60 protein-coding genes, 3 tRNA genes and 1 pseudogene (2 of these 64 cut by a window edge) are annotated in these 55,400 nt (G+C 70.2%); 34 read left to right on the top strand and 30 right to left on the bottom strand.

All coding sequences use genetic code 11. From position 1 onward, the window contains the following. Window positions 1-67: the start of a DUF309 domain-containing protein gene (locus O0235_RS13950; protein ID WP_270056379.1), read on the bottom strand. Its footprint begins 431 nt before the window's first position; 67 of the gene's 498 nt are visible here — the first part of the coding sequence; the start codon lies at window positions 65-67; the stop codon falls past the left edge of the window. 93 nt (window positions 68-160) lie between these two features. On the opposite strand from O0235_RS13950, the gene O0235_RS13945 reads away from it, so the two are divergent. The 3 genes from O0235_RS13945 to argS all read left to right on the top strand — a co-directional run bounded on the left by O0235_RS13945 (window position 161) and on the right by argS (window position 2,657). Further along, entirely contained in the window at window positions 161-322 is a 162-nt protein-coding gene (locus O0235_RS13945; RefSeq protein WP_270056378.1) for a hypothetical protein, read from the top strand. An 86-nt stretch (window positions 323-408) separates the two neighbouring features. Further along, complete coding sequence (locus tag O0235_RS13940) at window positions 409-951, top strand: DUF402 domain-containing protein (RefSeq protein WP_270056377.1); 543 nt, start codon at window positions 409-411, stop codon at window positions 949-951. A gap of 5 nt (window positions 952-956) precedes the next feature. Beyond that, window positions 957-2,657 carry an arginine--tRNA ligase gene (gene argS, locus O0235_RS13935; RefSeq protein WP_270056376.1) on the top strand — a complete coding sequence of 567 codons (1,701 nt, stop codon included), beginning with the start codon at window positions 957-959 and terminating at the stop codon, window positions 2,655-2,657. Here the strand turns inward: argS and O0235_RS13930 are convergent. After that, on the bottom strand, window positions 2,626-3,369 hold the full coding sequence (locus tag O0235_RS13930) for a DUF429 domain-containing protein (protein ID WP_270056375.1): 744 nt from the start codon (window positions 3,367-3,369) through the stop codon (window positions 2,626-2,628). The genes argS and O0235_RS13930 overlap by 32 nt on opposite strands. Before the next feature lie 46 nt (window positions 3,370-3,415). Between O0235_RS13930 and O0235_RS13925 the strand changes: the two genes are divergently transcribed. Genes O0235_RS13925 through O0235_RS13910 form a run of 4 tightly spaced genes read left to right on the top strand, consistent with a single transcriptional unit; the run spans window position 3,416 to window position 7,842 of the window. Further along, complete coding sequence (locus O0235_RS13925; protein ID WP_270056374.1) at window positions 3,416-4,030, top strand: nitroreductase family protein; 615 nt, start codon at window positions 3,416-3,418, stop codon at window positions 4,028-4,030. Then, window positions 4,027-4,842, top strand: a complete 816-nt coding sequence (locus tag O0235_RS13920) for an inositol monophosphatase family protein (RefSeq protein ID WP_270056373.1) — start codon at window positions 4,027-4,029, stop codon at window positions 4,840-4,842. The genes O0235_RS13925 and O0235_RS13920 overlap by 4 nt, the downstream gene beginning before the upstream one ends. Window positions 4,843-4,881: 39 nt before the next feature. Continuing rightward, window positions 4,882-6,570, top strand: a complete 1,689-nt coding sequence (locus O0235_RS13915) for a DUF885 domain-containing protein (protein WP_270056372.1) — start codon at window positions 4,882-4,884, stop codon at window positions 6,568-6,570. Window positions 6,571-6,591: 21 nt separating this feature from the next. Further along, the gene (locus O0235_RS13910; RefSeq protein ID WP_270056371.1) at window positions 6,592-7,842 is read left to right on the top strand and encodes a competence/damage-inducible protein A; all 1,251 of its coding nucleotides are present in this window, start codon (window positions 6,592-6,594) and stop codon (window positions 7,840-7,842) included. Here O0235_RS13910 and O0235_RS13905 read toward each other — a convergent pair. After that, window positions 7,818-8,366, bottom strand: a complete 549-nt coding sequence (locus tag O0235_RS13905; RefSeq protein WP_270056370.1) for a hypothetical protein — start codon at window positions 8,364-8,366, stop codon at window positions 7,818-7,820. The genes O0235_RS13910 and O0235_RS13905 overlap by 25 nt on opposite strands. A gap of 58 nt (window positions 8,367-8,424) precedes the next feature. On the opposite strand from O0235_RS13905, the gene O0235_RS13900 reads away from it, so the two are divergent. From O0235_RS13900 to O0235_RS13875, 6 genes are all read left to right on the top strand, one after another. Beyond that, window positions 8,425-9,186, top strand: coding sequence for a sulfite exporter TauE/SafE family protein (locus tag O0235_RS13900; RefSeq protein ID WP_270056369.1), 762 nt, complete (start codon window positions 8,425-8,427; stop codon window positions 9,184-9,186). 74 nt (window positions 9,187-9,260) lie between these two features. Further along, complete coding sequence (locus O0235_RS13895) at window positions 9,261-9,545, top strand: muconolactone Delta-isomerase family protein (protein ID WP_270056368.1); 285 nt, start codon at window positions 9,261-9,263, stop codon at window positions 9,543-9,545. Between the two features lie 5 nt (window positions 9,546-9,550). Beyond that, window positions 9,551-10,051 (top strand): flavin reductase family protein, encoded by a 501-nt coding sequence (locus tag O0235_RS13890; protein WP_270056367.1) that lies wholly within the window; start codon window positions 9,551-9,553, stop codon window positions 10,049-10,051. A 3-nt stretch (window positions 10,052-10,054) separates the two neighbouring features. After that, on the top strand, window positions 10,055-10,366 hold the full coding sequence (locus tag O0235_RS13885; RefSeq protein ID WP_270056366.1) for an antibiotic biosynthesis monooxygenase family protein: 312 nt from the start codon (window positions 10,055-10,057) through the stop codon (window positions 10,364-10,366). A gap of 73 nt (window positions 10,367-10,439) precedes the next feature. Further along, window positions 10,440-11,168, top strand: coding sequence for a Rieske (2Fe-2S) protein (locus O0235_RS13880; RefSeq protein WP_270056365.1), 729 nt, complete (start codon window positions 10,440-10,442; stop codon window positions 11,166-11,168). 48 nt (window positions 11,169-11,216) lie between these two features. Beyond that, window positions 11,217-12,371: an aminotransferase class V-fold PLP-dependent enzyme gene (locus O0235_RS13875; protein WP_270056364.1), complete on the top strand. Its 1,155-nt coding sequence runs from the start codon at window positions 11,217-11,219 to the stop codon at window positions 12,369-12,371. On the opposite strand, the gene O0235_RS13870 is transcribed toward O0235_RS13875, so the two are convergent. After that, the gene (locus tag O0235_RS13870) at window positions 12,362-13,222 is read right to left on the bottom strand and encodes a 3-hydroxyacyl-CoA dehydrogenase family protein (protein WP_270056363.1); all 861 of its coding nucleotides are present in this window, start codon (window positions 13,220-13,222) and stop codon (window positions 12,362-12,364) included. The genes O0235_RS13875 and O0235_RS13870 overlap by 10 nt on opposite strands. Window positions 13,223-13,375: 153 nt before the next feature. Here O0235_RS13870 and O0235_RS13865 point away from each other — a divergent pair, with 153 nt between their 5' ends. The 6 genes from O0235_RS13865 to O0235_RS13840 all read left to right on the top strand — a co-directional run bounded on the left by O0235_RS13865 (window position 13,376) and on the right by O0235_RS13840 (window position 20,087). Then, window positions 13,376-15,127, top strand: a complete 1,752-nt coding sequence (locus tag O0235_RS13865; RefSeq protein ID WP_270056362.1) for a PEP-utilizing enzyme — start codon at window positions 13,376-13,378, stop codon at window positions 15,125-15,127. Window positions 15,128-15,231: 104 nt separating this feature from the next. Next, window positions 15,232-15,696 carry an FAS1-like dehydratase domain-containing protein gene (locus tag O0235_RS13860; protein ID WP_270056361.1) on the top strand — a complete coding sequence of 155 codons (465 nt, stop codon included), beginning with the start codon at window positions 15,232-15,234 and terminating at the stop codon, window positions 15,694-15,696. After that, window positions 15,693-16,118 (top strand): hotdog family protein, encoded by a 426-nt coding sequence (locus O0235_RS13855; RefSeq protein ID WP_270056360.1) that lies wholly within the window; start codon window positions 15,693-15,695, stop codon window positions 16,116-16,118. Before O0235_RS13860 ends, O0235_RS13855 begins: the two co-directional genes overlap by 4 nt. A 62-nt stretch (window positions 16,119-16,180) precedes the next feature. Beyond that, a complete protein-coding gene (locus O0235_RS13850; RefSeq protein ID WP_270056359.1) occupies window positions 16,181-17,218 on the top strand; it encodes a pirin family protein in 1,038 nt (345 codons plus the stop codon). Between the two features lie 11 nt (window positions 17,219-17,229). Next, on the top strand, window positions 17,230-18,375 hold the full coding sequence (locus O0235_RS13845; RefSeq protein WP_270056358.1) for a CaiB/BaiF CoA transferase family protein: 1,146 nt from the start codon (window positions 17,230-17,232) through the stop codon (window positions 18,373-18,375). 470 nt (window positions 18,376-18,845) lie between these two features. Further along, the gene (locus O0235_RS13840) at window positions 18,846-20,087 is read left to right on the top strand and encodes a CaiB/BaiF CoA transferase family protein (protein WP_270056357.1); all 1,242 of its coding nucleotides are present in this window, start codon (window positions 18,846-18,848) and stop codon (window positions 20,085-20,087) included. Between the two features lie 10 nt (window positions 20,088-20,097). On the opposite strand, the gene O0235_RS13835 is transcribed toward O0235_RS13840, so the two are convergent. The 5 genes from O0235_RS13835 to O0235_RS13815 form a co-directional block, all read right to left on the bottom strand. Further along, window positions 20,098-21,093, bottom strand: a complete 996-nt coding sequence (locus O0235_RS13835; protein ID WP_270056356.1) for a hypothetical protein — start codon at window positions 21,091-21,093, stop codon at window positions 20,098-20,100. A gap of 134 nt (window positions 21,094-21,227) precedes the next feature. Further along, window positions 21,228-22,505 carry a sulfate adenylyltransferase subunit 1 gene (locus O0235_RS13830; protein ID WP_270056355.1) on the bottom strand — a complete coding sequence of 426 codons (1,278 nt, stop codon included), beginning with the start codon at window positions 22,503-22,505 and terminating at the stop codon, window positions 21,228-21,230. Continuing rightward, the gene (gene cysD / locus O0235_RS13825) at window positions 22,505-23,431 is read right to left on the bottom strand and encodes a sulfate adenylyltransferase subunit CysD (RefSeq protein WP_270056354.1); all 927 of its coding nucleotides are present in this window, start codon (window positions 23,429-23,431) and stop codon (window positions 22,505-22,507) included. Before cysD ends, O0235_RS13830 begins: the two co-directional genes overlap by 1 nt. Further along, window positions 23,428-23,994, bottom strand: coding sequence for an adenylyl-sulfate kinase (gene cysC / locus O0235_RS13820; RefSeq protein WP_270056353.1), 567 nt, complete (start codon window positions 23,992-23,994; stop codon window positions 23,428-23,430). Before cysC ends, cysD begins: the two co-directional genes overlap by 4 nt. Before the next feature lie 47 nt (window positions 23,995-24,041). After that, window positions 24,042-24,740 (bottom strand): phosphoadenylyl-sulfate reductase, encoded by a 699-nt coding sequence (locus O0235_RS13815; protein WP_270056352.1) that lies wholly within the window; start codon window positions 24,738-24,740, stop codon window positions 24,042-24,044. Window positions 24,741-24,879: 139 nt separating this feature from the next. Here O0235_RS13815 and O0235_RS13810 point away from each other — a divergent pair, with 139 nt between their 5' ends. Next, window positions 24,880-26,655, top strand: a complete 1,776-nt coding sequence (locus O0235_RS13810; protein ID WP_270056351.1) for a nitrite/sulfite reductase — start codon at window positions 24,880-24,882, stop codon at window positions 26,653-26,655. A 13-nt stretch (window positions 26,656-26,668) separates the two neighbouring features. Here O0235_RS13810 and O0235_RS13805 read toward each other — a convergent pair whose 3' ends face one another. Continuing rightward, entirely contained in the window at window positions 26,669-27,355 is a 687-nt protein-coding gene (locus tag O0235_RS13805; RefSeq protein WP_270056350.1) for a hypothetical protein, read from the bottom strand. 71 nt (window positions 27,356-27,426) lie between these two features. Here O0235_RS13805 and hemB point away from each other — a divergent pair, with 71 nt between their 5' ends. Beyond that, window positions 27,427-28,401, top strand: coding sequence for a porphobilinogen synthase (gene hemB, locus O0235_RS13800; RefSeq protein ID WP_270056349.1), 975 nt, complete (start codon window positions 27,427-27,429; stop codon window positions 28,399-28,401). Here hemB and fdhF read toward each other — a convergent pair. From fdhF to O0235_RS13770, 6 genes are all read right to left on the bottom strand, one after another. Then, a complete protein-coding gene (gene fdhF, locus O0235_RS13795; RefSeq protein ID WP_270056348.1) occupies window positions 28,364-30,496 on the bottom strand; it encodes a formate dehydrogenase subunit alpha in 2,133 nt (710 codons plus the stop codon). The genes hemB and fdhF overlap by 38 nt on opposite strands. Window position 30,497: 1 nt before the next feature. Continuing rightward, window positions 30,498-31,142, bottom strand: a complete 645-nt coding sequence (locus tag O0235_RS13790) for a 2Fe-2S iron-sulfur cluster-binding protein (protein ID WP_270056347.1) — start codon at window positions 31,140-31,142, stop codon at window positions 30,498-30,500. Then, complete coding sequence (locus O0235_RS13785; RefSeq protein ID WP_270056346.1) at window positions 31,139-32,584, bottom strand: NADH-ubiquinone oxidoreductase-F iron-sulfur binding region domain-containing protein; 1,446 nt, start codon at window positions 32,582-32,584, stop codon at window positions 31,139-31,141. Before O0235_RS13785 ends, O0235_RS13790 begins: the two co-directional genes overlap by 4 nt. 33 nt (window positions 32,585-32,617) lie before the next feature. Further along, window positions 32,618-33,037 carry a hypothetical protein gene (locus O0235_RS13780; RefSeq protein WP_270056345.1) on the bottom strand — a complete coding sequence of 140 codons (420 nt, stop codon included), beginning with the start codon at window positions 33,035-33,037 and terminating at the stop codon, window positions 32,618-32,620. A gap of 122 nt (window positions 33,038-33,159) precedes the next feature. Further along, on the bottom strand, window positions 33,160-34,059 hold the full coding sequence (locus O0235_RS13775; RefSeq protein ID WP_270056344.1) for an NAD-dependent epimerase/dehydratase family protein: 900 nt from the start codon (window positions 34,057-34,059) through the stop codon (window positions 33,160-33,162). Next, the gene (locus O0235_RS13770) at window positions 34,056-34,967 is read right to left on the bottom strand and encodes a MerR family transcriptional regulator (RefSeq protein ID WP_270056343.1); all 912 of its coding nucleotides are present in this window, start codon (window positions 34,965-34,967) and stop codon (window positions 34,056-34,058) included. The genes O0235_RS13775 and O0235_RS13770 overlap by 4 nt, the downstream gene beginning before the upstream one ends. Window positions 34,968-35,032: 65 nt before the next feature. Here O0235_RS13770 and O0235_RS16150 point away from each other — a divergent pair. From O0235_RS16150 to O0235_RS13755, 3 genes and pseudogenes are all read left to right on the top strand, one after another. Continuing rightward, window positions 35,033-35,227, top strand: a pseudogene (locus O0235_RS16150) (NAD(P)-binding protein); the annotation flags it as partial. Between the two features lie 88 nt (window positions 35,228-35,315). Continuing rightward, window positions 35,316-36,506 (top strand): phytoene desaturase family protein, encoded by a 1,191-nt coding sequence (locus O0235_RS13760; RefSeq protein WP_270056341.1) that lies wholly within the window; start codon window positions 35,316-35,318, stop codon window positions 36,504-36,506. Then, complete coding sequence (locus tag O0235_RS13755; RefSeq protein ID WP_270056340.1) at window positions 36,503-36,961, top strand: SRPBCC family protein; 459 nt, start codon at window positions 36,503-36,505, stop codon at window positions 36,959-36,961. Before O0235_RS13760 ends, O0235_RS13755 begins: the two co-directional genes overlap by 4 nt. A 313-nt stretch (window positions 36,962-37,274) precedes the next feature. On the opposite strand, the gene O0235_RS13750 is transcribed toward O0235_RS13755, so the two are convergent. Then, on the bottom strand, window positions 37,275-38,168 hold the full coding sequence (locus O0235_RS13750) for a formyltetrahydrofolate deformylase (protein ID WP_270056339.1): 894 nt from the start codon (window positions 38,166-38,168) through the stop codon (window positions 37,275-37,277). 251 nt (window positions 38,169-38,419) lie between these two features. Here O0235_RS13750 and O0235_RS13745 point away from each other — a divergent pair, with 251 nt between their 5' ends. The 4 genes from O0235_RS13745 (at window position 38,420) to O0235_RS13730 (ending at window position 42,294) form a co-directional block, all read left to right on the top strand. After that, on the top strand, window positions 38,420-40,129 hold the full coding sequence (locus O0235_RS13745; protein WP_270056338.1) for a peptide ABC transporter substrate-binding protein: 1,710 nt from the start codon (window positions 38,420-38,422) through the stop codon (window positions 40,127-40,129). Between the two features lie 80 nt (window positions 40,130-40,209). Next, the gene (locus O0235_RS13740) at window positions 40,210-41,157 is read left to right on the top strand and encodes an ABC transporter permease (RefSeq protein WP_270056337.1); all 948 of its coding nucleotides are present in this window, start codon (window positions 40,210-40,212) and stop codon (window positions 41,155-41,157) included. A gap of 25 nt (window positions 41,158-41,182) precedes the next feature. Further along, window positions 41,183-42,154 carry an ABC transporter permease gene (locus O0235_RS13735; protein WP_270056336.1) on the top strand — a complete coding sequence of 324 codons (972 nt, stop codon included), beginning with the start codon at window positions 41,183-41,185 and terminating at the stop codon, window positions 42,152-42,154. A 64-nt stretch (window positions 42,155-42,218) separates the two neighbouring features. Next, a tRNA-Ala gene (locus tag O0235_RS13730) sits at window positions 42,219-42,294 on the top strand. Window positions 42,295-42,407: 113 nt separating this feature from the next. On the opposite strand, the gene miaB is transcribed toward O0235_RS13730, so the two are convergent. Next, window positions 42,408-43,700: a tRNA (N6-isopentenyl adenosine(37)-C2)-methylthiotransferase MiaB gene (gene miaB, locus O0235_RS13725; RefSeq protein WP_270056335.1), complete on the bottom strand. Its 1,293-nt coding sequence runs from the start codon at window positions 43,698-43,700 to the stop codon at window positions 42,408-42,410. Window positions 43,701-43,721: 21 nt separating this feature from the next. Then, window positions 43,722-43,811: transfer RNA gene (locus O0235_RS13720), tRNA-Ser, on the bottom strand. Between the two features lie 91 nt (window positions 43,812-43,902). Here O0235_RS13720 and O0235_RS13715 point away from each other — a divergent pair. The 5 genes from O0235_RS13715 to O0235_RS13695 are packed head-to-tail and all read left to right on the top strand — an operon-like array spanning window position 43,903 to window position 47,717. Then, entirely contained in the window at window positions 43,903-44,529 is a 627-nt protein-coding gene (locus O0235_RS13715) for an NUDIX hydrolase (RefSeq protein WP_270056334.1), read from the top strand. A 31-nt stretch (window positions 44,530-44,560) separates the two neighbouring features. After that, window positions 44,561-45,103: a PadR family transcriptional regulator gene (locus tag O0235_RS13710; protein WP_270056333.1), complete on the top strand. Its 543-nt coding sequence runs from the start codon at window positions 44,561-44,563 to the stop codon at window positions 45,101-45,103. Next, window positions 45,100-45,939 (top strand): molybdate ABC transporter substrate-binding protein, encoded by an 840-nt coding sequence (modA, locus tag O0235_RS13705; protein WP_270056332.1) that lies wholly within the window; start codon window positions 45,100-45,102, stop codon window positions 45,937-45,939. The genes O0235_RS13710 and modA overlap by 4 nt, the downstream gene beginning before the upstream one ends. A gap of 3 nt (window positions 45,940-45,942) precedes the next feature. Continuing rightward, a complete protein-coding gene (modB, locus tag O0235_RS13700) occupies window positions 45,943-46,614 on the top strand; it encodes a molybdate ABC transporter permease subunit (protein WP_270056331.1) in 672 nt (223 codons plus the stop codon). Further along, window positions 46,611-47,717 (top strand): ABC transporter ATP-binding protein, encoded by a 1,107-nt coding sequence (locus tag O0235_RS13695; protein ID WP_270056330.1) that lies wholly within the window; start codon window positions 46,611-46,613, stop codon window positions 47,715-47,717. The genes modB and O0235_RS13695 overlap by 4 nt, the downstream gene beginning before the upstream one ends. Here O0235_RS13695 and O0235_RS13690 read toward each other — a convergent pair. Genes O0235_RS13690 through O0235_RS13675 form a run of 4 tightly spaced genes read right to left on the bottom strand, consistent with a single transcriptional unit; the run spans window position 47,672 to window position 50,197 of the window. Continuing rightward, window positions 47,672-48,328 carry a methyltransferase domain-containing protein gene (locus tag O0235_RS13690; protein WP_270056329.1) on the bottom strand — a complete coding sequence of 219 codons (657 nt, stop codon included), beginning with the start codon at window positions 48,326-48,328 and terminating at the stop codon, window positions 47,672-47,674. The two genes, O0235_RS13695 and O0235_RS13690, sit on opposite strands and share 46 nt — an antisense overlap. Next, on the bottom strand, window positions 48,321-48,644 hold the full coding sequence (locus tag O0235_RS13685; RefSeq protein WP_270056328.1) for an antibiotic biosynthesis monooxygenase family protein: 324 nt from the start codon (window positions 48,642-48,644) through the stop codon (window positions 48,321-48,323). Before O0235_RS13685 ends, O0235_RS13690 begins: the two co-directional genes overlap by 8 nt. 21 nt (window positions 48,645-48,665) lie before the next feature. Then, complete coding sequence (locus O0235_RS13680; RefSeq protein WP_270056327.1) at window positions 48,666-49,169, bottom strand: hypothetical protein; 504 nt, start codon at window positions 49,167-49,169, stop codon at window positions 48,666-48,668. A 47-nt stretch (window positions 49,170-49,216) separates the two neighbouring features. Beyond that, window positions 49,217-50,197 (bottom strand): serine hydrolase, encoded by a 981-nt coding sequence (locus tag O0235_RS13675; protein WP_270056326.1) that lies wholly within the window; start codon window positions 50,195-50,197, stop codon window positions 49,217-49,219. Between the two features lie 93 nt (window positions 50,198-50,290). On the opposite strand from O0235_RS13675, the gene O0235_RS13670 reads away from it, so the two are divergent. Beyond that, complete coding sequence (locus O0235_RS13670; RefSeq protein WP_270056325.1) at window positions 50,291-51,289, top strand: threonine ammonia-lyase; 999 nt, start codon at window positions 50,291-50,293, stop codon at window positions 51,287-51,289. A 16-nt stretch (window positions 51,290-51,305) separates the two neighbouring features. Here O0235_RS13670 and O0235_RS13665 read toward each other — a convergent pair. From O0235_RS13665 to O0235_RS13635, 7 genes are all read right to left on the bottom strand, one after another. Beyond that, a tRNA-Arg gene (locus O0235_RS13665) sits at window positions 51,306-51,380 on the bottom strand. Between the two features lie 55 nt (window positions 51,381-51,435). After that, the gene (locus O0235_RS13660; RefSeq protein WP_270056324.1) at window positions 51,436-52,377 is read right to left on the bottom strand and encodes a PH domain-containing protein; all 942 of its coding nucleotides are present in this window, start codon (window positions 52,375-52,377) and stop codon (window positions 51,436-51,438) included. After that, window positions 52,341-53,267, bottom strand: coding sequence for a branched-chain amino acid transaminase (locus O0235_RS13655; RefSeq protein ID WP_270056323.1), 927 nt, complete (start codon window positions 53,265-53,267; stop codon window positions 52,341-52,343). Before O0235_RS13655 ends, O0235_RS13660 begins: the two co-directional genes overlap by 37 nt. Window positions 53,268-53,332: 65 nt before the next feature. Then, window positions 53,333-53,755 carry a hypothetical protein gene (locus O0235_RS13650; protein ID WP_270056322.1) on the bottom strand — a complete coding sequence of 141 codons (423 nt, stop codon included), beginning with the start codon at window positions 53,753-53,755 and terminating at the stop codon, window positions 53,333-53,335. 50 nt (window positions 53,756-53,805) lie between these two features. Further along, a complete protein-coding gene (locus O0235_RS13645; RefSeq protein WP_270056321.1) occupies window positions 53,806-54,663 on the bottom strand; it encodes a hypothetical protein in 858 nt (285 codons plus the stop codon). Next, window positions 54,660-55,232, bottom strand: coding sequence for a DinB family protein (locus O0235_RS13640; protein WP_270056320.1), 573 nt, complete (start codon window positions 55,230-55,232; stop codon window positions 54,660-54,662). The genes O0235_RS13645 and O0235_RS13640 overlap by 4 nt, the downstream gene beginning before the upstream one ends. A gap of 31 nt (window positions 55,233-55,263) precedes the next feature. Continuing rightward, window positions 55,264-55,400, bottom strand: partial view of a hypothetical protein gene (locus tag O0235_RS13635; protein WP_270056319.1) — the 3' end only. 346 nt of this gene lie beyond the right edge of the window; the window shows 137 of its 483 coding nt (coding positions 347-483); its start codon lies beyond the right edge, outside the window; its stop codon occupies window positions 55,264-55,266.

Raw genomic sequence — 55,400 nt, 5'->3', positions numbered from 1 at the left:
AGTACCGTTCGAAGGCCTCCGGCACGATGAGCACCTTTCGCACGAATTGCTTCCTGCGCTGCTGCATGTCATCCACCTTACAGGTCCATTTGAGATGACCAAAAGCACCGGGCAGGCGAGAATCCTTCCTGCTGACAGCCTCTGACAGGAGCCCGGAGCCATGGCCGACCATCACCACGCCCCCGCCAACCCGAACGCCGCGCCCATGCACACGGATGTCCGCGAGTCGTTCGACCCCGGCGCCGTCGCGTTCTGCTACATCCTGGCCGTGATCGCGCTCCTCGCCGGGCTCATCTCCGGGCTGGTCTTCATCAACGATTAAGAATTTGCTGGCTTACCAGCCAGTATTTTCGAAGAACTTCACGTAAGTTCGGCCTTCGCGGGCGCACCGGCATGTATCATCCGGAAATGGACGTCCGCAGCGAGCGCGCAGCGCCCGGGAGCCGGGTTCTCCTCCGGGCCACCAAGTACGACGGCACCGCACACTGGATCCAGCCGTTCCGCGTGGTCGCCGACGACGGCAACCTCCTCGTCACGTCCTACCGCGCCCGCACCCCCATCTACACCTCCCGGGGCGAGTTCCGGTCGCCCTACGACTCCGTCGTCTACTTCTGGCGCGACCGCTGGTACAACGTCTTCCGCCTCTCCCGCCCCGGCTGCCCGACGGCGCTCTGGTACTGCAACGTCACGACGCCGCCGACGTTCGACGGCTGCCAGATCGGCTACGTCGACCTGGATCTCGACGTGAAGGTATACCCCACCGGCTGCATCGAGCTCCTCGACGAAGACGAGTTCGAAGCCCACCGCGAGAAATACGGCTACCCGGATGATCTCGTGGCGCGCGCCCGCGCCGCCGCCGAGGAGGTCGCGCAGCTCGCCCGGGAGCGCCGCTTCCCGTTCTCCTGCGGCCCCGAGCCGATGCGCAATCGTTCGAGCCACCGTACGCTGTAGGCTCGATGCCCGACACCCGCACCATTCGCCCGTACCTCGAAGACCTCGTCGCCGCCGCCGCACGGGCCGCCGTCGCTGCCGGCGACCTCCCGGATGTCGCAATCCCCGGCGCCGCCATCGAACGGCCCAAGGACCCCGCCAACGGCGACTTCGCCTCGACGCTCCCGCTCCGCCTTGCGCGCGCCGCGATGCGACCGCCGCTCGATATCGCCCGGGCCATCGTTCACCACCTCCCGGCGGACCCGGCCATCGAGCCGCCCGCCGTCGCGCCGCCGGGCTTCATCAATTTCCGCCTCTCCCAGACCTTCCTGCAGGACCAGGTCGAACACATCATCGCGGCCGGCCCGGCCTACGCCGACCTCCAGCTCGGCGCGGGTCGCTCCGCGCAGGTCGAGTTCGTCTCGGCGAACCCGACCGGCCCGCTCCACGTCGGCAACGGCCGGGGCGCAGCTATCGGCGACGCCCTCGCCAACGCGCTCGCCGCCGCCGGCTACCGCGTCGAGCGGGAGTACTACATCAACGATGCCGGCACGCAGACCGACAACTTCGCCGAGACGCTCTACGCCCGCTACCAGCAGCTCTTCGGGCGCGACGTGCCGCTGCCCGAGGACGGCTACCCCGGCGCCTACATGGTCGAACTCGCCGAAGAGGTGCGAACGCGCCACGGCGACGCCTTCCTCCGGCCGCCGGGCGAACCGGTGCCGCCCGAACTGGCCCGGCTCGGCATCGAATTGATGGTCGGCCGCATCCGCACGACCCTCGAAAACTTCGGCGTCCGCTACGACCGCTGGTACTCGGAGAGGTCGCTCTACGAGCCCGGCGGGGCGTACGAGCAGGCGATGGCCATCCTCCGCGAGGCCGGGATGCTCGTCGAACGCGACGGCGCGCTCTGGTTCGCCTCCAGCGAGCTCGGCGAGGATAAGGACAACGTCGTCGTCCGGTCGGACGGCCGGCCCACCTACTACGCGAGCGACATCGCCTATCACTGGGACAAGTTCCTCCGGCGCGGCTTCGACCTCGTCATCGACGTCTGGGGCGCCGACCACCACGGCCACGTCTCACGCCTCAAGACTGCGACGAAGGCCGTCGGCGCCGACCCGGAGGCGCTCCAGATCCTCCTCTACCAGCTCGTCACCCTGAAGCGGGGCGGCGAGGTCGTCCGCCTCTCCAAGCGCAGCGGCGAAATCATCACGCTCGATGAGCTGGTCGAGGAAGTCGGCCCTGATGCTGCCCGTTTCTTCTTCCTGCTCCGCTCACCGGGCGCCCAGATGGACTTCGACCTCGACCTCGCGGTCAGGCAATCGTCGGAAAACCCTGTATATTATGTCCAGTACGCCCACGCCCGGCTGTGCTCCATCCTCGAACGCGCCCGGGAGCAGGGGCTCACGCCTGACGGCGGCAACGTGCGCCTCCTGACGGCGCCCCACGAACTCGCGCTCATCCGCGAGATGATGCAGCTGGCCGACGTCATCGAGAACGTCGCGACCCGGTTCGAGCCGCAGCATCTCCCGCACTACGCGCAGGAGCTCGCGACCGCCTTCCACGCCTTCAACGACGCGTTCAAGCAGCAGAACGACCCCTCGCTCAAGGTCATTACCGACGACCCGGAGCTGAGCCGGGCGCGGCTCCGGCTCGTCCTCGCCGCCCGGATCGCGCTCGCCCGGGTGCTCGGGCTCATGGGGATGTCCGCCCCCGAGCGGATGTAGCAGCCGCCCCGGGCACGGCGATCAGCCCGCCCGCCGCGGAGCCGAAGAGGTCGTCCGGCTCCAGCCCTTCGAAGGCAGCGACCCACGCCGCCAGCGCGCAGGCCGCCGCATCCAGCCGGTCCTCCAGCTCCTTGAGCGCGCGCCCGGTCGCGCAGCTCCCGGCCGTCACCTCCGGAGCTTCGACGTCGAGTTCGAGGCCGCGGCGGCCGAGGGCCGACCTCAGGAGGCCGGCATACTCCGCCAGGGCGGCCTGCCGCGCTGCGAGTGTGCCGCGTTTGTAGGCCGGCGGGCGCGCCGCCCCCATCAGCGTGACCGTCAGCGCGCGCGGGAACGTTTCGAACGCCACCCTCGGCCCGGCGGGGCGCCCGGGCGCTGGCGTCAGCTCCCAGCCGGCTGCACGCAGCAGCGCACCCAGCGCAGGACCGGCGGTGAACCCCTTCCGTTCCAGGAAATCGCTCCCGACCTGGTAGGCCATCACCCCCTGCGGGCCGAGGCGCCGCGCGAGTTCGGCCTCGGCAGTTCGTCCCGGCTCCGCCGAAAGCGGCGCATCGACGCCGGCAACCACGGGCGGCTCCAGCGACGCCAGCCACGCCGCCGCGTCCTCCGGCCCCCCGACTGCCGTCCACGTGACCACGCGGCCGCCCGGCTCGATGGCCGCGAAACCCGACGGCCGCCGGCCGGTCCACGAGAGGTCGATGCCCACGCAGCGCACGGACTCACGGTAGCTGCCTCCTCCTGGCTGTGCCACCATGTTCGCCGTGGACGGCCTCCTGCCCGCGATCCGCACCCGGCGCGCCGGCCGCGCCTTTCGCCCCGACCCTGTCCCGGCCGACCTCCRGGAACTGCTCTGGGAGGCGGCGGCATTCGCCCCGAGCCACGGCAACACGCAGCCGGCCCGCATCCTCGTGGCTGCGTCCGAATCGGTCCGCGAGCGAGTCGTCGCGGCGCTCAACCCGGGCAATCGGCACTGGGCAGCCGCCGCACCGCTGCTGTTCGCCCTGGCGGCCGACCCCGCGCACGACGTTGCCATCGAAACGCCCGGGCACCCGCCCCGCGAGCTGTATCCCCTCCACGCCGGCATCGCGCTCGGCTTCCTGATGCTCCAGGCCGAGTCGCTTGGCCTCATCGCGCATCCGATGGCCGCCTTCGACGAGGAGGCGGCCCGCGCCGCATTCGATGCGCCGCCGGGGGTCCGCATCCTGGCCATCGTCGCCAGCGGCTTCCCGGGCGACCCGGGCCAGCTCCCCGCCGACCTCGCTGCGAAAGAGACCGCCCCGCGCGACCGCCTCCCGCGCGCGCACCGCGTCGGCATCGACCGCTGGAGCGGCGCCCTCTCGGTGAGCGCCCGGTCGCTGAGGAAGCGGAGCCCGTGACCGGCTCACCGCCGCTCCCGGCCGCTCCCGACGGCGCGCCGGCGCTCGAGGTGGCGCGCGCCTGCGCCCGCCTCGCCCGCGATATCGCCCGCGCCGCTGCCGGCCGCGCATCGGTCAGCGCCATCAAAGGCCGCGGCAACGTGGTCACCGAGACCGACGTCGCCGTCGAGCAGGCCGCTGTCGCGTTCCTCCGCGAACGGTTCCCGGACCATGCCATCCTCAGCGAGGAGACGGCCGCGTCGACCCGGTCCGCAGGCTGGATGTGGGTCATCGACCCGATCGACGGAACGAAGAACTTCTCCCGCGGGCTGCCTCACTTCGCGTTCACGCTCGCCCTCTGCTTCGACGACGTGCCGCTGCTCGGCGTCACGACCCATCCGCTCACCGGCCTCGAGGTCGCCGCGGTCGCCGGGACCGGCTGCTTCGTCGACGGCGCGCCCGCGCGGCTTCGTCCATGCAGCGCCGTCGCTGAGGCCGTCGTCGCCATGGACCTCGGCTACGACGCCGAGCGAGCCCGAGGCCAGCTCGCGCTCGCGTCCCGCCTCTGGCCCGGGATGCAGTCGCTCCGCATCCCCGGGTCCGCCGCGCTCGGGTTCGCCGGCATCGCGGCCGGCTGGTGGGACCTCTACGTCCATGCCGACCTCCAGCCGTGGGACGTGGCCGCCGGCCTCGTCATCGTCCGCGAAGCCGGCGGCGTCGTCGTCGAACCCGGCGGCGAACCGGCGTCGCTCCGCTCCAGCGCGGTCATCGCCGGCACCGGCGCGGCGGTCGCCGACCTCCAGCGGCTGGCGGCAGCCGCGCCCGGGGCGTAGAACTCCGCTATCCGCCGCAGCCCCTCACGGGAGGATGCCGTGACCCGCATCTACGACATCGCCAGCCAGTTCGTCGACGAGCTCGCCGCCGCCGACCCGGTCGCCGCGACCATGATGGGCGTTCCCGGACACGACGACCGCCTGACCGATTACAGCCCCGAGGGCTACGCCGCCCTCGCCAGCCTTCGGAAGCGCTACCGCGGCCTCCTCGAAGCCGCCGAGCCAGCGGACGACCGCGACCGCATCGCCCGGGACGGCATGCTCGAATACCTCGGCCTGCGCGACGCGCTCGACGACGCCGGCGAGCACCTTCACCTGAGCGGCTTCCGCAACCCCGCGACCACGATGCGCATGGTGTTCGACCTGATGCCCCGCGCAACGGAGACGGACTGGGCCGTCATCGCCCGCCGGATGGCCGCCTACCCCGCCGCCCTGTCGACCTACCGCCGCCTCCTCGAAGAAGCGCTCGCCCGCGGCATTCCCAGCCCGCGCCGGCAGGTCGCGGAGGCCATCCGCCAGCTCCGCGTTTACGCCGGCGAGGGCGGCACCGGCTACTTCCAGCGGCTCGCGGCCGAGGCCCCGCCGGACCTCCCCGCCTCGCTCCGGGACGACCTCGCGCGGGCTGCTGATGCCGCCGCCGCGGCCATACTCGACTTCGCCGGCTTCCTCGCCGGGCCGTTCGCTGACGCCGCCACCGACCGCGACGGCGTCGGCCCAGACCGGTATCAGCTCGCCGCCCGCGTCTTCAACGGCATCGAGCTCGACCTCCTCGAGACCTACCGCTGGGGCTGGGACGAACTGCACCGCATCGAGGCCGAGATGCTGGCCACCTGCGCGCGGATCCTCCCCGGCGCCACCATCGCCGAGACGCGCGACTTCCTCGAACGCGACCCCGCCCGGGCCATCGACGGCGTCGAAAACTTCCGCCGCTGGATGCAGGAGCTGCAGGACCGGACCATCGCCGAACTCGATGGCCGCCACTTCGACATCCCCGCGCCCGTGAAGCGCATCGAGGCCATGATCGCGCCCCCCGGCGGCGCCCTCGCGATGTACTACACGCCGCCCTCGGAAGACTTCTCCCGCCCCGGCCGAACCTGGTATCCGACCGGCGGCAGGACCCGCTTTCCGCTCTGGGGCGAAGTCTCCATCGCCTACCACGAAGGCGTCCCCGGCCACCACCTCGAACGCGCCAACGCCAAGTACCTCGCCGACCGGCTCTCGCGCTTCCAGCGCCTCCTCGGCGGCACCTCCGGCTACGTCGAAGGCTGGGCCCTTTATGCCGAACGGCTCATGGCCGAGCTCGGCTACCTCGAGGTGCCCGACTACTACCTCGGCATGCTCCGCGCACAGGCGCTCCGGGCCGTCCGCGTCATCGTCGACATCGGCATGCACCTCGAGCTCGAAATTCCCCCGGACCAGGATTTCCACCCGGGAGAACGGTGGAACCCTGAGCTCGGGCAGCGGTTCTGCGACGAACGCTCCCAGTTCCCGCCCGACTTCATGGCGAGCGAGGTCATCCGCTACCTGGGCATGCCGGGGCAGGCAATCAGCTACAAAGTCGGCGAGCGCTGCTGGCTCGAAGCGCGCGACCGCGCCCGCCGACAGCTCGGGTCCACGTTCGACCTCAAGGCCTGGCACAAGGGCGCGCTCGACCTCGGCCCGATGGGCCTCGCCCAGCTCCAGCGCGAAGTGGGCCGGCTCGCCGGCGAAGCTTCCCCCGCCGACTGACCGGACGTAGACTTCCCCGCCGTGAAGGCTGAAATCATCGCCATCGGCACCGAGATCCTCCTCGGCGAAATCGTCGATACCAACAGCGCCTACATCGCCCAGCGCCTCCCCGAACTCGGGATCGACCTGCTCTACACCTCCGTGGTCGGCGACAACCTCGGCCGCATCGTCGAGACGCTCGAACGCGCATGGAACCGCTCCGACCTGGTCATCACCACCGGCGGCCTCGGCCCGACCGACGACGACCTCACGCGCGAGGGCGTCGCCCGCGTTCTGGGCGAAGAGCCCTACGTCGATCCGGGCCTCGAGCAGCGCGTCCGCGCATGGTTTGCCGGCCGCGGCTACCCGATGCCGGAATCGAACATCAAACAGGCCTGGCTCATCCCCAGCGCGCGCCCGATCGACAACCCCCGCGGCACTGCGCCCGGCTGGTGGGTCGAACGGGACAGCCGCATCATCATCTGCATGCCCGGCGTCCCGGCCGAGATGGAGCGGATGTGGACGAAGGAGGTCGCGCCGGAGCTCGAGCGCCGCTTTGCCGGCGAAGTGCTCGTCACCCGCACGCTCAAGACGGTCGGCATCGGCGAAGGCACCGTCGATGAGATGGCGAGGCCGCTCTACGCCACCCCGGGCATCGGCATCGGCACCTATGCCCGCGCCGACGGTGTCCACCTCCGCATCGGCGCCAAGGCCCGCACCCGCGAAGAAGCCTGGGCCCGCATCCGCCCCGTCGAGGAAGAGCTCGAGCGCATCTTCGGGAACGCCATCTGGGGCAAAGACGACGACACCTTCGAAGGCCATATCGCCGACCTGATGCACGAGCGCCGCGCCACCCTCGCCGTCATGGAGTCGTGCACCGGCGGCCTCCTCGCCAGCACGCTGACCGATGTTCCCGGGGCCAGCTCCTATTTCATCGCCGGCCTCGTCACGTACCAGACGGAGCAGAAAATCGCGTTCGGCGTGCCTGCCGAAATCATCGCCGAGCACGGCGTCGTCTCACAGGAGACGGCAAAGGCGATGGCGGCCGCCGCCCGGGAGCGCATCGGCACCGACTACGGCATCGGCATCACCGGAGTCGCCGGCCCCGACCCGCAGGACGGCATCCCGGCCGGCACGGTCCACGTCGCCGTCGCCACCCCGGACGGCGAGGTCTACGTGCTCACCACCTCGATGAACCAGGGCCGGCAGGCGGTGAAGCGCCGCGCCGTCACGACGGCGATGCTCCTCCTTCGCCGCGCGCTCCTCGGTCAGCTCGCCGGCCGCCCCTCCTGAGCCAGCTGCAGCAGCTCCTCCACCGCGTCCCCAACCGACCGCACCCGCGTGATGTTGGGCCCGGCGAGCCACCGGTTCCGCCCCCAGTCGACCACGTAGACCCGGGGCAGCAGCTCCGCCAGCCACTTCGCGGTGAACGGGTCGTCTTCGAAGTGCGCCAGCGGCCGCAGCCCTCCAACGACCCGCGCCTTGAACTGGGCTGAGGTCTCGGCCGGCGAGGGCCGCATCTCGATGCGCGGCACGCGGCCAAGGTATCGGTTGAACCAGCGCTCCGTCAGCGGACGCGCCTGCTCGCCGCGCGCAGTCACGACCACGCAATCGAAGTGGGCTGAAAGCCGCGCAAACGCCTCGAGCGAGCCCGGCATCGGCTTCCGGCCGAGATACCGCCACCGTTCCGTCAGCCAGAGGATGCCGCCCTTGCCCTGCGTATCCCGCCGCTTCTGTCGCCCGCTGCCCGGGTTGATGCCGAACGGCGGCCGGCAGAGCACGCCGTCGAGGTCGAACGTCAGGAGCGCACGCGCCATCCTCCCGAGCCTACCGCCTCTGGCGCATAGAGGCGCTCTTTGCCAGCGTAACCCGGGCATGGACCTCCTCACGGGCTTCGGACTGGCGGCAGCGGCTTTCGCGGCCGGCGCCATCAATGCTGTCGCGGGCGGCGGCTCGCTCGTCAGCTTCCCGGCGCTGCTCGCCGCCGGCTACCCCTCCAAGGCCGCGAACGTGACCAACACCATCGCTCTCTGGCCCGGCTACGTCGGCGGGAGCATCGGCTACCGCGGCGAGCTGCGCCGCCAGCGCGGCCGCGTCATCGCCCTCGCTGCGCCGTGCATCGCCGGCTCCCTCGCCGGCTCGGCGATTCTCCTCCTCACCCCGGAGTCCGCCTTCGACGCAATCGTCCCCTTCCTCATCCTGTTCGCCTGCGCCGTGATTGCGTTCCAGGGTCCGCTCGCGCGCCTAGCCCGCACCGCCCATCCGCCGCCCGGGGGCGAAGCGCGGGTGACGGTCCCCCTCCTCGCCGCGGTCTTCGTGCTCGCCATCTACGGCGCGTATTTCGGCGGCGGACTCGGCATCATCATGCTCGCAACCCTCGCCATCCTCCTGCCGGACGACCTCCAGCACTCGAACGCCCTCAAAGGCCTGCTCTCGGCCGTCATCAACTTCGCCGCTGTGGCCTATTTCGCCCTGTTCGGGCCGGTCGCCTGGGGTGCGGTGCTGGTCATGGCGGCCGGCGCGCTGGCCGGCGGCTACCTCGGCGCTGGCCTGGCGCGGCGGCTCGGCCAGCGCTGGCTCCGCATCGCCGTCATCACCTACGGCGTCGCCGCCGCGCTCGTCCTGCTCGCCAGGTAGCGGGCCGGCGGGTTTCGCCCCGCTCATCGGCCGCAGCTATACTTGCAGCCACGTCCAACCCCCAGGAGCCCGACATGCTGTTTTCTGTCCGGCTGGTTTCCCGGCAGCCCCACGATATGCCCTCGGACCAGTGGCAGGCCCTCGTCGCCGAGCAGCTGCGCGCCGTCAAGGCCCAGTACGACCAGGGCAAGATCCGGGCGATCTACCGCGAAGCCGGCATCGGCGTGCTTGCCATCTACGACGCCGCCGACGCGCGCGAAATGGATACCCTCATCGCCTCCCTGCCGCTTGCGCGGTACTTCGTCGAGACGACCGTCCACGCGCTCTGGGACATGGTCCCGTCGCTCCCGCCGGCCTGACCGCCATGACAGCTCCGACCCTCTCCATCGACGACTTCAAGGGCGCGCTCGGCTCCTGGGCCTCGGGCGTCACGGTCGTCACGACCGAGCTCGACGGGCTCGTGTACGGCATCACGGTCTCCAGCTTCTCCTCCCTCTCCGTCGACCCCGTCCTCGTTCTCGTCAGCCTCGCCGACACGAACCACCTGCCGCGGATGATTCGCCAGTCCGGCCGGTTCGCCATCAGCATCCTCGCGGAGGGACAGGAGGACGTCTCGAAGTACTTCGCCACCTCCGGCCGCGACCCCGCGCCCGCCTTCGACCCGGCCATCCCGACCGAGCAGTGGGTGACCGGCTGTCCTCTCATCCCCGGCGCCATCGCTCAGCTCGATTGCGAACTCCACGAAGCGCTGCCGGGCGGCGACCACACCATCATCGTTGGCCGCGTCGTCGGCGCCCGGTTCGACCCGGACCGCGCCCCGCTCATCTACTTCCGCCGCGCATATCGCTCGCTTGCCGAGAGGTAGCAGATGGCCGTCAAAGTCATCATCGAACGCCGCGTGCTCCCGGGCCGGGAACGGAATGTCCTCGAACTGCTCCGGCAGCTGCGCRTTCGCTGCCTCGACGAGCCCGGCTACATTTCGGGGGAGACGCTGCGCGACAGCGAGGACCCGCACAACATCGTCGTCATCAGCACCTGGTTCGGGCTCGGGGACTGGAAGCGCTGGTCACAGTCGCCCGACCGCCGGGAGTTCGAATCGCGCATCCGCCAGCACCTCGCCGCGCCCGAACGGGTGCGCGTTTTGCTCGAAGGCCTCTCAGAACAGCTGTCCGGCGCCTGATCTGCTCACCCGGTCAGCCGAAACTTTGCGCAATTCTGCACAAGCGGGGTAGTATCCCGTCGGAGGTTTGCCCGTGTCACCTGCCCTGGCTTTCCTTGGTGTTTCCATCCTCGGCACATGGGGAATCGCGAGTATCGGGCTCATCGCCGGCGGCATCATCCTGCTCTTCTTCCCCGGCGACCCCGTCACCGCGTCCGACAACACGCTGGGCGGCATCGTCCTGCTCGTCGCCGGTCTCATCTCCGGCGGCCTCATGCAGGTCGTCGTGTCGCCGCTCCTTGGTCTCGATGCCCCGGTGCCGATCCGCGCGAAGGAGATCCGCCCGCACGCGCAGATGACCCGCTGGGCGAAGGTTGGCCTGCTGCGCGACTTCCCCGACGGTCTGCCGAAGGAGGTCCGCGCCCGCGCGCAGCGCGTCGTCGTCGTCCGCACCGGCGAAACCGTCCACGCGCTCAACGCCCTCTGCTCCCACGCTCGGCTCCCGCTCGCCGGCTTCCCCGGCTCGCCGATCCGGCCCGAGCCGATCAAGGACAACTGCATCATGTGCCCGTTCCACGGCGCGCGGTTCGAGCTCGAGACCGGCAAGGTCGTCCGCCAGCCCTTCTCCAGCCAGTTCAACAACGAGCATCCCTTCCTCGGCGGCATCCAGTCGAAGCTCTTCCGGCTCCTCCGCTTCATTCCGATGCCGTACCAGGCCTTCCCCGTGCCGAAGTTTGCCCGCCCGACGCTCACCGCCGAAGACATGCAAACCTACCCCGTCAAAGTGGAGAACGGCGAAGTCTACGTCGGCCTCCCGCGCTAGCGCACCGGCGGCTTCCCCGCGCACCGTTCATCGGGCATGCTCTCGGGCATGCCCGATCTGCTTTCCTGGCGGTCACGCTTCCCCATCCTCGCGAAGAAGACGTACCTCATCAACAACTCCCTCGGCGCGATGCCGGATACGGTCCCGGCGGCTCTCGCCGAGTACACCGGCCTCTGGGCCGAAGAAGGGGTCGTCGCCTGGGACACCTGGCTCCCGGAAGTCGCCGCAACGGCCGCCATCCTCGAGGACATCATCGCCGCGCCGCGCGGCTCCATGACGATGTGCCAGAACGTCACGAACGCGCTGGCGGCCATCCTCTCCTGCCTCGAGTACGAACCGCCCCGGAACCGCCTCGTCTGCTGCGCGGGCGAATTCCCGACCGTCGAATACCTCCTCGACGGCCAGCGCCGCCTCGGCGCCGAGGTCGTCCGCGTCGGGGCAGACCCCCTCACCTTCCCCGCCGAGCAGCTGCTCGACGCAATCGACCACCGCACCCTCCTGGTTGTCGTCTCGCACGTGCTCTTCCGGACCGCCGAGCTGGTCGACGTGCGCCCCATCGTCGAGCGCGCGCACGAATACGGCGCCCTGGTCGTCCTCGACGCCTACCAGTCGATGGGCTCAGTGCCGTTCGACGTGATGGACCTGGGCGTCGATTTCCTCGTCGGCGGGTCCGTCAAGTGGCTCTGCGGCGGGCCCGGGGCGGGCTATCTTTACGTCCGCCCCGACCTCGTCGACCGCCTCGAACCGCGCATGGCCGGGTGGTTCTCCCACGCCCGCCCGTTCGGCTTCGAACCGCCGCCCATCGTCTATGCGCCCGGCATCGGGCGATTCCTCGGCGGCACGCCGAACATGCCGGCCGTCTACCAGGCGCGCGAGGGCTATCGCATCATCCGCGACGTCGGAGTCGAAGCGATCCGGGCAAAGGCGCTCCACCAGTCGCAGCTGCTTATCGAGGGCGCGCTCACGCGCGGCTTCACGGTCCACACCCCGCGCGACCCGGGCCGCCGCGGCAACCATGTCACCGTCGACTTCCGAGGGGCCGAACAGGTGAAGGACGAACTGATCCGCCGCGGCTTCGTCATCGACCATCGGCCCGGTGCGGGCGTCCGCATCGCCCCGCACTTTTACAACACCGACGAGGAGTGCATCGCCATCCTCGACGAAATCGTCAGCATCTGCCGGGCCTTGCCGGTTCAGGAATAGCGGAAAAAGCCGCGCCCGGTCTTGCGCCCGAGATGCCCGAGGCTGACGAGCCTCCGCAGGAGCGTCGGCGCTTTGAACCGGGGCTCGCCGTACTCCTCGAACATGCTCTCCGCAATCGCCTTGAGCGTGTCCAGCCCGATGAGGTCCGCCGTTGCCAGCGGCCCCATTGCGTGGTTCAGGCCTACCCGGCAGGCGAGGTCGATGTCCTCCGCTGATGCCACCCCCGTTTGCAGCAGCTCGATGGCATCGAAGATGAACGGAACGAGGAGCCGGTTCGCGATGAAGCCCGGCGTGTCCTTCACCTGGACCGTCACCCGATCGAGCTGCCGGCAGAACTGGAGGGCATCCTCCAGCGTCTCCTCCGTCGTCGACGCCGTCGAGACGATCTCCACGAGTTTCAGCGCCCAGGGCGGGTTGAAGAAATGGAGGCCGATCACCCGCTCCGGCCGGCCCGAGGCGGCTGCCAGGTCGCTCAGCGGCAGCGAACTCGTGTTGCTGGCCAGCAGGGCGTCCGGCCGGCACACCTCGCCCAGCCGCCGGAACAGCCGCGTCTTCACGTCCAGGTCCTCGACGACTGCCTCGATCACCGCCTCCACGCGCGCGACGGACCTCAGGTCGTCGATGTCGGCAGCCCCGTGGAGCCGCTCCGCAGCGGCCTCGGCCGATTCGGGGCTGATGCGTCCCCGCTCCGCCTCCCGCGCGAGCCGGCCGCGGATGCCCTCGATCGCCTTCGCAACCCGGACCTCGTCAACGTCGACCAGTGTCACGTCGCACCCGTGGTAGGCGGCGACCTGCGCGATGCCGCTCCCCATCAGGCCCGCGCCGATGACCCCGACCCGTTCGACCCGCATGCTGCCCTCCGCGGATCCTATCGATCCATACGCCGCAGATATCGCAGAAGCTGCGCGTGCGGTCAAACTGGCCGATCGTTCAGGAAACCTCTTCGCAACAGACGAAACACCCGCTACCATCCGCTCCCTCGACAGTGTCAACAGGAGTGGAGCATGGAGAAGGTTCGCTGGATCGAAGACGCCCCCTACAACCCAAAGGCCTCCTTCTGGACTCGCGCCAACGTCGGCGAAGTCTTGCCCGAGCCGCCGAGCCCTGCCGGCTGGGACCTGGTGTTCGCCAACGGCGGCACCGTCCGGGGCTGGCGCGATTGCGCGGTCAACCGGCTTGGCGTCGGCGATGACGAGCTCGACCCCGACCCGAACCGCTGCGATTTCATCGGCCTGATCGGCGGCTATGGTTACCTCAACGCCACCTGGATCCGCGTCTGGGGCGAGCGCACCCCCGGCATGTCCGCCGCCGCCATCGACGCAGCCTACTTCGGCGACCACCCGGACGTGCCGCCCTACGTGAAAGAGCCCTGGCACGAGAACCCCGCGACGACCGCCGTCATGGAGAAGTGGCTCGGCTGGGTGCTGGGCGACATGGACCAGTCCGAGCTCGAAGCCGACCGGCAGCTCGCCCGCCAGGTGCGCGCCGAACGCCCGGACCTTACAAAGCTGTCCGATGCCGAGCTGCTCGAGCGGGCCATCTCGATGCGGCCGCTCTGCCGCCGGATGTTCGACCAGCACATCAACCAGAGCGGCGCAGCCTCCATCGGGCCGGGCGCCATCGCCGCCATCTGCGCCGCCATCGGCCGCCCGGCGGACGCGATGAAGCTCATCGCCGGGCTCGGCGGCGTCGACTCGGCCGCCCCCTCGTACGCGATGTGGGAATTGAGCCGCAAAGTCCGCGCCTCGGACGAGCTCAACCGCATCTTCGACGCCGGCCCGGCTGGCCTCTACGCCCGGCTCCAGGCCTCGGACCATCCCGATGCCCGCGCATTCCTGGCAGCCTTCGCCGACTTTCTCGCCGAGTACGGCTCGCGCGGCCCCAACGAATGGGACGTCATGGCCGACACCTGGGAAACCAACCCGGACCTCGCCCTCGCCGCCATCGACCGCATGCGCCTCAGCAGCGACGACGGCTCGCCCATGCAGAAGAACGCCGAGCGGGTCGCCGAACGCGAGCGCATCCGCGCGGAGATTCGCGAAGCCCTCGCCGGCGACCCGGCGACGCTCGCACAATTCGACGCCGCGATGCAGAGCGCGCTCACTTTCGTCCCCGGCCGCGAGCGCTCGAAAACGAACATCATCCGCGTCATCGAAGAAACCCGGATGGCCCTCCGCGAACTCGGCCGGCGCGCCGTCGAACGCGGCCAGGTCGACCGCCCCCACGACATCTGCTTCCTCTTCGAAGACGAGCTGCGGGACTACACGGAGGGCCGGCTGACCGACCTCCGCGGCCTCGTCGAACCCCGGCGTCAGCATTACGAGTGGCTGCTCACGCTCGAGCCGCCGTTCATCATCAACGGCACCCCGCCGGAGAACACGACCTGGCGGCGCCGGGCAGACCACACGGCGCAGAAGGCCGGCCCGGGCGATGTCATCCAGGGCGTGCCGGGCTGCCCCGGCAAAGCCCGCGGCACCGCGCGCGTCGTCCTCGACCCCCTCGACCCAACCGTGCTCGAACCGGGCGACATCCTGGTCGCGCCGATGACCGACCCCGCGTGGACGCCGCTCTTCGTGCCCGCCGCCGGCGTCGTCGTCGACGTCGGCGCGACGCTGAGCCACGCCATCATCGTCAGCCGCGAGCTGGGCATCCCCTGCGTCGTCTCCGCCACGGACGCGACGAAGCGCATCCCGGACGGCGCGGTCATCGAAGTCGACGGCGACACCGGCGCGGTCACGGTCGTCAGCGTGCCCTGAGCCGCCCTCCCGGAAACGCCGAAAAGCTGGCAGACTACGGGCACCTGAACGTCCGCCCGGCTGCGTGCCCCTGCGCGCCAGGCAGCCGGCCCCATGGAGGATGCATGGCGATCCCGGAACACAGCCTCATCACCGATGAGCACCGCGCGGCCATCGGCCGCAAGAGCGACCCTGTCACCGTCACCATTCGCGAAGAGGACGCGCGCCGCATGCGCGACGTCCTCGGCGATGCCGACCCGCGCTACGCCGACGGCACCGGCATCGCCCCGCCCTACGTCATCGCCATGCTCGGCGGCGGTCCGCGCCGCGGCATGCCCCAGGTGCTGCCCGGCGGCCTCCTCACCCAGCAGGAGTGGCGGTTCACCCGCCCCTTCCGCATCGGCGAACAGCTCCAGGCCATCTCCCAGGTCTACGACATCCGCGACCGTCTCGGCGGCCGCTACGGCTACAGCGTCCTCGTCACGCAGGGCACCGACTACTACGACGCCGAGGGCAATCACGTCGCCGCAGCCATGATCACCATCACCCAGTTCGACCCGAAGATGGCGTCCGGCAGGAGCGACGAATGAGCCAGCGCTACTACGAAGACGTCAACGTCGACGACGAGCTCGAACCGCTCGAACGCGTGCCCACCACCGACATGGCGATCGACTTCTTCGGCCGCGACAACCCGACGAACCCGGCCTTCGCCGACGCCGAAGCCGGGAAGCGCCTCGGCGTCGGCGGCGCCCTCGTCCCGGGCCTCCTCAAGCTCGCCTGGATCACCCAGTACGTGAGCGACTGGGCCGGCACCGAAGGCATGGTCCGCAGCGTCCGCGCCGCCTACCGCCGGCCGGATGTCGCCGACCGCCCGCTCGTGCTCGCTGGCCGCGTCGTCGAGAAACGCGTCGAAGACGGTGCCCACCTCGTGGAGCTCGAAGTCGTCACGCTCGCCGAAGGCCAGCCGAGCACACGCGCGAACGTCCAGGTCCAGCTGCCCTCCCGGGGGTAACCCTGACGGAGCGGCGGGAAACCTGCTAGCCTCGTAGTTGCATCTGCAACGAAGGAGCCGCCGTGCCCGCCGTCACGCCAGCGAATCCGCTCGCCCTGCCCCGCATCGACCGGCTCGGACCGGGAGACCGGCCGCGCCCCGTTCACCTCGTCGTCACCGCGCCTACCTCCCTCGAAGGCGAAGGCTTCCAGGTGCGCCGGCCGTTTCCCGGGCTCGACCTTGGCATCGCCGACCCCTTCCTGCTCCTCGACCACATCGGCGCGGTCGAATACGCGCCCGGCGAGGCCAAGGGGGCGCCGTGGCACCCGCACCGCGGCTTCGAGACGGTCACCTACATGATCGACGGCGCCCTCGAGCACCACGATTCGACGGGGGGCGGCGGCTACATCGCCGACGGCGCGACGCAATGGATGACGGCGGGCGCCGGCATACTGCATGACGAAGTGCCCCCCGCGTGGCTCATCCAGAAGGGCGGCCTCTTTCACGGCGTGCAGCTCTGGGTCAACCTCCCGGCGTCGATGAAGTGGACGCCGCCCCGCTACCAGGACATCGGCGCTTCCGCCGTCACGCTCCTCGCCGGCTTCGACGGGAGCGCGCTCGTCCGGCTGATCGCAGGAGACCTCGGCGGCCACCGCGGCCCGGGCGTCACCTTCACACCGATCACGTACGCCCACGTGACGCTGCCCCCCGGCAGCCGGTTCGAGACCGGCTGGCGGCGCGACTTCAACGCCCTGGCCTATGCGCTCAACGGCCGCGGCCGGGCCGGCCTGGAGCGGCGGCCGTTCGCCGAGGGCCAGCTCGTCGTCTTCGGCAACGGCGACGGCATCATCATCGAGGCCGATGACGTCCAGGACTCGCGCGCCCGGAATCTTGACATCCTCATCCTCGGCGGCCGGCCCATCCGCGAGCCGGTCGTCTTCCACGGGCCGTTCGTGATGAACACCCGCGACGAGATCTTCCAGGCCATCCGGGATTACCACGCCGGCCGCATGGGACAGATTCCGCCGACGCGCTTCGACTTCTCGCAGCTGCACGGCGACCGCGGCGGCGCCGTCCGCGCCGAGCACCCGGGAGATGAGGAGAAGCCGCAGGGCGCGTAAGATGCGCCAGCGTGAGCCGGCCCCTCGAAGGTCTCCGCGTCATCGAATTCGGCACGTTCGTCTCGGCCCCGTACTGCGGCAAGCTGTTCGCCGGGCACGGGGCCGAGGTCATCAAAGTCGAACCGCCCGGCGGCGATATCGCCCGCGCCCACGGGCCGTTCCCCCGCGGCGAACCCGATCCGGAAGCCAGCGCCCTCTTCCTCTACCTCAACACCGGCAAGAAGTCCGTCGTCCTCGACCCGCGCGAACCCGCGGACCGCGACCGCCTGCTCCGGCTCATCGCAACCGCCGACGTGCTGGTCGAGAACTACCGGCCGGCCGACCTCGCCGCGCTCGGCCTCGACTACGCAACACTGGCCGAGCGCAACCCCCGGCTCGTCATGGTGTCGATCACGCCGTTCGGCCAGCAGGGCCCCTACGCAAACTATCTCGGCAACAACCTCATCGCCTTCGCCATGGGCGGCCAGATGTACATCACCGGAACGTTCGAAGGCGGCCCGCTGAAAAACGGCGGCTACCAGGCCGACTACCAGGGGGGCCTCAACGCCTTTTCGGCCGCGATGCTCGCCGTCCTCGCAGCCGAGCGCGACGGCCTCGGGCAGCACGTCGATATCTCCATCCAGCGGTGCATGGCGCCCATCCTCGAAGCCTCCATCCCCTACTACTGCTACCTCGGCCAGTGGAGCGGCATCCGCCGCGGCAACCACATGGCCAGCTTCATCGGCATCTACCCGTGCGCCGATGGCCACATCGGCATCCACCTCATGCCGCGCAACTGGAAACCGTTCCTCGAGGTCATCGGCCGGCCCGACCTCGGCGAGGACCCGCGCTTCGCCACCCAGGCTGACCGCGTCGCCCACAACGACGAGCTCATGGCCGAGCTCTACGCCTGGGCGGCAACCGAGACGAAGCACGACCTCTACCGGCGGGCCGGCGCGGGCCGTGCGCCGATCGCTTTCGTCCATACGATGGCGGACCTGGTCGAGAGCCCGCAGCTCAACGCCCGCGGCTTCCTCCAGCACATCGACCACCCGGTCGCCGGGGAAGCGGTCTACCCCGGCCCGCCCTGGTGGATGGGCCCCGGCGACTGGGACGCCGGCCGGGCGCCGCTCCTCGGGGAACACGATGCCGAAGTGCTCGGGAGGCTCCCGGCATGAACCAGCGGGAGCGCGTCGCGCGCGCAGCAGCCTTCTTCGAGCAGTGCGACGACCTCTCCCTGCTCCACCGCCTGACTGGCGAGGCCGCGCCGCGGGCGCGGAAGTACGTCGCCGCCCTGCTCGCTCGCGGCGACGAAGACACCATCCCGCCGCCGGCCGACCTCCGCCCTGCGCGCGAAGCCGCCAGCGCKCGAAGAGGCGCTCGAGACGTTCCGGAAGACCGACGATTTCGCACTGTTCCAGGTCCTCGCGCGGGCGATCGGCCGCCGCATCGAAGCGCTGGAAATCATCGCGAGCGCCGAGTTTCCGCCCGGCGCACGGGTCCTCGTCCCGCGCAAGGCGAGCTACCCGGCCGGGCAGCCGGAACTGGCGGGGACCGTCGAAGAGTCCGGGACCCAGCTCACCGTCGCGCTCGACAAAGGCGAAACCTGGCAGGGGCCGCCGAGCCTCGCCCGCAGGGAGCGCCAGCCGTGAGCCAGCCGCTTCAGGGTGTGCGCATCGTCGACCTCACCATGGTATGGGCCGGCCCCATGGGCACGCGCCTCCTCGGCGACTACGGCGCCGAGGTCATCAAGGTCGAAAGCCCCCGCCAGTGGGACCTGCTCCGCGCCCTCGGCCTCATCCCCCGCGACGTGCCGCGCTGGTACAACCGGTCGGCCTACTTCAACCACAACAACCGGAACAAATACGCGGTCTCGCTCGACCTCGCCCACCCGCTCGGCCGCGAAACCGTCCTGCAGCTCTGCGCCGTCAGCGACGTGCTGGTGGAAAACTACCGCTCCGACGTCATGGATAACCTCGGCCTCGATTACGAGACCGTCCGCTCCGTGAACCCGCGCATCATCTACGTCTCGATGCCCGGCCACGGGAAGACCGGCCCGGAGAAGGATTACGTCGCGTACGGCTCGAACGTCGAGCAGCTCGCCGGCCTCGTCTCCATCTCCGGCTACGAAGACGGCGAGCCGATGAAGACCGGCTTCAGCTACGGCGACCCGATGGCGGCAACGGCGCTCGTCGGCGCGGTCGCGCTGGCGCTCCGCAAGCGGCGGCTCACGGGCGAGGGCTGCTACGTCGAGCTCGCGCAGCGCGAAAACCTCACGATGTTTGTCGGCGAGCACATCGTCGGCTACAGCCTCACCGGTGAACTCCCCCGGCCGATGGGCAACCGCCACCCCCACCACGCCCCGCACAACGTCTACCGCTGCGCCGGCGAGGACCGCTGGGTCGCCATCGCCTGCGAGACCGATGACCAGTTCCGCGCGCTGTGCGCCGTCATCCGCCGCCATGACCTCGCCGGCGACCCCCGGTTCGCCACGGCCGCCGCGCGGAAGGCGAACGAGCGCGACCTCGACCCCGAAATCGAGGCGTGGACCCTCCAGCGCGGCCACCACGAGGCGATGCACCTCCTCCAGCGGGCCGGCGTCCCGGCCGGCGCCGTCCTCACGACCCCGGAGCTGGTCGCCGACCCGCACCTGCGCGCGACCGGCGCGTGGGTCGAGCACACCCACCCCGATGCCGGGACCTGGGAGATGGAAGCGCCGCCCTGGGTGCTGCCGCGCACGCCGGGCCACATCCGGCTCCACGCGCCTGGCTTCGCCGAGCACAACGACTGGGTGTTCCGCGACCTGCTCGGCCTCGACGACGCGCGCATCGCCGCGCTCTACGCGGCTGGCGTCGCCGCCGACACCCCCGACGAATCACTCCACCGGTAACCCGGCACGGTCACAGGAAGAGCAGCACCAGCGGAACCGCCACGATCGCCGCCAGGAAGACGGCCAGCCGCCGTTCGCTGCGCGTCGCCTCGTGCGCCAGCCGAAGAATGGCCCGCGAATACGGCCCGTAGAAGCACGTGAGGATGACCAGCGAAATCACCGCGACGGAGACCATCTCCGTCAGCACGACCGTGAACGCCGCCGCGCCGCCGAGGATGAGCGCCCCGGCGAGCGTGTCGATGAACGTCGTGATGTTCGCGCCCATCACGTACGGCAGCACCTGGTCGCGCTTCAGGTAGCCCTTCAGACTCAGCGGAACCAGCAGCGTGAGCGAAATCGAGACGCTCATCGTCATCGAGGTGACGGCGCCCCCCATGAGGAACATGAACCAGCGCGACCGCATCCGGTGCATCGCCGCATCGAAGCGGCTCGACCCCGCCTCCAGCTGCGGCAGCGCGCGGTCGAAGACGGCAAAGCTGCCGAGGAGGATGACCACGCCGAGCGCGAAGAGGCCACCGCCGGGGAGCTGCGCATCGAGCCAGGCGACGGGCTCACCGTAGACGGCATCCACCCAGTCCAGCATCCCCGGGGGCGGGGTGAACTGGAGCCGATCCAGCCAGCCGTACCGCAAGGAGACGAGGCCCAGCGCGATGGCCGGCCCCTGGGTCGTGAACGTCGTGAGCAGCGCGATCACGCCGATGGCGAGGCTGTCCGGGTTCCGTTTCCGGGCGAGGTACAGCACGAACCCGACGGCGAGCACGATGAAGGATGCGCCCAGGCGTGACCCCCCGATGACCCCGAACGCCTCCGATTCCGTCAGGACCCCGCCAGCCAGCAGCGTGACTCCAATCGCCGCGACCGGCGAGCCGCTCATCGCGGCGTAGGCGAGCAGCCAGCCGAAGCCGACGCTGTTCACCGGGCCGGAAATATCGAGGCCATCGAGCAGCGGCACCAGCGAACGCGCGCCGGCCCTGAGCACCTGCAGCCCAAGGATGAACAGGAACATCCCCGCGGAAGCTGCGCCGGCCCGCGAAAGCCGGCCTCCCCATCGGCGCAGTGCAGCCCGGCGGTCCCCGGGCGCAGCCTCCAGCACCACCTGGCTGCGCGGGGGCGGGAGAACTTCCTCCTCAGGCACGCCGCTCATTCGGCGCCTCCTTTCGCGTTCGAGGCGACCGCGCGCGTCATGCCTGCGCCGGTCGTGTGGCGTGTTGCAGGGTCGATGAGGATGAACGCGCCGGTTTCCCTGCATGCGTCGTAAAGGTCAGCAACGACCGGCTCCATCAGCCGCAGCCGAACCCGCCCGATGTCGTTGAGGCCAAGCCGCTCCGGGAACGGCTCGCGCGCGAGGCGGTGAATATCCAGCCGGTCGACCAGCTGCTCGACAACCGCTCGCGTCCGCCGGGTGGTGTGTTTCACGAGCACCTGCTGCCCTTCGGCGAGGCAGGTGTCCTCGCTCATCCAGCAGACGTCCGCTTCGATGGCGCTGGCCGGCGCCACCGGGTCGCCCGCGGCGACGAACATGGCGCCCCGCCCGGCATCCAGCTCATCCGCGAGGCGGATCGTCACGGCATCGCCTGCAGAAGCCTCTTCGAGCGATTCCTCGAACCGGTCGATCGCTGCCACCTGCGTTGCCGCCCCCAGCGGGAGGACGCGCACGGCATCGCCGACCCGGACGGCGCCCGCTGCCACCGTCCCGGCATACCCCCGGTAGTCGGGAAACTCTCGCGACTGCGGCCGGATGACGTACTGCACGGGGAAACGGAATGGCGCCGAGCGCGCCGGGTTCCGCACCTGCACGGTTTCGAGGAACTCCAGCAGCGTCGGCCCGCCGTACCAGTCGAGTTCGCTGGCGCGATGCACGAGGTTGGCCCCCGTCAGCGCGGCCAGCGGGATGACAGCCACCCTGTCGATGCCGAGCGATGCCGCGACGCCCCGGTATTCCGCTTCCACCTCCCGGAACCGCTCCTCCGACCACCCGACCAGGTCCATCTTGTTGACGCTCAGCACGACGTGGTGGATGCCGAGGAGCGCTGCGAGCGCAGAATGCCGCCGGGTTTGCTCGACCACGCCCTTCCGCGCGTCGACGAGGATGAGCGCCAGCTGCGCCGTGGAGGCGCCCGTGACCATGTTGCGCGTGTACTGCACGTGGCCCGGGGCATCGGCGATGATGAACTTGCGCCGCGGGGTGGCGAAGTACCGGTAGGCCACGTCGATCGTGATGCCCTGCTCCCGTTCGGCGCGGAGCCCGTCCGTCAGCAGTGCGAGGTTGATCTCGTCCAGGCCCTGCGCCTGGCTGGCCCGTTCGATGCTCGCGAGGGTGTCTTCGAACACCTGCCGCGTGTCGTAGAGCAGCCGGCCGATGAGCGTGCTCTTCCCGTCATCGACCGACCCGGCGGTCACGAACCGGAGGAGGTCCATCAGAAGTAGCCCTCCCGCTTCCGGTCTTCCATCGCGGCCTCCGAGAACTGGTCGTCGGCACGGCTCGCGCCCCGCTCGGTCACCCGCGCGGTCGCCACTTCCGCGATGATTTCCTCCACCGTCCGGGCCGTCGACCGAACCGCGGCCGTGCAGGTCATGTCCCCGACCGTGCGATACCGAACGGTGTCCCGGAAGCTCCGCTCGTGCGGCAGCTGTTGCAAATACGGGCTCACGGCCATCAACATGCCGTCGCGCACGAACACCTCCCGCTCGTGCGCGAAGTAGATGGACGGGATGTCGAGGCCTTCCCGGGCGATGTACCGCCAGACATCGAGCTCCGTCCAGTTCGAGAGCGGGAAGACGCGCATGTGCTCGCCGCGCAGGTGCAGTCCGTTGTAGAGGTTCCAGAGCTCCGGCCGCTGGTTTCGCGGGTCCCACTGGCCGAATTCGTCCCGGAACGAGAACACCCGCTCTTTCGCGCGCGCCTTCTCCTCATCCCGCCGGGCGCCGCCGATGGCCGCATCGAACTGGTGCCGCGCGATCGCGGCCAGCAGCACCGGCGTCTGGAGCCGGTTCCGCGAGGCCCGCGGCCCGCGCTCCTCCTGCACCCATCCCTCGTCGATGGCCTCCTGCACGGAAGCCACGACCAGCCGCGCCTTCAGCTCGGCAATGCGCCGGTCCCGGAATTCGAGGACCTCCGGGAAATTATGTCCGGTTTCGACGTGCAGCACGGTGAACGGGAAGCGCGCCGGCCAGAACGCTTTCTGCGCCAGCCGAAGGAGCACGATGGAATCCTTGCCCCCGGAGAAGAGCAGCGCCGGCCGCTCGAACTCGGCTGCGACCTCCCGCATGATGAAGATGGCCTCGGCCTCGAGGAGGTCGAGGCCGGGGTCGTGGTCGACGGGCATCACCGCGCTTGCCGTCATCGGGCCACCCCCTCGCCAGCGGGCACGAGGCCCCGCTCCTCGAGCAGCCTCACCAGGGCCGCCAGGCTGACCTCCGGGCGTTCGCTGCCGGTATCGAGGCGGAGGTCGGGAATGAGCGGCGGCTCGTACGGGTCATCGATCCCGGTGAACCCGGGCCGCTTCCCCGCCCGCGCCTCGGCGTAGAGCCCTTTGACATCACGCGCTTCGCACGCCTCGAGCGATGCCGCGAGGTGAATCTCGAGAAACGGGACGCCGTCGGATTCGACCATCGCGCGGGCAGCGTTCCGCGTTTCGCGATAGGGTGAGATTGCCGCCGTGATGACGGCCACCCCGTTGCGCGCCAGCAGCCGCGCCACGTAGGCAATCCGCAGGATGTTCGTGTCCCGGTCCTCCCGGCTGAATCCCAGCCCTTTCGAGAGGTGCGCGCGCACCTCGTCGCCGTCGAGCACCTCGACCGCCAGGCCGCGGCGGCGAAGTTCCGGCGCAAGCAGCCCCGTGAGCGTCGATTTCCCCGCTCCCGAGAGCCCCGTGAACCACACCACGAAACCGTGTCGTTGCGTCATCTCCAGTCCTTCCCGGCGCGGACGCCCGCCGCGCCGTTCACGCGCATTCAGGTGTGCAGCCCGCACTCGTCCTTTTCGAAGCCCTGCCAGCGGCCCGCCCGCCCCTGGACACCGGGCACCGTACAGTTGTAACAGCCGATGCTCGCGTAGCCGCGGTCCAGGAGCGGGTTGTACGGCACCCCGTGCTCCAGCAGGTACGCCCACGTCTGCTTCTCGGTCCAGTTCGCCAGCGGATTGATTTTCACGACCCCGAACTTCGCCGCCCACGCCACGATCGGGGTATCGGCCCGGCCCTCCGACTGGTCCCGCCGGAGGCCGCTCATCCATGCTGTCCGCCCTTCGAGCGCCCGCCGGTTCGGCTCCACCTTCCGCAGCTCGCAGCAGAGGTCCGGGTCCCGCATCCAGAGCGCTGCGCCGTACTGGCGCGCCTGCTCCTCATGCGTGAGCTTCGACTTGTACACCTGCACGTTGGTCAGGCCGAGCGCCGGCACAGCCCGGCGCATCGTTTCGTACGTCTCCTCGAACAGGTAGTCCGTATCGAGAACGAAGACGTGCACATCCGGCTTGAGGCGGGCCGCCATGTGCAGGATGGCCATCCCGCTCGCGCCCCCGAAGCTGGCGCCGATGGAGAGCCCGTCCCCGAACGTTTCCACGGCCCAGCGCACGATCTCCTGCGGCTCGGCGGTTTCGAACCGGTCGTTGAGCATCCGAAATTCGGCCTCGGTGAAAGCCGGCGCGGCAGCCATCGGCAGCTCCTTAGCTGAGTAACTCGCTCAACTTTATGCGCCTTCCCCGTTGCGGGCAAGAGGAGAAGTTGATAAAGTCAGTCAGCTTTCTGCTGAGATCCTCGGCGGAACTGCGCCAATCCTCAGTCCGGGGTGCGCCATGCCCGACGTCGAGACCATCGTCTACACCAACGAGCCCGGGAAAGTGCTCCCGGTCCTCGAGCGCGAACTCGAAGATTTCCAGACCGAGGCCAGGCGATTCCTGGACGGCGAATGGGACGAGGCCCAGTTCATCGGCTTCCGGCTGAAGCAGGGCGTCTACGGACAGCGCCAGCCGAACGTCCAGATGATCCGCGTCAAGCTTCCCTTCGGCGGCGTCACCCCGGAGCAGATGGAGGCGTTCGCCGAGGTCGCGGAGAAGTACGCCCCCCTCCGCAAGGGCCATATCACGACCCGCCAGAACATCCAGTTCCACCACATCCCCCTCCTCAAAGCCGCTGAGGCGCTCTTCGTCCTCGGCCGCGCCGGGCTCTCCACCCGCGAGGCGTGCGGCAACACCGTCCGCAACGTCACCGGCGACCCGTGGGCCGGCATCCAGGAGGGCGAGCCGTTCGACCCGACCCCGTACGCCGGTGCGTTCGCCCGGCGCTGGCTGCGCAACCCCCTCACCCAGCTCCTGCCCCGCAAGTTCAAGGTGGCCTTCAGCGCGAGCGACGCCGACACCGCCATCACGGGCATCCACGACCTCGGCTTCATCCCGCGCATCCGCGACGGCGTGAAGGGCTTCACTATCGTCGTCGGCGGCGGCCTCRGCACGATGCCGCGCAAAGCCCCGGTCCTCTACGAGTTCGTCTCCGTCGATGAGTACCTCAAGGTTTCCGAGGCGGTGCTGCGCATCTTCAACCGCGCCGACGAGCTCCGGAAGAACCGCGCAAAGGCCCGCATCAAGTTCCTCGTCGACCGCGTCGGCATCGACGAGTTCCGCCGGATGGTGGAGGAGGAGCTCCAGGGCGACTGGGCGAAAGGCCGCGACTTCCGCCCTGACCCGCTCCTTTTCATCCACGATGAGGCGGCCAACGCCCCCGCCAGGCGGCCCCACTACCAGCAGCCGAACGGCGACCACCGGGAATTCACCGCGTTCGTCGCCGCGAACGTCCGCGCGCAGAAACAGCAGGGCTTCAGCGCCGTCGAGGTGAAGGTCACGCGCGGCGACCTCCGGCCGGAACAGTTCCGCGGTCTCGCCGCCATCATGCGCGAGTACACCGGCGGCTACGCCCGCACCACCGTCGGCCAGAACATCGTCCTCCGCTGGGTCCGGGACGAAAGCCTGTACGAGGTCTTCCTGCGCCTGAAGGAACTCGGCCTCGCCGACATCGGCGCCCAGTCCATCACGGACGTCGTCAGCTGCCCCGGCACCGACAGCTGCAAACTGGGCATCACCTCTTCGATGGGGCTCAACCAGGCCATCCAGGAGCGCGTCGAATCCYYGGACATCACCGACCCGCTCACCCGGCGCATCCACATCAAGATGAGCGGCTGCCCGAACAGCTGCGGCCAGCACCACATCGCCACCATCGGCTTCCACGGCGCAGCGATGAAGGTCGGCGAGCATCAGCTCCCCGCCTACCACGTCTTCCTCGGCGGCAGCTACGACAACGGCGAGCTCCGCCTCGCGCAGCAGCTCAAGGTCCGCCTGCCCGCAAAACGCGGCCCCGACGCCGTCGAGCGCTTCATCCGCCTCTACGAATCGAACCGGCAGCCGGGCGAGACGTTCAACGCCTTCTTCGACCGCGTCGGGACGGCCCCGTTCGAAGAGGCGATCGCCGACCTCTGCATCCCGGGCGAGTTCACCGACGACAACCGCGCGATGTTCATCGACTGGAACCGGCTCGAGCTCTACCGGCTGCAGCGCGGCGAAGGCGAGTGCGCCGTCTGACGCATCGCCGCCGTTACGACGTGCGCAGGTTCGCCCACGCCTGCTCGAAGGGCAGGCCGCCGGCCTGCGCCGCCTCGAGGAGCGCTCGCCGCTGCCGCGCTTCAGGCAGCCTCGCCAGGTAGATCGACGGGTTCGCGCTCACTTCGCCCGCGAACCACTCGTGCCGCACGATTGCGCCGCAGAAGCATTCGAACATCGCATCGCGGTCGAGGTAGTTCTCGAACACGAACAGCGAGATGTCGTCGAGCGCGTCCTCGTCCCCCTCGGCGCTCAGGCGGTCGAACATCTCGCCCAGCCAGTCGGCGGTCCGTTCCCACTCGGCCGCCGCGCCGGCACAGCCCCGGGACTCCATCGCCTCGAGCGAGGCCATGAGCACGACGAGGAACGTCGGCAGCCGCCGCGCTTCGTAGCCATCCCGCGCGAGCGCGCACCAGCGCGCGTCTTCGTCACACGACCCATCCGGAGAGAGGACCGGGATCGCGCCTGCCAGCTCGTTCGCCTCGGCATCCGGCAGCGTCCGAATCCAGTCCCGCACCACTGCGGGCTCCACCGCCGCGAGGTTAATCACCGAAAGCGCGGCCAGCCGCCGGTCGGGCGGGCCGTCCTGGATCTCCGCCACGAGTTCGGGCGTCGTCATGCGCCGCATCTGCGCCTCGTGCGCCTGCCAGCCTTCGTACTGCGCCGGGAGCCGTCGTTCCATGCCGCTCCCAAGGATATCCCGCCGCAGAGCGCGCGGCCTCCGGGGGTTCACCGATGCTACACTCGCAGCACATGGAACTCGGGACCTTCGCCCGCCACCGTCGGCTTCGCTCCAGCGAGGCGATGCGCCGGCTCGTCCGCGAAACCGAGCTGACGCCGGCGCACCTCATCTACCCGCTGTTCGTCGAAGCCGGCCTCTCCGGCCGCTCGCCGATTCCTTCGATGCCCGGGCAGGACCGCCTCGGGATCGATGCCCTCGCCGATGAAGCCCGCAGGCTCGCCCGCCTCGGGATCGGCGGCGTCATGCTGTTCGGCCTCCCGGCCGCCAAGGATGACACGGGGAGCGGCGCATGGGCCGCCGACGGCATCGTGCAGCAGGCCATTCCCCGCATCAAAGATGCCGCGCCCGACCTCCTCGTGATGGGCGACGTCTGCCTGTGCGAGTACACCAGCCACGGCCACTGCGGCCCGCTCCGGCCGGACGGTTCGGTGGATAACGACGCGGCACTCCCGCTGCTCGCAGAGACGGCGGTCTCGCTCGCCCGCGCCGGCTGCGATGTCATCGCCCCGAGCGACATGATGGACGGCCGCGTGCTCGCCATCCGGCGGGCCCTCGATGCGGCCGGATTCTCGGACGTGCCCATCCTCTCCTACGCGGCAAAGTTCGCGAGCGCGTTCTACGGCCCGTTCCGCGAGGCTGCCGATAGCGCGCCGGCCTTCGGCGACCGCCGCGGCTACCAGATGGACCCGGCGAACGCCCGCATGGCCCTCGGCGAAGTCCTCGCGGACCTCGACCAGGGCGCCGATATGGTCATGGTGAAGCCGGCCCTGCCGTACCTCGACGTCATCCGCGCCGTCCGCGAAGCCGTCACCGTCCCGGTCGCCGCCTACAACGTCAGCGGCGAGTACAGCATGCTCATGGCCGCCATCGAACGCGGCTGGCTCGACGGCGGCCGCATCATCGACGAAGCGCTCACGAGTATCCGCCGCGCCGGGGCCGACATCATCATCACCTACCACGCGAAGCAGTGGGCGGAGCGGCGGTAGCTCTCGCCAGCCGGGGCCGCTTCTTCTCGACACGCACCGCGCACACCTTGTACTCCGGGATGCGCGACGGCTCGTCGTAGGCGTTGTTCGTCAGGAAGTTCGCCGCGCTCTCCCGCAGCTTCACGAACGGCACGAACAGCGAGCCTTCCCGCACGGCGTCCGTTACCACGGCCTTGCCGCTCAGCCGCCCCCGCCGCGACCGCACCACCACCTCATCGCCGTCGGCGATGCCCAGACGGGCTGCGTCCTCCGGGTGCATGACGACCGGCACATCCGGCATCTGTTCGACCAGCGCCTCCACGCGCCGCGTGATCGTCCCGCCATGCCAGTGGTACAGCACGCGCCCCGTGTTGAGCACGAGCGGATACTCGCGGTCCGGCATTTCCGCCGCCGGCGCGGCCTGCCGGACCGGCACGAACTTCCCCAGCCCGCGCGGGAACCGGTCGGCGTAGAGGTAGCGCGTGCCGGGGTGGTCCGGCGCCGGGCACGGCCACTGGATGCCGCCCTCCCGGTCCAGCCGCTCGTAGCTGATGCCCCGGAGCTGCGGCGTGAGCCGCGCCATCTCGGCGAACACCTCCGCAGCCGAGCTGTACGCGAACTGCCGCGGGTCGATGCCGGCGGCCGGCGCCATCCGCCGCGCCAGGTCGGCGATGATCGCCCAGTCAGGCCGCGATGCACCCACCGGCGGGATGGCCGGGCGCACCCGCTGCACCCGCCGCTCGCTGTTCGTGAACGTGCCGTCCTTCTCGGCGAAGGAGCAGGCCGGGAGCACCACGTGCGCGAGCTGCGCCGTCTCGTGCAGGAACAGGTCCTGCACGACGAGGAAGTCGAGCTGCCGGAACAGCTCCTCGGCGTGCGAGAGGTTCGGCTCCGCGAGGAGCGGGTTCTCGCCGACGATGTACATCGCCCGGATCTCGCCCGTCGCGATGCGCTCCACCATGTCCGTCGCCTTGATGCCCGGCTCACGCGGGATGCCTGCGCCCCAGGCTTCCTCGAAGATGGCCGCGACATCGCCCGCGTACGGCTGGTAGCCCGGCAGCGAATCGGGGATGCAGCCTGCATCGCCGCAGCCCTGCACGTTGTTCTGGCCCCGCAGCGGCGAAATCCCGCAGCCGGGCCGGCCGAGCTGCCCCGTGAGCAGCGCCAGGTTGATGAGCGCCCGCGCGTTGTCGGTCCCGTGCGCGTGCTGGGTGATGCCCATGCCCCAGGCGAGGCAGCTGCCCGGCCGCTCGCCGGGGGACAGCCCGCGCCGCGGGGGAGGCGACGCGTACAGCCGCGCCGCCGCGCGCAGGTCCGCCGCGGCCACCCCGCAGAGCGCCGCGTACTCCTCCACCGTCCGCTCCAGGACGGCGTCGCGCCACGCCTCGAAACCCTCGGTCCGGCCGGCGATGAACGCCCGGTCCTCGAGCCCATCATCGAGGATGGCCCGCGCCATCCCGTTGAAGAGCGCGACATCCGTCCCCGGCTGCGGCTGCAGGAAGATGTCTGCCCGCTCCGCCATATCGATGCGCTTCGGGTTCACCACGACCAGCCTTGCGCCGAACTCGTCGACCGCCTTCCGCATCCGCGACGCGATCACGGGGTGGTTCGAGCCGGGGTCGCAGCCGACCAGCATGAGGCATGACGCCTCTTCGTAGTCGAGGTACGAGTTGCTGGTCGCGCCGCTGCCCAGCTGGTCCAGCATCGCCTCGACGCTCGGCGAATGACACAGCCGCGTGCAGTGGTCGATGTTGTTCGTGCCCATGATGAGGCGCACGAACTTCTGCTGGACGAACGCATCTTCGTTCGTCGCCTTCGCGCTCGCGAAGCTCCCAAATCGGCCGCGGTAGGCTGGCAGCCGGGCCGCGATGAGGTCGAGCGCCTCGTCCCAGCTCGCCGGCGCGAGGTCGCCGCCCCGGCGGATGAGGGGCGTGGTGAGCCGGTCCGGGTGCTGTACGAAGGTCGTGCCGAACCGCCCCTTCACGCAGAGCATGCCCCGGCTCGAGGGGTTCGCCGGGTCGTCATCGACCCRGGTGATCCGCCCTTCGCGGGTATGGACCACGATGCCGCAGCCCACGCCGCAGAAGGGGCAGGTCGTCCAGGTCTTCGTCTCCATCTCACCCCTCCGGAGAATGTTCGAAGGGCTCACCCTTCTGCAGCGCCACGGCCGGGCGAAGCGCGTGGGTCGGGCAGGCAGCGACGCACGACCCGCAAGCGGTGCAGGTGGAGGCCGCGAAGGAGACGCCCGTCCCGGGCGTCACCCGGGCGTGCGTGCCAGTACCCGCGATGCCGATCGCCCCGATGTGCTGAAGGCCCYGGCAGGCCGCAACGCACCGCCCGCAGAGGATGCACGCCTGTTCGTCGAAGTGGAAAAACGGGCTGCTCGTGTCGAGGGTGTCCCGGAGCCGCCGCGGGTAGGCCGGCTGCTTCAGCCCGTGCTCGTCATAGGCGGCCCAGAGTTCCGCGCTCCGCGGGCCGCCCTCGACGTCGGGCTCCGGCCCGTGCATCCGCGCGGTCAGCCGGAGCACGGCCCGACGGAGCCGAACGGCGCGCTCACTCGCTGTCTGCACCTCCCCGACCCCGGCGGCCGGCGTGTGGCAGGCAGCGACGATGCGGCCGTCCGCCTCCACGAGGCACGTCCGGCAGGCGCCGATCGGTGGCAGGTTGTCGTCCTTGCACAGGTGCGGCAGGCTGATGCCCAGCGCCAGCACCGCATCGAGGATCGTCCCGGCCGATTCGACCTCGCGCCCGTCGACCTTCATCGGAACGCCCCCGGCCAGAACGCAAGCGCGGAGCGGATCGGTCCGGCCGCCATCTGCCCGAGTCCGCACAGCGAAGCCGCCTGCACGACCTCGGCCAGCTCCTCCGTATCGGCCGTCTCGCCGGCCGAGAGCTGCTCGAACAGCAGCGGCGCGCCCTCGCGGCAGGGCGTACATTTGCCGCACGACTGCTCCGCATTGAACGCGGCCATCGTCAGCGCCGCGCGGCGGATGTCGCCCGGCGCTTCGAGGACCACGATGCCGCCCGCCCCAAGCATCGCCCCGGTCGGGTGGTAGCGGCCGGGCAGGATGGGCAGCCCGGCCATCGCCGCCGGCAAGAACCCGCCCGACGGTCCGCCGCACAGCAGCGCGGTGCGTTCCAGTGGCGGCGCCCCGGCTTCCTCCAGCACCGCAGCGAGCGGCGTCCCGAGCGGCGCCTCGTAGACGCCCGGCCGCGCGACCCGTCCGCTCAATGAGAGGATGCGCGTCCCGGGCGCCTCCGCAGTCCCGAGCGAACGGAATGCCGCCGCACCTTGCCGAAAAATGGTGCTCACCGCGGCGAACGTCTCGACATTGTTCACGATCGTCGGCATGCCGAACAGCCCCGCATCGACCGGCAGCGGGGGCCGGGGCCGCGGCACCGCGCGCCGGCCCTCGATGGCGTTGAGGAGCGCCGTCTCCTCGCCGAGGACGTATCCGCCGGCGCCGCGATAGACGAGCACCTGCCCGGCGACCGGCGAGGCCGCGAGCGCGCGCTCGAACGCTTCTGCCGCGGGGTCGGCCGAGCCGTTGATGAACGCGACGGTGACCGCCGGCCGGAGCACTTCCATCGCAATCGCGAGCCCTTCGACGACCCGCTCCGGCCTGAGGCAGAGGAGCGCCCGGTCTTTGAAAACGCCCGGTTCGCCCTCTTCGCCATTCAGCACGAGCGCCACCGGCGCACCATGGCGCAGCGCGGCCTGCCACTTCGCAACCGTCGGGAAGTAGGCGCCCCCGCGCCCGCGCAGCCCGGACGACGCCAACGCTTCCAGGGCTGCCGCTGGACCGAGAGCCCGGGCGCGCTCGAGCCCGACCCAGCCGCCTTCCCACGGCGCGAGGAGCGGCCCGGCCCGGCGGACCATCTCCGGCGGGAACGGGCGTTCATCGCCGCTCGCCGGCGGGGCGTAGCAGGAGAACAGGCAGCCTGCCGGGAGGGTCGGTTCGCGCCAGCCCGACTGGATGGCGCACGCGACGCCGCTGCATGCGCGTCCTGCAGTGCGGGGGTCGAATGCAAACTCATGCTGGGAGGTCGCCGCCTCCCACGCCTCGGCGGCCGGGATGCGCAGCTCCCGGGCGATCGCTTCGACCGTCGGGCGGTCGAGGTAGCCCCGCTCGCGGTGCGCGGCCGTCAGCATCGGCAGGAGCCGCGCGCGACGGGGAAGCGGGAATGCCGTCGCAGAAGTCACGGGCGGGATCGTACGCGCCCGGGGGCAGGCCGGCTACGCCCTCCGCGCGGCGAGCGCAGGATTGCCCTGCATTGCTGTGGGGAGCACAGTCTTGCGCGCCGGCTTCAGCGGCTCCTTGCAGGCCGCGACCAGCGTCCGGTCGACGATGTCGCTGATGCCGCGGGCGCGGGCCTCGGCCCGGACGAGCGCGACCGTCGCCGAGATGGTGGCCTCCACGCCGGGCCACGGTTCGCACCGGATGACGCGGAGGTGGCGGGACGATTCGTTCCATTCGACCACGAGCCGCGGGTGGGAGCCGGGCCCGGCGCAGTACCTCGTGTAGCCGCCCAGGTATTCATGCGTGATATGGAGGCCGCGGGCTGAGGGGTCGATGCCCGCCCGGTGGAGCCCCTCCCAGAGCTCCCCGAGGGCCAGGAGAAGCCTGAACGCTACGTCGGAGGTGTCAGCGCGCAATGGTCGTCCCGTGCGGATAGGGTGTCGTCCGCGGCCCCCGCGGTGCCGCAGCCCGATTCTACGCGATCTCCGCCGGGTCCATGCAAGCGGTGGATGCCTGCTATAGATGGAACCCCCGATGGTCAACGCTTGAGATACGTCGCGAGCCCTTCCTCGAGCGGCGTCAGCTTCAGGCCGAACACCTCGCCGAGCGCGGTCGTGTCGGCGATGCCGTCCATCGTGATGAAGTCGATCGCCCCGCGCGTCAGCGGCCGGCCGGGCGCGTACTGCGCCACGCTCGCGACCAGCTTCATCAGCGGTTTCGGCGAGTGCAGGAGGAACCGCCGCTTGCCCGCGACCCGCAGCGCGGTCGTGATGACCTCGTCCATCGTCATCACCGCCGGGCCGCCGATTTCGAAGATGCGCCCCCGGGCCTCGGGCTTCTCGAGCGCCGCCACGACGTGCGCCGCGAGGTCGTCGATGAACAGCGGGTTGATGCGCGTCTTCCCGTTCCCGATGACCGGCACGAACGGGAGGAACTTCGCGAATCCGAGGAAGCGGTTGAGCGAAACGTCGCGCGGGCCGTAAATCCAGCTCGGCCGGAAGACGACGTACGGCACGCCGGAGGCGGCGATGTGCTGCTCCTCCTGCCACTTGAAGCGAAGCCAGTGGTAGGCGGCGTGCTCGGCCGCGCCGACGCCGCTCAGACCGATGAACAGCGGCGTGCCCGCAGCCTTCGCCGCGTCGACGAGGTTCCGGGTGCCGCCCAGGTCGATCCGCTCGAAGGTGTACCCCTTCTTCGGGTTCTCGATGGGCGAGTTCGGGAACTGCACGGCGTCGACGACGGCGTCGGCGCCGGCGAGCAGCGCAGGAAGCGTCGCGGGGGCCATGACGTCGACCGAGACCCACTGTGCGCGGCTGTCGATGGGGTCCTTTGCCGGCCGCGACCGCGAGCCGACGACCACCTCATGGCCGGCGTCGAGCAGGGCTGTGGTGATGGCCCGCCCCAGCAAACCGGTTCCGCCTGCAACGGCAACTTTCACACCGCACCTCCTGTGCGAGAACGTCCAAGGTCGTTGACCAGCGCCACGGCGTCGAGGAGCCGCGGCCCGCCGTAGTGCGCCATCGGAGCGTCGATGCGCAGCGCCGGCTCGGCATCGAAGGCGCCGCCGCCGTAGACGATCGACGTGAGCGGCGCGGTCTCGGCCAGCACCCGCACGATGCCCGGCAGGTGCCGCGCGCCGTCGGCCGTGCCGGCGTTCACGGCCAGCACCTCCGGCTGTGCGTCTTCGACGGTCCGGATGAGCGCGTCATCCGGCACATCCTGCCCGAGGTAGATCGTCCGCAGCCCYYGGAAGCGGAGCATCACGGCCAGCATGAGCAGCCCGATTTCGTGGTGTTCGCCCTCGAGGCAGGCCAGGACCACAGTCGGCGCGCCCGGCAGAGGCTGCACCTGCCGGCTCAGCTGGTCGAGCCGCGCCCGGACGAAGTTCGACGCGAAGTGCTCCTGCGCGACGGTGATGCGCTGTTCGTGCCAGGCCGTGCCGATCTCCCGCATCAGGGGCACGACGACACGCTCGAAGGCCGCCAGCAGGTCGAGCGTGTCGAACAGCTCAGCCCACGCCGCAGCAGCCCGGGGTTCGTCGAAGGCGAGGAGCGCGTCAAAAAGCTCGGAGGTCAGCAGCGCAATGCGCGGCCCGGACCCCTCGCCGGGCGTCGAGGCCTCCAGGAGAACGAGTTCGGCCGCGCGCGCGAGCGGCACCCCCTGGTGCGAGAGCTCCTGCATCCGCCGAATCATCGCGATGTCGGCCTCTGAGTACGTGCGCTGCTGCCCGCCCGTCCGGCTCGGCCGCGGCACGCCGTACCGGCGCTCCCACGCACGGAGGGCGTGCGCACTCACGCCCGTGAGGGCTTCCACCTGCGCGATCCGGTAGATGCCAGGCGTCTTCATGCTCTCCATCCTTGCGCAGCCCCGAACGTTTGTCAAACTCATGTCGAAGTCCATACGATGGTCGTGTGAGAGAACGGCCCGACTTCGACGTCGCCGTCATCGGCAGCGGCTTCGGCGGCCTCGTCGCCGCTGCGCTTGCGGCGCAGACCGGTGCAAGGACGGCCCTGTTCGAGCGACACTCCCGTCCCGGCGGCTGCGCCGGCGACTTCGCGCTCGAAGGCTTCTGGTTCCCCGCCGGCGCGACCGTCGTGACCGGCCTCGAACCCGGCGGCATCCTTCGACAGGTCTTCGACGTCCTCGGCACTGGAGGTCGAGAGCACGCCCCTCGACCCCTCGATCGTCTTCCACTTGCCGGACCGCACCGTGCCCTACCTCGCGGACCACGCCGCGTGGGCGGCGGAGTTCGAACGGAGCTTCCCCGGCGCGCCGGCGGGCTACCGCCGCTTCTGGCGGTGGGTCCGACTCGTCGGCGGCGAGGTCTACCGCATCGGCGGCACTCTGCCGTCCTTTCCCCTCGAACGGCCTGCGGACGTCCGGCGCTCGCTGCGGGCGGTGCGGCCCCAGCTCGCGCTCGCCGCCCCGTGGCTCTTCGCCACGGTCGGGCGGGTCAAGCAGCTGCTCGGCGCCCGCGGGTCGGCGGAGGCCGACGCCCTCATCGACGCACTCCTCCTCGATGCGACCGGGGCGACTGCCAGCGACTGCTCTGCCGTGCAGGGAGGGATCGCGCTCGACCTCTACCGGCGCGGCTGCCAGTGGGTCGACGGCGGAACCGGCGCGCTCGCCATGCGCCTGGTTCGCGCGATTCGCAGCTTCGGCGGAGAGGTCCGGTTCGCCGCCGGGGTGGCGCGCCTCGTCCGGGAGCGCGGCGGCTGGACGCTGGTCCTCGACTCGGGGGAGCGCGTGACCGCGCGCGCTGTCGTTGCCAATGTGCCGCCAGCCGGCCTCGACCTCCTCCTCGGGCGCCCGCCGCGCATCCCGAAGCCGGGCGAAGCATGGGGCGCCTTCGTCCTGCACCTGGGCATCGACGCTTCGGGCCTCGCGCCGCTCCACCCGTTCCACCAGGTAGTCGCCGATACGGCCGACCTCGAGCGGGCGGGCGCGAATGCGCTCGTCTCCATCTACCCCGGCCGCGGAGCGCGGGCCCACCGCTGGAGCATTTCGGTGTCCACCCACGTCCAGCCCGCGGAGTTCGCGGTGCCGCCCGGGCAGGCGTGCGGGCGCCGGGCAGAGCTCGAGCGGCAGCTGCTCGCGGCCGTCCGCCGCGTCATCCCCGATGTCGACCGCCGCATCCTCCTCCTCCGCTCCGCGACACCGGCGACCTACCAGCGGTTCACCGGGCGGCCCGGCGGATTCGTCGGCGGCCTTCGGCAGGTGCCCTCGGTCGTCGCCCTCCGCGCGCCGTCGCGCCGGGCCGGTCCGCAGCTCTGGCTCGCCGGCGACCACACCTTCCCGGGCCAGGGCACGGTCGGTACGGCGCTTTCCGGCATCAACGCCGCCCGCGACGCTCTCGAATTCCTCGGCAAGGAGCCCCCGCTGTGACCATCCTTCGCGCCCGCTCGTTCATCCCCGTCCCGCCGGATCGCCTCTTTGCATTTCACGCCGACGTGCGGAATCTTGCCCGCATCAGCCCGCCGTTCCCGCCTTTCCGGCTCCTTTCGGAACCGGCCCCCGCGCGAGAGGGCGACCTCCRKGTCTTCCGCCTCGGCTGGGGGCGGTTGGGCGTGACCTGGACCGCCCGGATCGCCCGCGTCGTCGAAGGCCGCCTCATTGAGGACGTGCAGGAGCGGGGTCCGTTCCGGCGGTGGCGCCACCAGCACCGCTTCCTTCCTGCGCCCGGCGGCGCCTGGCTGGAGGACACGGTCGCGTTCCGGCTCTTTCCGACTCCCGCCGGGGAGTTCCTCGAGTGGCTCCTCGTGCGGCCCGCGCTCCTGCCGATGTTCTGGTGGCGGCACCGCCGGACGCGCAACCTGCTCGTAACCCGTCCGGAATCTTGATACTCGGCAGAACCGTTATCGGCCGGCCGGTGGTAGGCTTGGGAGCCGCAGCCCCCAGGGAGGAGCGACCCAATGACCGTCTGCGCACTCTGCCAGGCCGACGGCCGACCCCCGCAGCGGGTAACCAATCCCGTCGGCCTGTTGACCTCGCGTTTCGACATCCTCACGGCAGCCACCCACCGCTTCGGCGACATCGACGGCGAGACCCACGCGCTCGTCCCGGTCTGCCCGGAGCACGTGGTCGATGTTTACCGCGGCCGTGTGCCCGGCGTCCGGATGGCGTGGCGCCYGGGGCCGAATGACGAGCCCCGCGCTACGGGCGTCCGCGCAGGTCGCGAAGCAGGGTCCGCATCCCGGGCTTGAACACCACCTTCCCGTCGAGCACCACGATTTCGCCGTTCAGGTAGAGCTGCACGGCGCGGCTCAACACCACGCCTTCGAGCGCCCGGCCCTTCCGCCGCACGTCCTCCACCGTGTCGACCCCGACGTCGATATGGAACACGTCCTGGAGGATGATCGGCCCGGCGTCCAGCTCCTCAGTTACGAAGTGGGCGGTGCAGCCGGTCACCCGGACCCCGTCCTCCCAGGCGCGGCGGTACGGGTTGGCGCCGGGGAAGTACGGCAGCAGTGACGGGTGAATGTTGATGATCCGGCCGGCGTACGGCTGCACCACCGCGCCGGTGAGAATCTGCATGTAGCGCGCGAGCACCACGAGATCGGCCCGGTAGTGCCCGAGCCGCTCGAGCAGGAATGCCTCGTGCGCCGCCTTGTCGTCGCTGGGGTGCCATTCGAAGGGGATGCCGGCAGCCTCCGCCACCGGCCGCAGCGTCTCATGGTTCGAAAGCACGCACACGAGGTCGCCCCGCAGCTCGCCCGAGCGCCAGTCGGCGATGAGCTGCTCGAGGCAGTGCGGCTCCTTCGAAACGAGCACCGCCACCCGCTGCCGCTGCCGCTCGCTGTGCAGCGTCACGCGAATCTCCATCCCGATCTCGCGGCCGATCGCCAGCAGCCCCGTGACGAGTTCGTCGAGCGTCACGGTGGCTTCGGTGATGTCGATCAGCATGTCCATCAGGAACTGGCCCTGGACGACCCGCTGCTCGATGTCCTCGATGTTGATGCTGCGCTCGGCGAGGTAGGTGCTGATGCGCGCGACCACGCCCTTCTGGTCGCGCCCCTGCACATGAACGATGGCGAGGATGCGGCTCACTCGATACTCCGCGCTGCTGAGTGCCTTCAGGATAGGTCCGCCTTCGCCACCCGGCGAGCGGCCGGCATCCGGCAGCGGCCGGGCAGCGTACCTTCGGCAAGGCCGGCACCCCCGGCCCGGGGAGGAGGTGGGCCAGCGCACATTGCGAATCGGTGACGTTCGCCGCGCCCGGGTAAAGATTGATTGACACAAAAGAAACCCGGGAGCACCTTACCGTCCGGTCAATCGAAAAGAGGAGGGAACCACGACCGATGACCAAACGTTACTGGCGCATGCTGCTCAGCGTGTTCGCCATCGTCGCCGTGGCCGCCGCAGCAGTCGCCTGCGGCGACGACGACGACAATGGCGGCTCTGGCGGTTCCGGCGGCGCCACCGCCACCAGCCCGAGCGGCGGCGGCTCGGCCGCACCGTCCGGCACCATCACCATCGGCGCGACCCAGTTCGAAACCTGGGATCCGCACTTCTCCGACTTCGCGCAGGACATCACCCACTTCGTCTACGTCTGGCGCGGCCTCTACCACCTCGACATCAACGATAAGCCGCAGCCCGCGATGGCCGATGGCCAGCCGCAAGTCTCGGCCGACGGCAAGACCTACACCATCAAGCTGAAGAAGGACCTCAAGTGGTCCGACGGCCAGCCCCTCACCGCGGAGGACTTCGTCCTCGGCATCCAGCGCACCTGCAACCCGGACGTCGCCGGGCACTACCAGTACATCCTGACGAACATCGTCGGCTGCGACGACTACTACAACGCCGCCGACAAGTCGGCCGCCGAGAAGGAAGAGCTGCGGAAGAAGGTGGGCGTTCGCGCCATCGACGCCCAGACGCTCGAAGTGAAGATCCRGGAGCCGCAGCCGACCTTCCCCATTCTGCTCGCGCTCTGGCCGACCTTCCCCGCGCCGAAGCACAAGCTCGCCAGCGTCGACGCCCCGTGGCCCGGCCCGCTGGAGAACGTCTACAACGGCCCCTTCATGCCGAGCGCCTACACCGAAAAGGCGAGCATGGAGCTCAAGCCGAACCCGAACTGGGTCGGCACCCCGGTCGGCGTCGAGAAGGTCGTCCTGAAGTACGTCGATGACCCGGCCGTCCTCAACAACGCGTACCGCACCGGCGAAGTCGATGCCACCGTCGCGAACAAGCCGGAGCTCGACAAGCTGAAGACGGAGTTCCCCAAGGAGCTCCAGCTCTACCCGGCGACCCGCACCATCGGCCTCGAGTTCAACGTCACCAAATCCCCGGTCGATAAGCCCGAGGTGCGCCTCGCGCTGTCGCAGGCGACCGACCGCGCGACGCTCGTGAAGGTCGTCTTCAAGGACGCCAACACGCCCACGACGAGCTGGGTCCCGCCGGCCCGCAACGGCCTCAAGGGCGGCGAGTACGATTCCATCCTCGGCTTCAACCCGACCAAGGCGAAGGAGAACCTCGCCAAGGCCGGCTACCCGAACGGCCAGGGCTTCCCGCAGCTCACCCTGCTCCTCGTCGATAACCAGACGAACAAGCTCCTCGGGGAGTTCCTCCAGGCCGAATGGAAGAAGCACCTCGGCATCGACATCAAGCTCGAGTTCGTCGACTCGAAGACCCGCTCCTCGCGGTTCAACAGCTCCGACTTCCAGCTCGTCACCGGCGGCTGGCAGGAAGACTACCCGGACCCGGAGAACTGGTTCCTCGGCCTCTGGGAGACGGGCGGGTCCATCAACAAGACGAAGACGAGCGTTCCTGCGCTCGACCAGGTCATCGAGAAGGCCAAGTTCAATACGAACGACGAGCAGCGCCGCCAGCTCTACCGCGATGCGGAGAAGCTCCTCCTCCAGGAGGCGAACGGCATCGCGCCGCTCTGGCACACCCTCGCGGCCTTCCTCGTCAAGCCGCACATCAGCGGCATGGTGGAAAACAAGCGGCCGGGCGACACCTTCGTCCCGGGCGACTGGTACATCGAGCTCTGGAAGACCTCGAAGAAGTAGCCAGCGCCGCAGCCTGACGACCGCCGCGGCGGCGGGGAGCCCGTCCGACTCCCCGCCGCCGCTCTCCCAAGGAATCCGCCATGCTCGCCTACACCGTCCGGCGCGTCCTGGCCATGGTCCCTCTCATCGTGGCCATCGCCACCATCACCTTCGTCCTCATGCACGCCGTCGAAGGCGGCCCCTTCGATAGCGACAAGCCGCTGCCCCCGGCCACCCTCGAGAATCTCAAGAAGCGGTACGGGCTCGACGACCCCCTGCCCGTCCAGTACCTCAACTACCTGAAGAACCTGGCCCAGTTCGATTTCGGCATCTCCATCGCCAACAACCGGAACATCACCGACATCATCCGCGAGCGGATGGGCGTCTCAATCCAGCTCGGCATCGCGACGTTCCTGTTCGCCACCATCCTGGGCCTGGGCCTGGGCATCTTCTCCTCCCTCAACCAGAACGGGTTCGGTGACTACGCCGGGGTCTTCATCGCCACGGTCGGCGCCGCCATGCCGTCCATCGTCCTCGCGCCAATCCTCACCATCGTCTTCGCCGTGAAGCTGGGCTGGTTCAACGTCCTCAGCTCCGACTACGGCTTCACGGACTGGTTCCGGGGCGATTTCAGCAACTGGCGGCAGGTCGTCCTGCCGACCGTAGCGCTCGGCTTCCTCCCCATGGCGTTCATCGCGCGCATCACCCGCGCCTCGATGCTGGAAGTCCTCCGGCAGGATTACGTCCGCACAGCGCGCGCCAAGGGCCTCGCGGAATTCGCCGTCGTCATCCGGCACGCTGCCCGCAACGCCATGATCCCGGTCCTCACGGTGCTCGGGCCGATCTTCGCGGGCCTCATCACCGGCTCCCTCGTCATCGAAACCCTGTTCGCCATCCCCGGGCTTGGGCGCGAATTCGTCCGCTCCGTCCTCATCCGGGATTACGGCCTCATCATGGGCGTCACCGTCTTCTATGCTGTCGTCATTGCCTTCATGAACCTCGTCGTCGACCTGCTCTACGGGTTCGCCGACCCGCGCATCCGCTACTGACCACTCCTTCGCCAGGACCCGCCACGTGGCCGCCACCGACCAGCCGATCGCTCAGCCCTACGACTTCCTCGAACAGCAGCTCCATACGAAGCAGCGCGGCCTGTGGGCCCAGGCGTGGCAGCGGCTGCTGCGGAACCGCCTCGCGGTTGCTGCGGGCGTCATCCTCCTCGTCATCTTCACCGTGTCCCTCGCTGCCGATTTCAGCCGCACCGTCCAGCGCTACGACCCCACGGTGCCCGACTTCCAGGCGACCGAGCAGAACCCGAGCTGGGACCACTGGCTCGGCACCGACACGCTGGGGCGCGACCTCTGGGCGCGCCTCCTGCAGGGGACGCTCTTTTCACTCAAGATCGGCCTCGGCACGCAGGTCATCGTGCTTCTCATCGGGGTCACGATCGGCATGGCCGCCGCCCTCGCCGGCCGCCTCAGCGACACCATCCTCATGTGGCTGACCGACCTCGCCTACGCCTTTCCCGACCTGCTCGCCATCATCCTGCTCCGGCAAGTCCTCCTCGGCCGCGACTGGCCCATCATCGGCGAGGGCGACCCCCAGATCCCCGGCTTCAACGGCGTCCTCCTGGTCACCGTCATCGCCATCTCCTTCGTCAGCTGGACGACCGTCGCCCGCCTCGTCCGCGGCCAGATGCTCTCCATCAAAGAGCAGGATTATGTCGCGGCGGCCCGCGCGATGGGGGCCAGCCCGTGGCGGGTCGTGCGGGTCCACATGCTGCCGAATACGCTGAGCGCCGTCATCGTCTCGGCGACGTTCGGTATCCCGCTCGCCATCTTCGCCGAGGCCACGCTCGGCTTCATCGGCCTGGGCGTGCCGCCGCCGAACGCCTCGCTCGGCTCCCTCATCGGCTCCGGGCTCGATTCCATCCAGGTCCACCCCGTCCAGCTGGTCTGGCCGACGCTGATGGTCGCGACCCTCATGCTCTGCTTCACGTTCCTCGGCGACGGCCTGCGCGACGCCCTCGACCCGCGCACGCGCCACTGACCGCGACCGCCGAACGTTTGGCGCAGAACGCGCCCTGCTGGTAGCATGATGGCGAGACAAGGGCGGGGCTGTAGCTCAATCGGGAGAGCGCAACACTGGCAGTGTTGAGGTAAGGGGTTCGAATCCCCTCAGCTCCACCAGCTTTCTCACCGCCGCGAAGCCGCATGCATGGCAGGCCGCCCACCTCCGGGGCGGCCTCGTTGCTTGATGCCGCAGTCTCGAGAGCAGGCGGCCGTTGATGGACGGCGGACGTTCAGACGAGCGCGAGGGCGTCCACCGGGAGCCCGCGCAGCGAGAACGGCCCGGCATGCTCGATGCGCACCTGCACCATGTCGCCGATGCGCGCCGGCGCATCGAGGTGGGTGAGCTTCCCGGTGCGTGTCCGGCCGAACGGCTGCCCGTTGCGGATGCCCTCGACCRGGATCTCCTGCACGGTGCCGACGTAGGCGCGGTTCAGCTCCTCGGCGATGCGCGCCTCGAGCTGCTCCACCCGGTGCAGCCGTTCGGACTTCACCGCCGCCGGGACGTCGTCGGGCAGCTTCCGCCACGCGATCGTCCCGGGCCGCGGCGAGTAGGCAGCTACGTGGACTTTGTCGAACCGAACTTCCTCGAGCAGCGACAGCGTCTGTTCGAAGTCCGCCTCCGTTTCGCCCGGGTAGCCGACGATGACGTCCGTCGTGATGCCGGCGCCCGGCATGAGTTCGCGAACCTCGCGAATCTTCTCGAGGTATTCCGCGCGCGTGTACCCGCGGCGCATCGATTCGAGCACCGCGTCCGAGCCGGCCTGCACCGGGAGCGAGAAACACTCCATGACCTTCGGGAGCTCTGCCACCGCTTCGAGGATGCGCCGGGTCATATCCTTCGGGTACGACGTGAGGAAGCGGATGCGCTCGAGCCGTTCCAGCTGCGAGAGTTCGCGCATCAAGTCGCCGAGGTCAGGCTGACCGGGCAGGTCGTGGCCGTAGGCCTCGACGGTTTGCCCCAGCAGCGTCACTTCCCGAACGCCGTGAGCCGTGAGGTAGGCAACCTCGCGCACGATTTCGTCGATCGGCCGGCTTCGCTCCCGGCCGCGCCGGTAGGGCACGATGCAGTAGGTGCAGAACTTGTTGCATCCGTGCACGACGGGCACATAGGCCGTCGGGCCTTCCGGAACCGCGTACGTCCGGGGCCAGAACTCGCCGCCGAGGTCCTCAGCGGGCTCTTCGACCAGCGCCATGATCGGCTCGAACTGCTGCGGGCGGGCGAACACGTCGACCTGGGGGAACCGCTTTTCGAGCTCGTCGGTCTTGAGGCCGACCATGCAGCCCATGACCGCGACCTTGATGTCCGGCCGCTCCACTTTGAGCTGGCGAATGCGGCCGAGTTTGGAATACGCCCGGTCCTCGGCGTGTTGTCGAACGCTGCAGGTGTTGAGGACGATCAGGTCGGCACGCTCCATCCGATCGACCTGCCGCAGGCCGAGGCGCAGGAAGCCGGCGGCGAGCTTTTCGCTGTCCGCCTTGTTCATCTGGCAGCCGACCGTCCAAAGGTAGAAGCGCTGCGCCATGGGCCCGTCGGGGCGGGAGAGTGGCGGAGGGGGAGGGATTCGAACCCTCGACCGAGTTACCCCGGAACCCGCTTAGCAGGCGGGCGCACTRGACCACTATGCGACCCCTCCAGTGCCGCCGGCTCCCATTGTACGGCCGGTCCCCGAGACGGTCACGACCGGCGCACGCAGACCGTTGGCCGCGGCAGGCTACACTCCGTTCGTGGCCGTCGCCGTCGTCGTCGTCATCTTCACGGTGCGCCAGGACCGCCTGAACGTGCTGCTCATCGAGCGCGCCGCCGAACCGTGCAAGGGCGAATGGGCGCTCCCGGGCGGCCTGCTCCTCCCGGGCGAAACCCTCGATGCCGCCGCGCGYCGGAAACTCGAGGATGAAACCGGGGTCTCCGACGTTTTCCTGGAGCAGCTCTACACGTTCGACCGCCTCGGCGAGGGCCGCGCCGAAGTGGTGGTGTCCTATTTCGCGCTCGTCGACATCGGCCGGACGCGGCTGCGGAGCGAGAGCGAATGGCGGCCGGCCTGGCATCCGGTGCGGCCCGCTCCTCCCACGGCCTTCGACAACGGCCGTGTCATCCGGTACGCCGAAGAGCGCCTCCGCAACAAACTCGAGTACACCAACGTCGTGTACAGCCTCCTGCCCGAGCGATTCACCCTCACGCGGATGCAGCAGACGTACGAGGCCATCCTCGGCGAGCGGCTCGACAAGCGGAACTTCCGGCGGCGCGTCGTCGGGCTCGGCATCGTCCGTCCCACCGGCCGTTTCGAAAAGCAGGGCGCGCACCGCCCGGCCATGCTTTACGAATTCACCAGCCGCGAGCCGATGGTCCTCTAGCGAATAGTCGAAGTTCGAGTATGCTTCGCGCATGCCGCGCAAAGCCCGCAGCGAACCGGGACCTGCCGGGTTCGCGCTTCTCGCCGCACTGCTCTCGGGCCCGGCCCACGGCTACGAACTCGTCGCCCGGCTCCGCCGTCTCGGCGTTGACGAGGTGTTTCCGCTGGAGCCGCCCACGCTGTACGGCTACCTCCACGCGCTCGAAGCAGCCGGGCTTGTGAGCTGGCAAGAAGAGCGCCGCGGAAGCCGGCCGCCGCGGAAAGTGTTCGAGCTCACCGCTGAGGGACGCGGAGCAGCCGAAACCTGGCTCGCTGCGCCCGTTCCCCGCCTCCGCCAGGTGCGGCAGGAGTTTCTTCTCAAACTGGCGCTGCTCGATGACCTCGGACGGCCCCGGGCGCGCGCCCGCCTCATCGCCGACCAGCTGACGGCCTGCCGCGCGTACCTCGAGCAGCTTCGGACGCTATCACCGGGCACGCCCATCGCCCTCCTCTCGAGGGGGGCGCGGGCCTCCGCCGCGGAGGCCACCATCACCTGGCTCGAAACCTTGCACAACACCGTGGAGGTTCCCGCGTGAACCGTTTGGCAATGCTCGCGAGCGCCGGCGCGCTCGCCGTCGTACTGGCGGCCTCCGCCGGCTGCGGCGGAAGCAGCGAACAACAAGACCCGCAAGGCTACGTCACCGATGTCCTCGCCGGGGCTGCGCCGGGAGAAGGCATGCGTCCTTCCGTGGCCGTCGCTGCTGCCTCCGACCTCCGCCTCGCCCTGGACGAGTACCGGGGCACGCTCGAATCTGCGTGCAGCGCCAGCATCACCGTGACCTACGGCTCCTCCGGGCAATTTGCGCGCCAGATCGCCGCAGGAGCGCCCATCGACCTCTTCCTTTCCGCCGACACCCGGTACACGGATGAGGTCGCAAGGGAAGGCCGCGTGGCGCCCGGCGGGATGGCGCGATACGCGCGCGGCCGCATTGCGATGCTCGTGCGGCCGGGTCTGCCGCTCCCATCCGACCTCGCGGGCGTCGCTGCCCCGGAATACAAAAGCGTCGCCATCGCGAATCCCGACCACGCGCCGTACGGACGGGCCGCTGAAGAGGCCCTGCGCAGCGCCGGCATCTACGACCAGGTCAAGAGCCGCCTCGTCCTCGCGGAGAACGCGCGCCAGTCAGTCGATTATGTCGATAAAGGAAACGCGGATGCCGGCATCGTTGCCCTGCCTCTGCTCGCAGGTCACGACCCCACGACATTCCGCCTGCTCGATGCATCGCTCCACCAGCCCATCGACCAGGCGGGAGCCGTCATCGCCGGCACGGGGGCCGAGCGGACAGCCCGCTGCATCCTGCAGCAGCTCCTTTCGCCGGCCGCGCAGGAGCACCTGGCGAAGTACGGTTTCGAACCGCCCGCCTCCAACTGACGGATGGATATTCTCGACCCGCTGCGCATTTCGCTCCTCATCGCAACGGCCGGGACGGTCGCCTGCGTGGCGATGGGCACTCCTGTCGCGTGGGCCATCGCGCGCTCGCGAAGCTCCGTCGCAGCGGTCATCTCCGGCATCTCGCTCCTGCCGCTCGTGCTTCCGCCGACAGCGGTTGGCTACTACCTCCTCTGGCTCCTCGGCCGGGAAAGTCCGACCGGCCGCTTCCTGCTCGACGACCTCGGGATCCAGCTCGTGTTCACCTGGCCCGGCGCGGCCATCGCCGCGGCCGTCGTCTCCATCCCCCTCTACATCCGCACGGCGGCGGCAGGATTCGAGCAGGTGGATGAAGAAGTGCTCATGAGCGCCCGGACCCTCGTTCCGCCGTGGCGCGTGTTCACCTTCGTGGTCGTGCCGCTCGCCTGGCCGTCGCTCATCGCCGCCTCGCTCATCGCGTTCGCCCGCTGCCTTGGCGAATTCGGCGCGACGGTCGTCGTGGCCGCCAGCATTCCGGGGAAGACGCGGTCGCTCCCCGCAGCCATCTACGATGCCAATCTCGCCGGCAACGAGACCCTCGCCCACCAGCTCTCCCTTGCCGCGCTGGCGATCGGCTTCGTCCTGGTCTCGCTCCTCACCTTCGTCCTGCAGGCCGCCATCCGCCGGGACCGTCCATGACCGCCATCGATGCGGCTATCCGCTGGCATGCCGGCGACTTTCATCTCGACGTCGCGCTCGGAGCGGGGCCAGGCGTGACCGTCCTCTTCGGCCCCTCCGGTTCCGGCAAATCGCTGACCCTCCGCGCCGTCGCCGGCCTCCTGACCCCCAGCGAAGGCCGCATCGCCGTCGACGGCCGGGTCGTCTTCGACAGCGCCCGTGGTCTCGACCTCCCCGCGCATGCCCGAGGCATCGGCTACGCCGGGCAGCGCCCCGCGCTCTTCCCGCACCTCAGCGTCGGCGGGAACGTGGCCTTCGGCATCCGCGCGGGCTCCCGCGCCGACCGCGCGCGCACCGCTGCCGCCTGGCTCGCCCGGCTGGAGCTGCCGGGATTCGAGCACCGCCGGCCCGGCTCCCTCAGCGGCGGCCAGGCGCAGCGCGTCGCCCTCGCCCGCGCCCTCGCCCCCGGGCACCGCGTCCTGCTGCTCGACGAGCCTTTCTCCGCGCTCGATGAGTCGCTCCGGCAGGGCCTCCGCCAGCTCCTCGCGGACCTCGTGCAGGAGCGGGAGCTCGCCATCATCTTCGTCACCCACGACCTGCGGGAAGCGCACCTCCTCGCCGACCAGCTCGTCGTCATCGACCGCGGACGGGTGCTCCAGGCCGGCCCGCGCGACGGCGTCTTTCGCGCCCCGCGGCACCGCCGCGTCGCCGAATTGCTCGGCGGAACGAACATCCTCGCCGGCCGCGTCGTCGCGCGGGCCGCGGCGAGCCTCACGGTCAGCATCGACGGCTGGGAAGCAGTGGCAGCGAGCTGGCACGGCGACCCGCAGCCCGGCGATGCGGTCGACATCGTCATCCGCCCGGAGCGGGTCGTCATCCGCCGCGGCGAACCGGCAGCGACCAACACCCTGCCCGCCCGGGTGCGCCGGGAGTTCGACTACGGCACGAATCACACCCTCGAATTCGAACCGCTCGGCCCGGGCCCCTCGCTCCTCGTCGACCTCCCCTCACGCCCGTACGACGTTCTCGGCATCGCCGCGAAAAAGGACTGGGTGCTCGAACTTCCCCCCGGCGACGTTCACGTGATGCCGGCGGCGCCTCCCTTCCGCGCGACCACGCAGTAGAGCGGGTCGCTCCCRGGTCCGCCGGGCCGGAGCTGGTATGCGACCGGCTCATCGAAGCCGCCCGCATGGGCGAAGTAGAGCGCGATGAGCGCCGCGTGGTCCCGGTCGTCGAGCGCCCGCCACGCCGCGACGGCCTTCGTCGGGAAGCACCGGTTCGAATACGCGACCGCAAACACGCCCCCGGGAGCGAGCACCCGGCGGACTTCTGCGAAGACCTCGGCGGGCCGCACGAGGTACTGGACCGACACCGTGCACACGGCGGCATCGAAACTGGCAGCGGGCCACGGCAGCACCGGTTCCCGGTTCAGGTCCTGCACCACGCGCTCGTCAAGGACGGGGTTCTGCTCGAGCTCGATGCGGTTCATGCCGAGGCCCGCAACGAACGCCGGCGCGAGCTGCGCCGGCAGGTGCGATACCCAGCTCGACATCAGGTCGAGGATGCGCCCGCCGCGGGGAAGCAGGTCGCCGTAAAAGGCTTCGAGGGCACGAATGGCCCCGTCATCGATATGGGTGACCAGCCGCGGCTGCGCATAGAAGAGTGCGTCGTCCGACTCGTCCTCGCGCGCGAAGTACTCCGGCTTGAGGGGCGGCAGACCGCCGGGCTCAGCCACGGGCGGGCGCGAGCGGTGCGCCCTGCTCGATCACCGCATCGTAAAAACGCGCCCGGGGATGGGTGGCGAGGATGCCTTCGGGCATGCCGCCCGCATGCGCCCGCCGGAACGCTTCCGACTGCGTCCAGTTGACGAACGCCTGCCGGGATTCCCAGATGGTGTGCGAGATGTAGTCGCCGGGCTCATCGCCCTTCAGCAGCGCGAAATGCACGAAGCCCGGCACCTCGGAAAGGTAGCTCTCGCGGGTGCGCCACCCGGCTTCGAAATCGGCCTCCCGGCCGGGATTCACTTTGAACTGGTTCATCGCGATGAACACGGTGCACCTCCTCGTACCACCTTAGTGTATCCCGAGGAGCGCCGCGCAGTTCGCCCAGCCGCCTTCGCCGCCGAATCTGCCGCGCACCGTCCGCAGCCAGAGGGCAGTCCGGAGGTTTACGACCGGGTCCGACCAGCGCCGGAAGTCTTCGCCGGCCCGGTCGAAGTGATACCGGCCGTTCAGCTGCGCGAGCCCGAAGCTGCCGCCGTTCGGGTCCTGCGGGTTGAACGCCTCGCGGTCGAGATTCGCCGTTTCGCAGAGGATGATGCGCCGCATCTCCGGCCACCATCCCGGCGCATCCGGCCAGCCAGCCATCCGCGCGTACCGGTCGAGCTCGTCGAGCGTGAGGAACCGCGGGAGCCCCTCCGGCGCCGTGCCGGCCGCCCCCTCCCCCGGGTCTGCTGCGCCCCGCGCGCCGGAGGGCTCGGCGGCGAACCCGGCTGCGAAGGCCGACGAGGCGAGGAGGAGCGCCGCGGCAAGGAACCCTGCGGCCGTGAGCGGGCGCCGGTCGCGGCGAACTCCCATCACAGGGAACCTTCACCCGGTGCTGCCTTCGGGGCATCAGCCGGCGGTTATCGGCGCGTCAATTCTTCGTGAACGGCGAGGGCGGCCCGCCGCACCAGGTCCCAGTTCCAGTCCCCTTCCGCCATTATCGCCACCACATACGCACCGCGCTCCGTCTCGACGACCGCGACGTCGCGCGTCGCGTCCGGCCACGTTCCCGTCTTGTTCCCCACGCGCTGAACGCCCGGAACGCCCTGCAGGGCCGCCGGGATGCCGGCGCGGACCTCCTGCGCCGCCAGCAGGCCGAGCGCATGGTCGCGGGCTCCCGGCGTCAGCCCCTCGCCTCGCGCGATGGCGGCCATGAGCAGCGCGAGGTCGCGCGGCGTTGCCGGCAGGCCGGGGTCGTTCACCGACATCGTTGCAGCGCCGATGCCCCGCAGCGACGCATCGACCGCGGACGGCCCGAGGAACCTGAGCAGGGCGACCGCAGCGGCGTTGTCCGAGAAGGTCACCATCGCCGTGAGCGCCTCGCCGACGCTCACCGTGCCGTCGGCGGCGATCGGCAGCCGGTCGATGGTCCCGAGGTCCTCGGAACGGGCTTCGGCGGTCACCGGCACCCGGTCGTCGTAGGCGAGGGCGCCGGCAGCGACGCGCCGCTCCGCCTCGTAGAGCAGCGCCAGCTTGTACGTGCTCGCAGCGTACCCCGGCAGGTCGAGGTTGATGCCGCCGAGCAGCGTGCCATCGAGCGCAACCGCGGCGACGCCGGTCGTTTCGAGCTCACGGGCGGTGAGTGCAGCCGCGAGCGCGTCCGCGACCGCCGCCGGCGTCGCATCGACACCGTCCGGCCCGGGCTGCTCGAAGCCGCCGGGCGCGCCGCCGCTCTCGGTCACGACGTCGCGGCCGCCGTCTGCACGTCCTGCCGCAACTCCCGCCAGCACCGAGAGCAGGTAGATGAATGCGCCGAGCGCGGCCGCGAGGGCCGCCGTCAGCAGGATGGGCTGCAGCGGCGGGCCGCCGCTGTCGTTCGTGCGCCGCATCGTGAGCGCCATCAGCGCCCCCTTCGCACCCCGCGGGGGCATCGTACCGGGCGCGGGAGGGCGCCGCCAGTGGCCGCGAGCCGGGCGCCGCAGTAGCGTACGGGCATGGACGCAAGCCTGCCGATCGCCTTCGCCGACGTCGCGGCCGCGAGCAGCCGCATCGCCGGGGTCGTGCACCGCACCCGCGTGACATCGTCACGCCAGCTCGACGGGCGGTCCGGCTGCTGGGTCTACCTCGCGTGCGAAAACGAGCAGCGGACCGGCTCGTTCAAAATCCGRGGCGCGCTCAACCGGCTCGCGCAGCTCTCAGCCGATGAACGGGCGCGGGGCGTCGTCGCGGCCTCGAGCGGGAACCACGCACAGGGCGTCGCACTGGCGGCCTCAGTCGTCGGCACCGCAGCCACCATCTTCATGCCGTCTGACGCCCCGGCAGCGAAAATCAGCGCCGCGCTCGGCTACGGCGCGCGGGTCGAGTTTTACGACCGTGAGCTCGCGCTGCCTGCGGACCTCGTCGAAGATTTCGCCCGCAGGACCGGCGCGGTCCCGGTCCCCGCGTTCGACGACCCGGCGATCATGGCGGGGCAGGGCACCGTGGCGCTCGAACTGCTCGCCGAAACCGGGCCCGTCGACGCCGTCGTGGTCCCGCTCGGGGGCGGAGGGCTGCTCTCGGGCGTCGCGACGGTCGTCAAGGCGCTCCAGCCGCGTGCGAAGGTGTTCGGCATCGAACCCGAAGACGGCGACGACTGGGTCCGCAGCCTCGCGGCCGGCCGCCCGGTCCTCATCGACCCGCCGCGGACGATTGCCGATGGCGCCCGCACCCGCCAGCCCGGCGCACTTACCTACCGGGTCGTCTCGCGGCTCGTCGACGGCGTGGCAACCGTGACCGATGACGACCTCGTCGAAGCGGTCCGGTTCCTCGGCCTGCGGATGAAGCTCGTCGCCGAGCCCACCGGCGCGCTCGCTGTCGCTGCCCTGCTGGCTGGCCGGGTCCCCGTCGAACCGGGGAGCCGCGTCGCCGCGATCGTGTCCGGCGGCAATGTCGACCCCGAGATGTACGCGCGGCTGCTGACGAACGACGCCCGGGCGTTTGCGCCCGGGCGCTGAACCACATGGAGCAAGGTGGTACCCCCGGCAGGAATCGAACCTGCGCCTTCGGCTCCGGAGGCCGACACTCTATCCGCTGAGCTACGGGGGCCTGCCCCAAATGCTACCGCGTGGGCGCGCACTGCGCACATCGGCGGCAGACGGGATCAGGCGGCCGCGAACGCGATGAGCGCTGCAGCGAGGAGCACCGCCTGGAGGAGCGCGCCGCTCGCGAACAGCCACAGCCCGGCGGCCCGTTCGACGGCGTGGAGACCCGCGCCAATCGCCACATTCGCCGCAAAAACCCCGGCAGCGAGGTAGGCAATCTCCAGCAGCTCCGAGCGGTCGCCGATGCGCACGATGCCGCCGAGCGACGGAAACGACAGCTGCACCACCTCCGGCAAACCGGGGTACGCCGTGAAGACATAGCCGCAGACGAGCGCGCAGAGCGCGGCGCCCGCTCCGATGGCCCAGAGCGCCACCCGGTCCTGCCAGAGCGGCAGCGCCGCCGGGCCGACGCCCACCGAGCGCTGCTCGCCGCGGGTCTCGACCGGCGCGAGCGCCGCCCGCGCCTGGATCGCCTCGGCGAACCGCGCCTGGTCCTCCACCGTCAGACCGTACGCCTCCCCGTCGGTCACCACGTAGAGCAGCTCCTCGGGGCTCGTGTGCGTCGAGTAGAAGAGCGTGTAGCCGACCCGCTTCACGTCGCCGGCGCCGACGTGGCAGCCCCACCAGTTGATTCCGCCGACCTCAGGCGGGTCGAGCGTCCGGCCGGGCACCAGCCGCTGGATCGAGCCGATAGGGACCAGCACGCGCCGCCAGCCCCAGCGGATTTCGAGCACGTCGGGCCGGACGATGTAGGCCAGCGTGCCCACTGCGCCGGCCCAGGCAGCGAACACCGCCGCGAGCACCAGGGCCGCTGCTGCAACCGTCCACGCGAGGAACGTCTTGAACTCCGGCTCAGCGCCCCATGCGATCGACGCCGCGAGGAAGCCGACGACGGCAGCCCACGCCGCGAAGGCCCCGCCGATGATGACGCCCATCGCCCGGGGCGGCCGAAAGACGACGGGGGTCAGTTCGCCACGCGGACGCGTGCCGGCGTGCACCATGCGCGGTACTTCTCGTTCTTGCCCCGGATGCAGTCGTAGTACAGCTCGCTCAGTTTGCGGGTGATCGGCCCGGGGCGGCCGTCGCCGACCGGGCGCCGGTCGATTTCGACCACCGGCGTGAGGTGCGCGGCTGTGCCCGTCATGAACACCTCGTCGGCGACGTACAGCTCCGTCCGGTCGATTTCCCGCTCGACCAGTTCGATGCCGAGCTCGTTCCGCGCGAGCTCGACGACGCTCCGCGCGGTGATGCCCTCGAGCACGTTGTCCGCCGGCGTCGGCGTGATGAGCCGGCCGTTGCGCACGATGAAGATGTTCTCGCCGCTCCCTTCCGAGACATGGCCGTTCTCGTTCAGCATGATCGCCTCATCGAACCCGTTGGCGTTCGCTTCGGTCTTCGCGAGGGCGCTGTTGACGTAGATGCCCGTGACCTTCGCCCGCGGCGGGATGCCGGTGTCCTGCACCCGGCGCCACGTGCTCGTGTGGCAGCGCGCCACCTCGGGAAGGTAGGCCGGGAAGGGCGTCAGGAAGATGAGCGTATCGCTCTCGAGGTTGTGCAGCCGCACCCCAAGCTGCTCGCTCGAGAGGTACACCATCGGCCGCAGGTAGACGTCCTCCGTGTAGCCGCTGCGCTCGACCAGCTCGACGGCGATCTCGCACAGCCGGTCGACGCTGTCGTGCATCTGGAGCATCAGAATCTTGGCGCTCTGCTGCAGCCGCTCGAAGTGCTCCCGCATTCGGAAGAGATAGACGGTCTGGTCCTCTGCGTTCCAGTTGCCCCGGATGCCCTCGAATACCGCCGTCCCGTAGTTGAAGGCGTGCGTCATGACGCCGATCTTGGCCTCGCTCAGCGGCACGATCTTTCCCTGGAAGTAGGCATACGGTGTCGGCATGGGTCTCCTCGTCCCGGCGGCCCGGGGGTTTCCGCAAGTATACGCCGGCGGGCAGTTTGGGCGGACTACTCCAGCCCCCGGCTGAAGAACGTCGGCTCCCGGCATTCGGCGATGCCCGGCTCGAGCTGCGCCAGCCGCCGGCGCGGTCCGTCGGGCGGGAGCGGCGGGGCCGTCGTGACGACCGACGTCGGGTCCTTCAACGCGGCATCGAGGTACGCGACGAACTGGCGGTTGTATTCCGTGAGGTCCGGCGGCGGGTTGATGGCGCGCATCGTGTCCGCAAATTCCTCGATAGCCGCGGCGATCTCGTTCGCTGACGAGGCGCTCACCAGCGCATCCGAAACCCGGTCGATGCCGGCGCAGACGGCCCTCAGGTAGTCCTCATCGTTGCCGGTGCCGCGAGGAGGCGTTTCGCCGCGGCTGCAGCCCACCGCCACAAGGCCAAGGAGGACCAGGCAGGCGATACCGAGGCGACGGACTCCCATCATCGCACCGATGGTACACCCACCGCTGCTTCTGCGGGTGCGGACCGCTTGACCTACAGCAGCACGCGCCGGGGCGCAGCGCGCGGTTCGCGGCGCCAGTTGACGATGAGCGGCCGTTCGATGCCGTCGACGTCGACCCGCTCGATGCGGCAGCGGTCGCGGCGCGCCAGGACCCGCTCCGCCCGGGCTCTCCAGCCCGCCGCGCCTTCCGGGGCGGGGGGCAGCGCCGGGCTGCTCCCCACCGCCTCCCAGTGGATGAGCCCAAGCCGGAGCAGCCAGCCGAACACCAGCTCGGCCAGCCCGAGGTGGAAATCGCGGTCCCCGAAGGTTGCGAGCACCCGTTCGGCATTCGATTCCGACGCGGTCACCAGGGCGGTCGCGCCGAAGTGCGGCAGGGCGAGGTCGCTCGCCTCCCGGTAAACGGCGCCGAGTTCGGGCAGGCGCGCCAGCGTCTCGGCCGAGCGGAAGGGGTGAAGGTCGAACCGCGCCGCATGCTGGTCGTGCGCGTCGCCGATGCCGCCGCCATCGAGCCAGGCCGACCACTCTTCGAGCCCGGACCCCGCGAGCGCCGCCGCGGCGGCGGCGAAATCGGCCGCTGCGCGGGCGAGCACGATGGCCGAGGAGTAATCTCCCCATTCGAGCGCGTGGAGCGCCTGCAGCCGCGCCAGCCACCCCCGCGACCACGGACCGTAGACGGCCGCGACGGCCCGCGTCCGGAACTTCGCCCCCGCAGCAGCCGACGCCTGCTCGCCTTCGAGGTTCAGGCCGTCGACCACGAGGTCGGCCTCTTCGGCCAGGAGGAAGCCGGTTTGCCGGTACGCGTTCGTGCTCCCCGGCAGGTCGGCAGGCGGGCGGGGGGCCCGTGAAGCCCGGGCATCGATGCGCGGCGGCGAGATGCGGTGCCCGCTCATCCCGCCGGGTTCATCGCCGCCTGGTAGCGGGCAACCACCGGGTCATCGAGCCAGCCGCGCAGCTCCTCCGCGCGGCCTGGCAGCGCCCGGCACATGTCCACGACGTGCATCGGGTCGTGCTTGCACCACCCCGCGAGGTACACCCCGAGCGGGATGGTCGCCGGCGGGCGCTTGGCGTCGCCGGCGAACTTCAGCGGCCGCTCCAGGTCGGCCGGGGCAAGCGCCAGGAGGTCGCGCTTGAGCGCCGCGCGCTCTTTCCTCGCCTCTTCCAGCAGCTCCTCGACGGAGCAGCGCCGACGCTCCTGGACGCGAAGCTCGTTCCAGTCGTCGACGTCGAACCGGGCGCCGTCCGGCGTCCGGATCCCGCCATCCTCCCCGCGCCGGACCGCGCGGAACATCTCCGCGACCGGGCCGTCAATGGTGGCGAGATGCGCGATGAAATCACGGACGAGCCACGTCGACTGCGGCACCGGCCGCTCGAGCTCCTCGGCGCTCAACGACCGGCAGAACGCTTCGAACCGCTCCCGGTGGGCATCGAGTTCGCGGATGATGGCGTCGAGGTCAGGCATCGGACCACCCCCAGGCGTGCTGACCGAGACGTTACCCCGGGCCTTCGCCGTCGTCGACCGCCGCCGGGTGCGGCGGGTGAGCCGGCGGCTCGRGCGCGCGCTGCCAGCGGCGAACGACGGGGTCCTCCGCGGACTCCGGGAACGCGCTGAGCAGGTCGGCCCGGAGCA

Origin of the sequence: Tepidiforma flava (assembly GCF_027594505.1) — a bacterium.
GTDB lineage: Bacteria > Chloroflexota > Dehalococcoidia > Tepidiformales > Tepidiformaceae > Tepidiforma > Tepidiforma flava.
The sequence above is the reverse complement of the archived record's forward strand: the minus strand, read 5'-3'. Positions and strand labels throughout refer to the sequence as shown.

What these genes read in the sequence shown, in the direction of transcription:
- O0235_RS13835 (WP_270056356.1), bottom strand. Translation starts at nt 21,093, where the DNA reads ATGTTCCTGTTCATCCTTGGGCTGCAGGTGCTCAGGGCCGGCGCGCGT.
- O0235_RS13860 (WP_270056361.1), top strand. Translation starts at nt 15,232, where the DNA reads ATGGCGATCCCGGAACACAGCCTCATCACCGATGAGCACCGCGCGGCC.
- O0235_RS13710 (WP_270056333.1), top strand. Translation starts at nt 44,561, where the DNA reads ATGCCGCGCAAAGCCCGCAGCGAACCGGGACCTGCCGGGTTCGCGCTT.
- O0235_RS13695 (WP_270056330.1), top strand. Translation starts at nt 46,611, where the DNA reads ATGACCGCCATCGATGCGGCTATCCGCTGGCATGCCGGCGACTTTCAT.
- O0235_RS13655 (WP_270056323.1), bottom strand. Translation starts at nt 53,267, where the DNA reads ATGCCGACACCGTATGCCTACTTCCAGGGAAAGATCGTGCCGCTGAGC.
- cysD (WP_270056354.1), bottom strand. Translation starts at nt 23,431, where the DNA reads ATGACGGCAAGCGCGGTGATGCCCGTCGACCACGACCCCGGCCTCGAC.
- O0235_RS13645 (WP_270056321.1), bottom strand. Translation starts at nt 54,663, where the DNA reads ATGAGCGGGCACCGCATCTCGCCGCCGCGCATCGATGCCCGGGCTTCA.
- O0235_RS13830 (WP_270056355.1), bottom strand. Translation starts at nt 22,505, where the DNA reads ATGGACCTCCTCCGGTTCGTGACCGCCGGGTCGGTCGATGACGGGAAG.
- O0235_RS13805 (WP_270056350.1), bottom strand. Translation starts at nt 27,355, where the DNA reads ATGGAACGACGGCTCCCGGCGCAGTACGAAGGCTGGCAGGCGCACGAG.
- O0235_RS13855 (WP_270056360.1), top strand. Translation starts at nt 15,693, where the DNA reads ATGAGCCAGCGCTACTACGAAGACGTCAACGTCGACGACGAGCTCGAA.
- O0235_RS13865 (WP_270056362.1), top strand. Translation starts at nt 13,376, where the DNA reads ATGGAGAAGGTTCGCTGGATCGAAGACGCCCCCTACAACCCAAAGGCC.
- O0235_RS13900 (WP_270056369.1), top strand. Translation starts at nt 8,425, where the DNA reads ATGGACCTCCTCACGGGCTTCGGACTGGCGGCAGCGGCTTTCGCGGCC.
- cysC (WP_270056353.1), bottom strand. Translation starts at nt 23,994, where the DNA reads ATGACGCAACGACACGGTTTCGTGGTGTGGTTCACGGGGCTCTCGGGA.
- O0235_RS13660 (WP_270056324.1), bottom strand. Translation starts at nt 52,377, where the DNA reads ATGGTGCACGCCGGCACGCGTCCGCGTGGCGAACTGACCCCCGTCGTC.
- O0235_RS13940 (WP_270056377.1), top strand. Translation starts at nt 409, where the DNA reads ATGGACGTCCGCAGCGAGCGCGCAGCGCCCGGGAGCCGGGTTCTCCTC.
- O0235_RS13640 (WP_270056320.1), bottom strand. Translation starts at nt 55,232, where the DNA reads ATGCCTGACCTCGACGCCATCATCCGCGAACTCGATGCCCACCGGGAG.
- argS (WP_270056376.1), top strand. Translation starts at nt 957, where the DNA reads ATGCCCGACACCCGCACCATTCGCCCGTACCTCGAAGACCTCGTCGCC.
- modB (WP_270056331.1), top strand. Translation starts at nt 45,943, where the DNA reads ATGGATATTCTCGACCCGCTGCGCATTTCGCTCCTCATCGCAACGGCC.
- O0235_RS13815 (WP_270056352.1), bottom strand. Translation starts at nt 24,740, where the DNA reads ATGGCTGCCGCGCCGGCTTTCACCGAGGCCGAATTTCGGATGCTCAAC.
- O0235_RS13895 (WP_270056368.1), top strand. Translation starts at nt 9,261, where the DNA reads ATGCTGTTTTCTGTCCGGCTGGTTTCCCGGCAGCCCCACGATATGCCC.
- O0235_RS13875 (WP_270056364.1), top strand. Translation starts at nt 11,217, where the DNA reads ATGCCCGATCTGCTTTCCTGGCGGTCACGCTTCCCCATCCTCGCGAAG.
- O0235_RS13945 (WP_270056378.1), top strand. Translation starts at nt 161, where the DNA reads ATGGCCGACCATCACCACGCCCCCGCCAACCCGAACGCCGCGCCCATG.
- O0235_RS13680 (WP_270056327.1), bottom strand. Translation starts at nt 49,169, where the DNA reads ATGGGAGTTCGCCGCGACCGGCGCCCGCTCACGGCCGCAGGGTTCCTT.
- O0235_RS13675 (WP_270056326.1), bottom strand. Translation starts at nt 50,197, where the DNA reads ATGGCGCTCACGATGCGGCGCACGAACGACAGCGGCGGCCCGCCGCTG.
- O0235_RS13650 (WP_270056322.1), bottom strand. Translation starts at nt 53,755, where the DNA reads ATGATGGGAGTCCGTCGCCTCGGTATCGCCTGCCTGGTCCTCCTTGGC.
- hemB (WP_270056349.1), top strand. Translation starts at nt 27,427, where the DNA reads ATGGAACTCGGGACCTTCGCCCGCCACCGTCGGCTTCGCTCCAGCGAG.
- O0235_RS13890 (WP_270056367.1), top strand. Translation starts at nt 9,551, where the DNA reads ATGACAGCTCCGACCCTCTCCATCGACGACTTCAAGGGCGCGCTCGGC.
- O0235_RS13870 (WP_270056363.1), bottom strand. Translation starts at nt 13,222, where the DNA reads ATGCGGGTCGAACGGGTCGGGGTCATCGGCGCGGGCCTGATGGGGAGC.
- O0235_RS13740 (WP_270056337.1), top strand. Translation starts at nt 40,210, where the DNA reads ATGCTCGCCTACACCGTCCGGCGCGTCCTGGCCATGGTCCCTCTCATC.
- O0235_RS13905 (WP_270056370.1), bottom strand. Translation starts at nt 8,366, where the DNA reads ATGGCGCGTGCGCTCCTGACGTTCGACCTCGACGGCGTGCTCTGCCGG.